This window comes from uncultured Olsenella sp. (genome assembly GCF_959602185.1).
In the GTDB taxonomy this organism is placed as follows: domain Bacteria; phylum Actinomycetota; class Coriobacteriia; order Coriobacteriales; family Atopobiaceae; genus Olsenella_I; species Olsenella_I phocaeensis.
Genome location: NZ_CAUGRZ010000006.1, coordinates 115,343 through 155,758 on the forward strand (window position 1 = coordinate 115,343; position 40,416 = coordinate 155,758).

A 40,416-nucleotide genomic window follows, 5' to 3' on the forward strand; every position below is an offset into this window, starting at 1 on the left:
TGCTCGCCGTCTCCAAGACCGTGGGCGTCGAGGAGGTGGCGCTCGCCTGGGAGGCGGGGTATCGCGCCTTCGGGGAGAACCGCCCGCAGGAGCTTGGGCGCAAGCTCCAGGGCGTCGCGGCCCTGCCCCAGATGGCAGGCGTGCGCTTCGACATGATAGGCAACCTCCAGACCAACAAGATCAACCAGGTCATAGGCAGGGTGGAACTCGTGCACTCCATCTCGTCCCCGCACCTCGCCGAGGCGGTGTCCCGGCGCTCGGAGGCACGTGGGATCGTCACGCGGGCGCTCGTGGAGGTGAACGTCTCGGGGGAGGAGTCCAAGTCCGGGCTTTCCCCCGACGACGCGCGCGCCTCCCTCGACGACCTCCTCGCCCTCCCCGGCATCTCGCTCGAGGGGCTCATGACCATGGCCCCCGCGAACGACGCGGACGCGGCCCGGAGGGCCTTCTCCGGGCTCCGTGAGCTCCGCGACGACCTGCGCTTGCGCTCGGGCCGCGAGCTCGCCGTCCTTTCTTGCGGAATGAGTGATGATTTCCAGATCGCGGTGGAGGAGGGTTCCACCCTGGTTAGGCTTGGTAGAACCGTTTTCGACCCCAGCCACGAGCCGGCCTTGGCCACGAGCTGAAACAGACCACAGACGAGACACGCGGACATAGGCGGGACCAGGGGTCCCAGCCAGGAAGGCGGTAAGGACATGGGCTTCCTCGACAACCTCAGGGACAAGCTTCGCCCACAGGACAGCGACTACTACGACGACGAGTACTACGACGACGAGGACGTCGCCGAGCCCCGCCGCCCCGAGGCCGACACCTCCGGCGTCCTGGGCAACACCCGCCGCCCCGAGGCCGAGAGCGTGTCGGTCTACACTCGCTCCGGGCGTCCCGTGGGCGACAACGCCGGCAGCTCCTCCTCCGCCTATGGCAGCGGCTATCGCCCCGGCTACGCTCCCAACGAGTACGCCCGCCCCGCGGCGCCTGCGCGCGACTACGGCTACGACGACGGCGCCACTGCCTCCATGCCCCAGCAGCAGGGCGGCTACGCCAGCCGCGAGTCTGTCCTGGGCAACACCACCAACGGCCACTCTCCCGTGGACATCGGCCTCAAGGCGATTCCCCGCCCCAGCTCGGGACAGCTTCCCCCCTACGTGCTGAAGCCCGTCTCGTACGACGACGTCCAGATGGTCGTCCGTCGCGTCCGCACCAGCCAGCCCGTGGTGCTGGTCTTCAAGAACACCAACATCGAGACCGCCAAGCGCATCCTCGACTTCTGCTTCGGCCTCGCCTGCGGCATCGGCGGCCAGGTGGACGAGCTGGGCGACCGCGTCTTCGTGGTCATGCCCCAGGGCATCGAGCTGAGCGAGTCCGACATCGACAAGCTCGTCGCCGACGGCACCTTGGCCAGGTAGCGCATGGCACTCCGTGACGCACGCATAGCGGTCGTCGGTGCGGGCGCCATGGGCGGCGCCATCGCGCGCGGGCTCGTCGAGTCCGGCGCGGTCCCCGCCCCCCAGGTCCTCGCCTGCGACCACTCCGCCTCCAAGTTGGAGCCGCTCGCCGCGCTGGGCGCCGTCTGCCGCCAGGACGCGGCGGAGCTCCTCTCGCTCGGCTTCGACCTGGCCGTCCTGGCCGTGAAGCCCCAGGTGCTCCCTGCAGTGCTCAAGGAGCTCGAGCCCCTGCTCGCGGGTCATGCGGTGGTCTCCATCGCGGCGGGGGTCGCGCTCGATGCCCTCGAGACGGCGCTCCCCGGCTCGCGCGTGCTGCGCGCCATGCCCAACCTGCCGGTGCAGGCGCTCTCGGGGGCGACGGCGCTCTGCGCGGGCGACGGCTGCACGCGGGAGGACGTCGGGCTGGTGCGTGACGCCTTCGCCGCCCTGGGCGTCTGCGAGCTCATGCGAGAGGACCAGCTCGACGTGGCGGGCGCGGTCTCCGGCTGCGGTCCGGCCTACTTCGCCCTGATCGTCGACCAGCTCGTCCGCGCGGGCGTCGAGAGGGGGCTGGCCGCCGGCGCCTGCCGCAGGATGGTGCTCTCCACCATGCGCGGGACGGCCTGCCAGCTCCTGGACTCCGGCGAGCACCCCAGGGCCTACATGGAGCGCGTCACCTCTCCCGGCGGCACCACCGCGGCCGGCCTCAGGGCCATGGAGACCCAGACTTTCTGGGCGACCTCGGAGGCCGTCGAGGCGGCGCTCGAGCGCAACGCCGAGCTGGCGGGGGGTGCGGCATGATTCACCTCCTCGTAGGGAGGCTCCTCTACGCCTACCAGACGCTGATCGTGGTGGAGGTCGTGCTCTCGTGGCTGCGCATGACCCAGATCCCGCTCGTGGAGGACTTCTACCAGGCGCTCGCTACCATCGTCGAGCCCTACCTGGGACTGTTCAGGAGGTTCCTGCCCCCCGTGGGCGGGGTGGACTTCTCTCCCATCCTTGCGCTGGTGGTCCTCCAGCTGGCGCAGCGCATCATCTGAGGTGGGGAGCGGCAAGGCAAGCGACGCGCGGGGTACAATCAACAGAAGCGGTAGCCCGCGCGATGACGTAGCAAAGAACGTTCGAAGGGGAACAAGATGGCTATCACTCCGGCTGACATCGAGCAGATGACCTTTTCCGAGGCCAAGAAGCACGGCTACAACACCGAGGAGGTCGACGCCTTCCTCGACCAGCTCTCGGGCGAGGTCGACGCCATGCTCCAGAAGATCGCGGACCTCAAGGGTCGCCTGAACAACTCCGAGCAGCAGCTCGCCGCCGCGCAGGCGCAGGTCGCCCAGCTCAAGGAGCAGAGCACGAGCGCCGCGGCCCCCGAGCCCGTCGTCGTCACCGCAACAGCTCCCGCCAGCGACTACAGCGCGTCCGAGAGGCAGATCTCGCAGGTGCTCATCGTCGCCCAGCAGAGTGCCGACAAGCTGGTCGCGGACGCCCGCGCCAACGCGGACAACATCCGCAACGAGGCCGACCAGAAGGCCCGCGAGGTCATCCGCCAGGCCTTGGCCGAGAAGCAGAACGAGCTGGACGAGATCGACCGCCTGAAGCAGTCTCGCGAGGACTTCCGCAGCGAGTACAAGAAGATGCTCCAGCACTTCATGGACGACGCCGACAGCGTCTTCCCCAACCAGGCCCTGGGCACCCCCAACGGCTCTGCCGCCCGTAGCGACTCCTACGTGGCGCCCGCGCCGGCCGCCAGCGCCGAGGCTACCACCTTCGCTCCCGTCGCCGCCGACACCGACTTCAGCGACCTGGACTAGTCCGGACGATCCAGAACGAGGCGTGCCTTGCATGGGGAGGTCGTCGCATCCGCGGCGGCCTCCCCTCATGTCGGGGCAGGCGTGCTACAATCGACGGCGCGGAGTGGGCCAGACAATCGCGGGGGCGGAGACGCCCATGAGGAAAGTCCGGGCTCCACAGGGCAGGAAGCAGGCTAACGGCCTGGCGGGGTGACCCGACGGAAAGCGCCGCAGAAAAGAAGACTCCCGCTGCCCGCCTCGGCGGGTGAGAGAAAAGCTGAAACGGTGGTGTAAGAGACCACCAGCGTCGTGGCAACACGGCGGCTTGGCAAGCCCCTTCCGGAGCAAACGCAAATAGGAGCGCCATGGTGTGGCCCGCACCGCGCTCGGGTTGCGCGCTAGAGGCCGTCGGTGACGGCGGTCGTAGATAAATGATTGTCCACGACAGAACCCGGCTCACAGGCCCACTTCGCATCTCTTCTCACAAGGACCTTTGGAGAGGGACGGACCATGCTTCCTGGACAGACGGGATTCCTCACGCTTGCGGACGGCTTCGAGGCCCAGGCGGAGGTCGAGGACCGTCGCAGCCGCTTCATCGCCCAGCTGAGGCACGTGGACGGCGAGGCGGACGCCATGCGCTTCGTGGACGAGGTGCGCGCCAGGCACCATGACGCTCGCCACAACGTCCCTGCCTGGGTGCTCTCGGACGGGCGCGAGCGCTGTTCGGACGACGGGGAGCCGCAGCGCACCTCCGGCATGCCCGTCCTCGAGGTGCTTCGCTCGTCGGGACTTGCCGACGTCTGCTGCGTGGTGACGCGCTACTTTGGCGGCACGCTCCTGGGGCCAGGCGGGCTCGTGCGCGCCTACTCCGCTGCGGCACAGGCGGCGGTGGACGTCGCCCGAGGAGAGGGCAAACTCGTGAGCATGCAGCTCGTGACCAGGCTCACCTGCAGCGTCCCGTACTCCGCCTACGGTCGCGTGGAGCGCCTCCTCACGGACTGCGGCGGCAAGGCGAGGGACACCATCTTCGCCGAGGACGTCCAGATCAACGCCGTCTTCCCCTCCGGTGCGGAAGAGGCGTTCTGCGCCGCCATGCGCGAGCTTGCCAACGGGGAGGAGCTCTGCCTGGTGGGGGAGCCCCACTTCGGCGCGCTCTGAGGAAACGCCCTCGCGTCGTGCGGGTAGGATGGCAGGGACGGTCTCGCGCCGCCGCGGCGTCGCGGGCGACAAGCAACCGAAGGGAAGTCCCATGAACGCAAGGTTCATCCATCGTTGCACCCACGTGCTGGACAAGGAGGCGTCCATCGCCTTCTACGAGAGGGCTCTGGGGCTGCGCGTGTCGCGCGAGAAGGGACCCGAGGACGGGTCATGGTCCAACACCTATCTCGTGGACGACAACACCGGCTTCGAGATCGAGCTCACCTGGAACCGCGGGCGCACCGAGCCGTACGAGAATGGTGGCATGGACACGCATATCGCCTTCGAGGTCGATGACTTCGAGGCGGCGCACGAGCTGCATCGCCAGATGGGCTGCATCCAGAAGGAGAACCCCAAGATGGGCCTCTACTTCATCTGTGATCCCGACGGTCAGCGCATAGAGATTCTTTCCGCCAAGCGCTAGGGGAGAGGGGCGACTTGCCTGAGCGGCGCGACCATGGGCCAGCGTCCGACGAGACCAGGCCCCGGACGCGCTCAGCACGAGCTGCGTCCGGGGCCCGACCAGTGTCACTTCACAGTACCTGTCCCAGCGGGAAGTTGTGGCGCTCGCCTTGGCCTAGTGGAGCCTGCGGGCGAAGCCGGAGGTGATGCCGCTCCAGGGGGCGACGTCCTCGACGGGGGTCTCGTCCCACATCTTGAGCAGCTCGTCAGGCACGAACTCGCGCCTGACGTCGACCTCGCCGCCATAGGTGTGGAACCAGTCGGCGGTCATGATGAGGTAGCCGTCCTTGCCCTGCTCCTTGCCCCAGCTGTTCTCGATGCGCCAGGCCTTGGGCTTGCCGTCCTCGTCCAGCTCGACGCCCTGGAAGGTCATGGCGTGGGTGAGGCCGGTCTCGCACATGTCGATCATCTCGTCGCGGCCCATGCCCAGCTCGACGTCGAAGAGCCCCTCGAGGTCCATGCCGTCGGTGGAGAGCACGTACTTGAAGTCGTCCACGTGGCGCGGGAACTCCTGCATGACGTCGCAGGCCATCGAAACGGGCACGCCCGCCTTGAGGCTGTTGACGGCTACCTGGTCCAGGAGCTCGGGCTCGACGTTGAGCACGTGGTGGGGGTCGCCGCCTACGACCGAGTCGGTGAGCGTGAGGTGGTACGCATGGCCGTAGGGTCGGGTCTTGCCCGGCATCGAGACGAGCGAGACGTAGTCGTGCGGGTCGAAGGGCAGGTAGCGCTCAGCGAACTCGAGCGGGGTGATGTCCGGGTCGCGCAGGACGAGCTTCTGCTCCTTGGGACCGTCCTTCTCGCCCGCGTCCTTGGGCTCCTCGTCCTTCTGGGGCTCAATGGCCTTGACCTTGCTCGCGTCCGCCTTGTGCCTCTTGCCCACGGTGCAGACGAAGTCGAAGCGCGCGGGCGGCTCGCCGAGGCAGATCGCCAGCATGCGGTACACGCCCGAGAGCATGTCCTCCTTGAGGGCGCGGAGCTCGTCCTCGCCCTTGCCCTCGGCGTGCGCGCGGCGCAGGATGCCGGCGTCGCGGTGCAGCAGGCGCTCCAGCTGGGCGTCCATCTGCGCGGAGCTCTTGGAGCAGGCGGTCTCGGGCATGGCGTCCTTGGGGACGACGCCCCACTTGGCGATGAGGTTCATGGCGAAGTGGTAGTAGCCGCCGTCGCCCATGCCGTCCTCGAGGACGAGCTGGACCTCGCGGGAGTCCGCGGGGAGGCCGGCCGTGGCGATGACGTTCTCGAGCATGGCGTTGGCCTTCTCGAGCTTGTCATAGAACATCCCGTAGGCCTGGCTGAACTCGAAGCTGTCCACGTCCAGGAAGTCCATGGTCGCGTGGCGCGCCACGTTGTATGCGGTGAACATCCAGCAGCGGCCGCTCTGCCTCTGGTTGGTGATGTCGGCCGTCTTGGGCACGCGCACGCCGTAGGTGTCATGGTAGCCGCGCATCACGCTGGTGTCGCGCGCGGCCTGCATGACGTCGGTGGCGGTGACGGCGTTGCGCGCGATGCGGTTGGCGCGGGAGGAGCAAAACTCCTCGTTTTGCCTGGCCGCCCAGTCGCGGCCGATGGCCTTCTCGCTCATCTGCGTTCCTCTCGTTTTCATTTTGGCTGGCGCAAGAGACGGCGCCCGCGGCAGGGTGGCCGCAGGCGCCGAGGGGTGCTGTCCTAACGGGCCAGGGTCCCCATGGGGTCCCAGGGCTCGAGCACGATGGGCTCCATGGTCTCGAGCGCCTGGCGCTGCTCGTCGCTGAGGTACCTCTTGTCGACGACGACCTGGTAGACGTACTCGTCGAACCAGGCGTCGCTCAGGGTGTCGAAGCCGTCGCGGCCGTGGTCCTTGCCCCAGCTGTTCTCGACCTTCCACATCGCAGGCTTGCCGTCCCCGTCCAGGCGCACGCCCTCGAGGACCATGGCGTGGGTCATGACCGACTCGCCGTAGTCGAGGCGCTCCGCCTTGTTCAGCGCGCCCTCGACGGCGAAGCCGAAGAGCTCGTCCACGTCGATGGCGGCGGTGTCCATCATGCCCTCGTCCCTGAGGTAGCTCTGGTTGACGTCGCAGCCAAACCACACGGGCAGGTCGTTCTTGAGCTGGGCGATGGCCGCGCGCTTGAGCTCCTCGGGCTCGAGGTTGAGGTAGAGCACGGTGCCGTCCTCAACCACGTTGCCCAGCCGGCTCACGGTGTAGGTGCGTCCGAAGGGCTTGTCCTTCGTGGGGGCGCTGATGAGCGACACGTAGTCGTCGAGCTCCATGCCCACCGCCTCGGCGAAGAACTCCTGGGGAGTGAAGCTACCGCTCAGGGCGACCTTGTCGTCCTTGTCGCGCAGGCGCACGTCGAAGCGTGCGGGCGGCTCGCCCAGGCAGGTCACGAGCAGGTGGTAGACATCGCCTATCATCTGCTTCTTCATCTGGCCGAGGTCGTCGGCGGAGGCTCCGGAGGCCGCGGTCTCGCGCAGGCGCTTGGCGCAGCCACGCAGGTAGCGGGTCAGGTACGCGTCCATCTCGTGCGTGCTCTCGGAGTTGGCGGTCTCGGGCATCGCCTCCTTGGGCACGACGCCGTACTTGCGTACCAGGCTCTTGAACATGTCCCACTGGCCGCCGTCGCCGATGGGGTCGGTCAGGAGCCACGCCATGAGGCGGCCCGAGAGGGGCTCGTCCAGGGTGTCGAGGACGTTCTCGAGGAACCAGTTGCTCTTCTCGAGCTTGTCGAAGAAGAGGGGATAGGCCTGGCTGAGCTCGAAGTCCTTCAGCTTGTACTTCTTTATGGTGCGATAGCGCATGGTGTTGAGGCTCGCGAACATCCAGCAGCGGCCCGAGCGCTTCTGGTTGGTGCGCTCGCCCTGGCTGACCTCGACGTCGAACTGGAGGCTGTTCTGGGCGACGGCCTCGGGATTGCGGGCCGCCTTGCGGACGCCCATGGAGCTGGCGGCGTTCTTCGCCACCACGTTGGCGCGCTCAGAGAGGAACTCCTCGCGTGCGGCGGCGAGGTCCTCGGGGGTGACGCTCTTGATCTGGTCCATGCTTCCCTCCCTGGGGATGGTTGGATTTCTTAACCAGTCGAGGATAGCACGCGGGCCTGCGTGGACGGCTCCCGCGTGGGCCCTACAGGCCTAGGGCACATCCCAACGCTCGCCGCAGTCGTGGCAGAGGAAGTGCCTCACGTAGGTGGGGGACCAACCGTCGTCGTGCAGCCTCTCGCTCTCCAGGAAGGGGTCATACTCCCATCCCTGCTCGGTACCCTCCACTTCGGTGTCGTGCGAGCCGCAGCGGGGGCAGATGCTGCGGTCCCTCTTGTGGGCCTGCCGGGGCGTCCGGCCGCCGTTCGCCTGCATCCAGTGGCGGTAGCCCTGCGACTCCGGTGAGGTCTCCGGATGCCTGAGGGACGGGGGCACGCAGGCGTCGAGGCGCTCGCGCAGCTCCTCTCGCTCGCGAGCCTCCGCCTTCTTGCTCCGGTCACCCTGCTCGGCGCGCGCCGCGCCCAGCCTGCCCTCCAGCTCGTCGTAGCGCCTGAGGAGCGACCTCTCGGCGGGGAGGAGCGAGAAGCCCGCCCGCCGGTCGATGCGCGCCTCACTCTCGCGGAGCCTGTCAGAGAGCAGCGCCCCGAGGCAGGTGAGGCCGGTGGTGGCAAGGTAGATGAGGACGTTGCGATAGAAGTGCTCCGACCCCCAGTGCAGGTAAACGAAGGCGAGGATGGCGGGCCAGCCTCCCACCAGGAGCGCGAGCAGGACGGCGAGTGGGCCGACCTTGGACCTGGAGTCCTCGCGCCTCTCTCGCCATTCCCGCGCCCTCTTGAAGCCAGGGTCGGCGAGAAGGTCCGAGCGCTCCTGCTCCAGCTCGCCCATGTAGCGCGCGAGCTCCTCGTCCGTGAGGTACGAGGCAAGGCATGCCTGGGCCAACGCCTCGTTTGCCGGAAGCTTCGCCTTCGTCTCCTCCGAGAGCTCCATCGTCCCCACCCCCCTGGCGCCTGACGCGCCGAACGCTTGTTGGTCACATACGTATGTACCACCACCCCGGGACATCGTTCTTTCCTATAATCCAGCTAACCGCCTCGTATGCCTACCGCCTCGGAACGCTCTGGGAGGGCGCAGATGATCCACGCAGAGGGAGAGATCGCCTACGGCTTGCCCGGCTACTCCCTGCGCGTGCTCGAGGCGCTCGAGGACGCGGGACACGAGACCTGGGTGGTGGGCGGCTGGGTGCGTGACGCGCTGCGCGGCGCCGCCCCCCATGACGTGGACCTCACCACCTCCGCCCGCTGGCAGGAGGTCGAGGGCTGCCTCGCGTCGGCCGGGGTCGAGGTGCACCGCACGGGCATCGCCCATGGCACCGTGACCGCCGTTTGCGAGGGGCACCCCATCGAGGTGACCACCTACCGCGTCGAGGGCGGCTACAGCGACCACCGCCATCCCGACGAGGTGCGCTTCGTGAGGGACGTCCGCGAGGACCTCGCCCGTCGTGACTTCACCATCAACGCCATGGCCTATCACCCCGCCCGCGGGTTGCTCGACCCCTTTGGCGGACGCGCCGACCTGGCGGGCCGCGTGGTGCGGGCGGTGGGGGAGCCCTCCGAGCGCTTCGGCGAGGACGCCCTCAGGGTGCTCCGCGCGGTGCGCTTCGCCTGCCGTCTCGGCTTCGAGGTGGAGGGTCGCACCCAACGGGCGCTCGTCGCGCACGCGCCGGAGCTGGCGGACATCGCGAGCGAGCGCATAGGCCTGGAGTTGGCGGGCATCGTGCGCAGCGGCCGCGCCGCGTGGGCGCTCGAGCACCAGACGGAGGTCCTCTGCCAGGCGATCCCCGAGCTCGCCCCCATGGCGGGCTTCGACCAGCGCAGCCCCTACCATGCCTTTGACGTGCTCGGGCACACGGCGCACGTCTGTCGCGGGGTGGAGGAGTTCACGGGAGGCAACGCGTCCGACGCGCTCAGGTGGGCCGCGCTCCTGCACGACGTCGCAAAGCCCAGCTGCTACTCGGAGGACGAGGGCGGACGAGGGCACTTCTTCGGCCATCCCAAGCTCGGCGCGCAGATGGCTGAGTCGATCATGAGGAGGCTCGCCCTCCCGGGGGAGCTCGTCTCTGCCACGCGCGCGCTGGTGCGCCTCCACGACCATGCCGTGCGGCCGACGAGCCGCTCCATCAGGCGCACCCTGCTCAAGCTCGAGCGCGCCTGCCCCGACCACGCCAAGCCCCTCGCCTTCGACCTCCTGGACCTCAAGCGCGCGGACGCCGTGGCCAAGGTGCCGGGGGTCGCGGGCTACGCCGCCGAGCTCGACCAGGTGAGCGCCGCCCTGAGGAGGGAGATCGCCTCGGGCAGCGCCTACCGCCTCAAGGACCTTCCCGTGAGCGGTGCCGACGTCATGAGGGTGACGGGCATCCAGCCTGGCCCTGGGGTGGGGCTGATCCTGGCGGAGCTCCTCTCCGCCGTGGTCAACGACGAGCTGCCCAACAGGCGAGAGGTGCTCCTGGGGCAGATCAGGCTCTAGGGGAGGGCGTGAGCCTGCGGGAGGGGCCGCCCGCGCCGGGCGTGGTTGCCCTTGCGAAGGGCGTGCCTGAAGCGTTGGCCCTTGTGGGGGACGTGCGGGGCGTGGCGCCTCTCGTGAAGGAATTGTGTCCAAAAAATCCCATCGACTTCTCCTTGCACGGCTTGGTGCGTTCACGTATAGTTTTTTCTCGCACCAAGCGCACATGGCAACCGATTGGGACGTCGTCTAGCGGTAGGACAACGGATTCTGGTTCCGTCAGCGGGAGTTCGATTCTCTCCGTCCCAGCCAAGTGCACCCACATACGGCCCGTTCGTCTAGCGGTTCAGGACGCCGCCCTCTCAAGGCGGAGATCACCAGTTCGAATCTGGTACGGGCTACCAGACACCCCGGGGGTCGGCCAGCGCGCCGGCTCCTTTCCTTTTGCCGCGAGGCCCCGACGCCGTCGCGGCCAGCCCCGTCGGCCAGCCCCGCCGTCGCGAACGGCCAACCCCCGTACAAAGGGCGAGGGGAGTGGCGTGCCACCCGGGCAGACGCCACCTCCCCTCGCAGGCAGTCGAACGCCACGAGTCCGTTAACGCGGCTATTCAGCCGTCCCGACGGCCGTGTCGGCACTTCCCGTCGCACTCCCGTGCTCCTTGTCCCAGGTGTCGACCAAGAGGTCGCGCGGGACGGAGCGAATCTCCCACAGCTGGGCGAGCTCGTCCAGGACGGCGCGGTCCGCCTCGTCCTCGAGCCCGCCGCGTGCCACGTCTACCAGCTGGTCCACGAAGTTGGGCAGGCTGCGGCCGTACACCCGCGCGTCCCAGCCCCTCTCCCTCAGCTCCTGCTCGAGCTCGGCCACGCCCTCCTCGCTCGCCTCGGCGCAGAGAATGCCTGCCAGCTCGGATGCCTTCTCGTCGCAGAAGATGCCCCGCATGAGCGCCGCGTAGGCGCAGGCGAGCCGGGGCGGCAGCGCGTCTGCGGAGCGCACCTCCAACTGGCCGTCCCAGCGCACCAGGGGATGCGCCGCCTCCAGCAGGCTCGCCACCTCGGCGCGGTCGAGCTCGTGGTCGCTCATGACGTCCTCGACGAGCCGCTTGTCGCAGGAGCTCGTCTCGCCGGCGTCGTTGGTCACCAGCACCGCCTGCACGCTCTCGAGCCACTCGCCGTAGGCGGCAAAGCCGAAGTCCGTGGCGAAGCAGCCGGGGATCGCCTCGCTGCGCTCGGGGTCGGCCTGCCTCCACAGCTGCGTGCGCATCATGCGCCCCGCCTCGTGGGGGTCGCTCCCGCGCAGGCTCAGCGCGTCGTCCGTGAGGAACGCGATGACGGGAGAGAGCGCGCTCGCCAGGCGGAAGGCCTCGGCGGCCGCGGTCTCGCCGGCGTGCGAGAGGCGGACTCCCGTGCTCGCCGTGAGCCTCATGAGGTCGCGGCCCGTCCTGCCGCTCGTCCCCAGGTGGGCACCCATGACGCCGTGACGGGTGAGCGGGACCAGTGGCACCTCCGCCGCGGAGCGCGGGCGCGGGTTGACGCCCTGCGCCAGGAGCTCGTAGTCTGCCCCCAGCTCCCTCGACGCGAGGTGGAACTGGCGGTCGACCACTTGGAGCGCCCCCCTGAGGCGAGACACGCGCGCGATCGGCCCCAGGCACACCACGAACTGCGCCGCGGGGCCCAGTCCCAGCTCGACGCCCACGCGGATGCCCGAGGAGCCGACGCTGCCGCGTAGCCCGACCAGGCGGCCCTCCTCCATGACCTGCCCGTCGGGGTAGTAGGCGCCAAGCGCCTCGAGCACGCGCTCCAGGCCGCGCTCTCCCTGGTAGGAGACGGTGGTCCCGGTCTGCCGGTCGATCACGAAGCGCTCGAGGCGGAGGGTGATCGACTTGTCGCCCGGGCGGGCCTGGGCGTCGCCGCGCAGCTGGGCGAGCATGCGCCGGCGGTTCGAGCCGAGCAGCGCCTGCCTGGCGAGCTCCTCGGCGGAGGGAAGCTTGTTTGTTCCTTGCATGGACGAGACTCCCTTTATTGGCAGGGCGGCAGCTAGATGCCGTGCCCCCGTCCCTTGTTCGCTTGCTGAGTCCCGCTTAGTATGCCCGATTCCGCCGAGCGAGTATGATGAACGTGCCCACTTGGCAGGGAACGGCATGCGGACGTCACTTCTGCCGTCCGCGGCCACGGATCGTGGGGTCGGAGGGACATGGCACAGGACAGCAACAGCGAGCGCTCGAAGGCCAAGGTGCCCCTGAAGGTCACCGGCCCTCATGTCGTTGCCCCCGCGACCACCCCCGGCGCGCCCGAGATGGGCGAGAACAGCACCAAGGCCCGCAAGGGCGCCATCTTCCTTGCCGGGGTCATCGGGGTCTACGTCGTCTTCCTCGTGGCCACGGGCCAGATGGGCGAGTTCCTCTCGGCCCTCTCGAAGGTGGACACGGGCTGGGTCATGTGGGCCGCCTTCGCCTTCGTCCTCTACTTCGCCTTCGGCGTCCTGGCCTACGTCATAGCCGTCTACCTCGACCACGAATCGCCCGTCGGCGTGCGGGACCTCATGAGCGTCGAGGCCTCGGGCGTCTTCTTCGGCAACCTCACGCCCATGATGGCCGGCGCCGTCCCCTCGCAGATCTATCGCCTGACGCGCACGGGCCTGGACGTGGGGGAGGCCAGCGCCACCCAGTTCACGCGCTTCATCATGTTCCAACTGGGCGTCGTGCTCTTCGCCGCGATCATGCTCTTCGCCAAGCTCTCGTACTTCTTCCAGACCTACGGCGACATCATCATCCTCAACCTGGTGGTCTTCGCGGTGCACTTCCTCGAGCTCGCGGGCCTCTTCGTCGTCTGCCTCTGTCCCAGGCTCGTGATTCGCGTGGGCAACCGCGCGATTCGCCTTGCGGACTCCCGGCACTGGCTCAAGGACCGCTCCCACTGGGACGAGATGGTCAACGTCCAGGTCATGGAGTTCTCTGACGCCTTCAAGCGCGCCGCCCAGGACGTGCCCTCCATGCTCCTCACCCTCGTGGTGACCATGGCGCAGCTCGCCTGCCTCTACATGATCCCCTGGTTCGTGCTGCGCGCCTTTGGCATCCAGGCGGACTTCGTGGAGTGCCTGGCGGCGGGCTCGATGGTCCAGATGGTCGCCTCGGCGGTGCCCCTGCCGGGTGGGACGGGCGGGGCGGAGGGTGGCTTCGTCATGTTCTACGGCCACATGTTTGGCCCCTCCACCTCGGCGGGCTTCCTCGTCTGGCGCATCGTCACCTTCTTCGGCCCCACGCTGCTCGCGGCCCCGCTCCTGGGGCTGCGCTCCCGTGGCGGGAGGAGCATCTACCGTCGCGTGCAGTCGCTGAGGGACCGGCTCGCCTCCGTCGCCTCCGGTCGCAGGGGCGGTGGGCACGGGCGTGGCGGAGGCTCCGTCACCATCAGCATGCGAGGCTCGGCGGGGCGCAGGGGATAGGCCACGGTGGCCCACTGCCCGGGCTTGTGCGGGTCCGGACCTGCGTGCCTGCTATCTGCGGCCCGGACTTACGCGCTCGCGTTCTGCGGCCTGGACCAAAGTCGTCGGTATTCTCGCCTGCCCAAACAACCGACATTCCAGGGCTTTCTGGTTGATTCAGGCACATAGAGGCCGTTCGTCGGTACCTTGGGCGGGTGAGAACACCGACAAACGTGGGCGTGGAGCCCGTTTGCCCCGCGACGCGCGGCCTTCCCGCCGCTGCCAACAACTTGCCGGCGATGCCAACAATTTGCTTGTGCTTTGCTAGGGGAGAGGCGCAAGCAAACTGTGCCCGGACGGGCAAAGACTGCTCGGAGCCTCGGTTTGCCTGTGGTTCGCCGGGGAGAAGCACAAGAAAAGCGCGCCCCGGCTGATGGGGCGCGTCGAATGCCGCATTGCCTGTGACGTGGTGCGTTGGGTGCCGTTTTGCCTGCGGTTCGTCGTGCCTGCCTGACGGCCATCCCTATCGCGTGCAGCCCCCGCAGCCCGAGCAGGCGTTCCGGGCGCCCATCGCCGACGGCGCCGCCGCGAGGCCGCCCAGGGCGGTCTCCCTCAGGGTGGCGGGCAGCGCGTCCCCCACGGACCTCATTGCCGCGACCACCTCGTCGAAGGGCAGCGGGTCCAGTACGCCCGAGAGTGCCAGCTGCGCCGCGACGTAGGCGTCGGCCACGCCGATGGCGTTGCGGTTCTGGCAGGGATACTCCACCAGGCCGCGCACCGGGTCGCAGACCAGTCCCAGGAGGTTGGCGATGGCCGTCGAGGCGGCCGAGAGGCAGGTCGCGGGATTCGCCCCCAGGAGTTCCGCCAGGGCGCTCGCAGCCATGGCGGCGGCACTGCCCACCTCGGCCTGGCAGCCGCCCTCGGCCCCCGCCACGGAGGCGTTCTGGGCGATGATGGCCCCGACGGCGCAGGAGTTCCAGAGCGCTCGCGCGAGCTCCTCGTCGCTCGCGCCCACCGCCTCGGCCACCGACAGCAATGCGCCCGGCACCACGCCCGCCGACCCCGCCGTCGGCGCGGCCACGATCACGCCCATGCTGGCGGAGCGCTCCAGCACCGCCATGGCGTAGCTGGTCGCGCGCGAGAGGCTCTCTCCCATGAGGGGGCCGCCCAGTCTCCCCGCGGCGTCGCTCACGGCGCGGGCCTGGCCCCCGATGAGGCCGCCCAGTGAGGGGGAGGGGCTTGCGATCGGCCCCGCGACCTCGTCCCTGAGCGCCGCGATCACGCGCGCCATCTGGGCGTCCACGTCAACCGCGGGCGTGAGCTCGAGCTCGCGCAGGCGCATGGTCTCGCCGATGCCCACTCCCTCGCGCGCGCAGAGCGAGAGCAGCTCGGCGCCGTTGTCGAAGCCGTGTGCCAGCGTCGCGTCCGCCGGGACGTGGGGCGCGCCCGGCACGTCCACGACGCTCGCCGAGAGGATGTTGGGCCCGCGCGAGAGGAAGTCGACGAGCCCCTGGTCCACGGCCTCGTCGAGTTCGAAGACCGTGTAGGCCTTGCCCCCGCGGCTCTCGCGGAAGGTGCGCAGGGTGGCGATGTTGGAGGAGGAGGCGGAGACGCCGCTGGTGAGCGCCGCCAGCACGCCGGGCTTGTCCTTGTGTGCCACGAAGAGGGTGGGGTAGTCGCCCGATATCTCCACGCGTACGCCGTCGATGGAGACGATCCTGACCCTGCCCCCGCCCAGGGACTCGCCCGTCACGGCGACCCTCGAGCCATCGGCGCCGTGCATGGTGACGGTCACCGTGTTGGGGTGCATGCCCGCTCCTTCCTCGCTGGGCAGGAACGAGAACTCGATCCCCGCCTCGCGGGCCAGGTCGAAGGAGTCGCGCACGCGCACGTCGTCCGGGGCGAGTCCCAGGATCCCGGCCACGAGCGCCCGGTCGCTGCCGTGGCCCCTATAGGTGTGGGCGAATGAGTTGTAGAGGGTGAACTCTGCCCTCCTGAGCTCGCGGGGACCCAGCGAGCGGGCCACGAGGGCGATCCTCAGGGCGCCGGCGGTGTGCGACGAGGAGGGGCCCACCATGATGGGGCCCAGGATCTCGAACGCCGAGGTGGTCATCATGGGGCGTCTCTCCTAGCTGCCGCCGGCCCCTGCCGGCGAACGTCGTCAAAGTTGGCGGGCCGAGGCAGCTCCCGTGGGGTGCCCCGGCCCGCATGCATGCCCATTGTGCCCAATCCGGGCGGCTAGCCCTCGCTCGTCTCGGTGAGGGGCAGGGCGCGCTCGAGGCGCGCCAGGACCATGTCGCGGCCCAGGAGCTCGAGGGACTCTCCCAGCGGGGGAGAGACCTGGTTCCCGCACTCCGCCACGCGCACGGCGCCGTAGAACTTGCGCTTGTTGGCGCCGAGCCTCTCGGGCAGCGCCTCGAGGGCGGCGTCGATTCGCGTTGCGTTCCACTCGTCCTCGCCCAGCGCGGCAAGCGCCTCGGCGGCCGCCTTGAGGTAGCCGCGTGCGCCCTCCTTTGCCAGGTTCTTGGCGACGGACCTCTCGTCGAAGGCGAGCTCCTCTCCCTCGAAGAGGAAGCGGGACTTCTCGACCACGTCGGGGGCCAGCGTGGTGCGGGGCTTGAGGATGCTGGACAGGAGGTCGAACCAGGGGGCGCTCGCGCGGTAGACGGCCTTGGGGTCGTCGGCGACGAGCCCCGCCTCGTGCAGCTGGGGGAGGAGCACCCGCTGCGAGAACTCCGCGTCGCTCATGGCCTGAACATACTGGCCCTGGATCCAGTCGAGCTTCTTGAAGTCGAAGGTCGCCGGGTTCTTGGACACGTGGTCGAGCGAGAAGCGGCTGGCCAGGACGTCGCGGGGGACGATGGTGGTCTCGCCGTCCAGGGCCCAGCCGAGGAGCGCCAGGTAGTTGACGAAGGCGTCCGCGTCGTAGCCCTGGTCGCGGTACTCCTCGACGGAGGTCGCGCCGTGGCGCTTGCTGAGCTTCTTGCCGTCCGGCCCCAGGATCATGGAGATGTGGGCGAAGGTGGGCGTGGGTGCGCCCAAGGCCTCGTAGACCATGACCTGGCGCGGGGTGTTGGAGAGGTGGTCGTCGCCGCGGATGACGTGGGTGATCCGCATCAGGGCGTCGTCCACCACGGTGGCGAAGTTGTAGGTGGGCGTGCCGTCGGAGCGGAAGATGATGAAGTCGTCCAGCTCGCGGGCGTTGAAGGTCACCTCGCCGTGGACGGCGTCCGGGATCACCACGTCGCCGCGGTCGTCGGGCACCTTGATGCGGATGGTGTGGGGCTCGCCGGCGTCCACGCGAGCCTGGGCCTCGGTCGGGTCGATGTTGCGGCAGGTGCGCTGGTAGCCCTGGAAGGGGTCGTGCCTCTCCTCTGCGGCCTTCTTGTCCGCCGCGAGCTTCTCGGGCGTGCAGAAGCAGTAGTAGGCCTTGCCCTCGGCCACCAGGCGCTGGGCTGCGTCGTGGTACAGCGCAAGACGCTCCGTCTGTTTGTAGGGACCGAAGTCGCCGCCCACGTCGGGGCCCTCGTCCCAGTCGAGGCCCAGCCAGCGCATGGCGCGCAGGATGATCTGGGTGTTCTCGTCCGTGGAGCGGGTCGGGTCGGTGTCGTCGATGCGCAGGACGAAGCTGCCCCCGTTCGCGCGGGCGAAGGCCCAGTTGTAGATGGCCGTGCGGGCGCCTCCCACGTGGAGCTTGCCGGTGGGGGAGGGCGCGAAGCGCACGCGTACGAGTCTGGTGTCTGACACGGGGTCTCTCCTGACGTGCTGGCGCGGGATGCCGCGCGAGGTGTTGTCCAACTCGCCCAGTATAGGCGTTCGGGACGGGCGTCCGCAGGCAGCGCGACAGCGCGAGTCCTGCTATGGGGGGTGACGCAGCGGCAGGTGCGTGTGGAAGTCGCGCGCCCGCCGGTCCCGTTGGCCCTACATCAGCCTCGTGGACTCGAGGCTGCGCTCCATCCAACTCGTGAGCCGCGCCACGGGCTTGCGCAGGAGGAGTCCCAGCAGCAGCGCCGGCGGCAGGAAGGCAAGCAGACGTGCCAGGGCGAGCCAATAGTCCGCCCCCCAGAGTCCCGCGATGGCGCAGCGCATGGCCTTCTCCGCGTGCACGAAGGGCAGGAAGGGGTAGGCCGCCTGGAAGAAACCGGAGGGCAGCATCTCGCGCGGGAAGGTCCCGCCCGAGCCCGCCACCTGGATCACCATGAGGAAGACGGCGATGGCCTTGCCCACGTCGCCGAAGCTCGCCGTGAGGGCGAAGGTCAGGTTCACGAAGACGAGGGAGGCCAGCCATCCCGCGAGCAGGAAGAGCCAGGGGTGCAGGCACTGGATCTTGAGGAAGAAGAGGTCCCCCAGGAGCACGAGCGTGGTCTGGGCCAGGCCGACGACGGCGAAGAAGGTGAGCCGGCCCAGGTAGGCGTGACGGGGCCTGGCGCCGGTTTGTCTCAGGGCATCGGGCGAGAGGCCCGTCCTCACCAGGGCGCAGAGGATGACGGCGCCGACCCATATGGCCAGGGTGGTGTAGAAGGGCGCCATGGCCGAGCCGTTGTTCTGGACCGGGAAGACCGCGTCACGCTGGAGGCTCACGGGAGACGAGACGAAGTCGGCAAGGTCGGCGGGGTCGCCGCTCAGGACGGCGCGCACGCGGTCCACGTCCGCGGAGGCGAGGGCCTCGTCGAGGCTCGCCCTCGTCGCGTCCATGCGGTCCGCCGCGGAGTCGAGGCGCGCCCGCGCCTCTCTCAGGGTCTGCCCCATGCCGTCGAGGCCGCTCGTGGCGTCCGCCACCTTGCCCTGGGCGCCTTGGATGGCCGAGCTCGCCTGGGACGAGACGGAATCGGCCCTCCCGGCTGCCTCCTCCATGTCGTCCGCGAGCGAGCCCAGGCTCTGCCCGAGCTCGCCCTGCCACGTCGAAAGCCCCGAGGAGAGCTGGTCCTTGGCGTCCGCGACGAGGCCCTCGAGCTCGGCCTTGCTGCCGGTTGCGTCCCTCCGGGAGCCGTCCACGTCGTCAATGGCCCCCTGCAGGGCGTCGGAGAGCTGCCCCAGGTCGTCGAGGGCGGAGGAGACGCGGCGGTTCAGCCCCTGGATGGTGAGGCGGAGCTGCCGGACGTCCTGGAGCCTGGCGGCGTCGTCCCCCAGGCTGTCCTCGAGCTGGGCCGAGAGCGTGTCGCTGCCGTCCAGGTCGTCGCTCAGGGCCTGGAGGTCGGCCCTCCTCTGGTCGACCTCCGCCTTGGCCTTGGCGAGGCCGTCGGAGAGGTCGGAGCCCTGCCCGTCCAGGGTCTTGTATGCGGAGTCGAGCGCCGAGGACACGCCGTCCAGGCTCGAGGCGCCCCTCTGGAGCGAGCTCGACACGGTCGTGCCGGCGTCCTCGAGACCCCCTCCGAGACCCCTCACGCCGCCCGCCGCCTGCGAGAGCGACTGCGCTAGGGTCCCGCCGTCGCCCTGGGTGCCGGCGAGGAGGGCGTCGGCGCTCCCCATGAGTCCCTGGAGCGAGTCCACCACTGCCTGGTAGCTCTGAAGGGTGCCCGAGGCCTGCCTGAGCGACTGCGAGCTGCGGGCGAGCAGCCCCTCGAAGGAGGAGGCGAGGCGGGTGGTCTGGTCGTCGTCCAGGTAGCTGCCCAGGTCCTGCAGGACGGAGGCGCCGACCTGGGTCACCGCGTCGGCGAAGGAGGAGTCTATCTCCTCCTGGACGGAGGTCGACACCTTGCCCGTCACGATCTTGCCGATGGCGTTCTTCTTGTCGTTGCTGTAGTAGCTGACCTGGGCCTTGGTCGCCCCGGGAGAGAGGATCCCCAGGATCTTGCGGCTGAAGTCGCGGGGGATCACGATGGCGGCGTAGTACTCGCCGCTCCTCACGCCCTCGAGGGCCTGGTCCTCGTCGCAGACCACGTATCCCACCTTGTCGCTCTGGCGCAGGCGCGCGACCACGCGGTCGCCCACGTTGAGCTCGACGGGCACCAGCTCGCCCTTGTAGCCCTCGTCGGAGTTGGCGAGCGCCACCTTGAGGTTGCCCGTGCTGCCGTACGGGTCCCAGGCCCCGGCGATGTTGAACCAGGCGTAGAAACTGGGGACCACCACCAGCCCCACGCAGACCACGAGCGCGATCACGTTGTGCCTGAGCGCCAGGAAGTCCCTCCTGGCGACCTCGAGGACGCGGCTCATCGGGCATCGCCCCCTTCCTGGCCTAGCTCCTCGTCCAGGAGCTCGTGAAGCCTCTCGTGCGGGAGCGAGCCCAGCTCGGCGCGGCTCGAGAGGTGGCTGTGCAGGTACTCCACGACGATGAGGTAGCTGCAGATGACGACGAGCGAGACGACCCACAGCACCAGGAGCGGCATCTTGGCGTCGAGGGCGAAGAGGAGCGCGCAGAGCGCCACGGGAATCACGGCGAGGCAGGCGAACCCGCGCCTCACGAGGGTGGGGTAGGCCTCCTCGAAGCGCGCCGCGCGCCGCGTCAGGCGCTCGCGGTACTCCTCGGAGCCGGAGATGGCGCGCAGCAGCTCCCGTATGCCCGGCCCCTGCCGAGGGGGCGCGACCCTCTCGCTCACCATGAGCTCCGTCTGGGCGAGGCGGGCGTCGAAGAGGGCGTTGATGTTCACGAGCCTGCGACGGGCGGCGAGGCCCACGAGCAGGGCGGGCGCGAGGAAGGCGAGGAGCACGAGCAGGTTCTGCAGGTAGAGGTTGCCGTAGTAGCCCGCGATGGCCTCCCTCATGGCGTTGATGCCGTAGGTGAAGGGGAGCCAGGGGTTCAGGGCCTGGAAGAAGCCGGGCATCATCTCTATGGGATAGGTGCCCGATGAGCCCGGGATCTGCACGATCACGAGGAGGACGCCCAGCGCCATGCCGATGTGCTTGAAGGCGACGCAGAGGGCGAAGACCACGCTGACGTACACGAAGGACTCGATTACGCCGGCGAGGACGAAGGCCACGGGATGCAGGCACTGGATGCCCAGGGCGAGGTCGCCCAGGCAGCAGACGAGGGCCTGCACGAGCCCCAGGAGGCTGAAGAGCGCCCAGCGCCCCAGGTAGCCCTGCCAGGGACGGATGTGCCCCACGCCCAGCCCCTCGAGGTCCACCTCGCGCTTGTAGATGGCCACGAGCACGAAGCCGCCCACCCAGAGCGCGAGGTTGGTGTAGAAGGGCGTCACGCCCGAGCCGTAGTTCTGAACGGGGAAGACCGCCTGGCTCCGGAGCTCCACGGGCGAGCCGAGGAGCTCTCCCACGCGCTGCGCGTCGAGCTTGCCCGCCGCGGAGAGGAGCCTCCAGGCCGTTCCGCCCTGGATGGCGACCAGGTCGTCGGCGAGCTGGGAGACGCCGTCCCTCGCCGTGGCAAGGGACCCCGCGGTCGCGTCAAGGGCCGCCTTCGCCTGGACGAGGGTCTGGTCGAGCTGCACCAGGCTGCCGTCGGCGCGGGCGAGGGTGGGCGAGACCTGCCGCGCCGCGCCCGCGAGGCCGGCCCCCGCGTCCGCGAGTTGGTCGAGCGAGGCCTCGAGCTGGGGCAGGGAGTCGTCGGCGAGGGCCGACCTGAGGTCGTCGAGCTCGCTGGCGCTGCCCTGGATGGCATCGTTCACGGAGGAGGAGAGCCCCCTCACGTCGTCCGCGCCCGCGGACACGGAGGACGAGACGCGCCTCAGCTCCTCGAGCCGGGCGGCCTGGGCGTCGCTGAGCCCGGCCAGCACGCTGACCTCCGCGTCGATCCTGCCCTGGAGCTCGCGTCCCAGCTCGGCCGAGCTGCCTCCCGCCCCCTGGAGGGAGGCCGTGGTCGAGCGCAGGCCCTCCAGCGTCACCTTGAGCTCCTGTGTGGACTGGAGCGTAGTCTGGAGGCGTGCGATGGCATCGTCCAGCCGGCCCTGGGCCCATCCCACGTCGCCCGCGAGCCTGCCCAGGTCGTGAGAGGCGGTGGTGGAGAGCCCCGAGACGCCGGCCGACCCCTTGGCAACTGCGGCGTCGAGCTCCGCGGCGAGGCTGCGGGCCTTGCCGCGCGCCGCGCCTATGCTGGCAAGCCCGTCGTCGAGCTGCGACGCGACCCCGTCCCCGTCGCCAGAGAGCCCCTGCAGCGCCTGGCGCGCCTCTCCCACGCCGCCGCGCGCGCCGTCCACCCTTTGGCTCGCGTCAGAGAGCCTGTCCTGGAGCTCCCCCAGGCTGTCCCGCACGCCCTGGAGGTCTGCGAGTGCGCCCCGGCTGGCATCCCTTGCCTGGCCTTGGACGGTCCCGGCCAGGTCTGCCGCCCGCTGGGTCACGACCTCCCCCACGACCTTCACGAACTCGTCGCCCACCTGGTCCTCGAGGGTGGTTGCGCCGGTGTCGGTCACCTTGGGGGCGACGGCGTTCTCCTTCTCGTTGACCAGGTACTGGATGTCCGCCTTGGCGGTCTTTCCCTCGAGCACCCCGGCGAGGGTGGAGCTGAAGTCGGGGGGGATGATGATGGCGGCGTAGTAGTGGCCGGAGCCCACGCCCTCGCGCGCGGCTCCCTCGTCGGTGAAGTCCCAGCCCAGCTGGTCGTTCTGCCTCAGGCGCTCGACCACCATGTCGCCCGCGTTCACGAAGCCCCTGCTGCCGGCATTGGCGCCCTGGTCCTCGTTGACCACCGCGACGGGCACGGTCGAGGTGTTGTTGTAGGGGTCCCAGTTGGCAAGGATGTTGAACCACGCATATAGGGAGGGGATGACGCAGACCCCCAGGGTGACCACCACGGCCACGGGGTTGCGCAGGATCCGCCTCAGGTCCCGGAGGAATATCTTTGCCGCCGTCTTCATAGCGCTCCTTGCCACGGGGCCCCAGGGCCCGACGTTTTTCTGCGACAGTCTACCCAAGGCGCACGTTCATTTGAATGTGAGTCAAAAATTTCATCAACGAACTACAGGGGGAGAGGGGCGAAACAACCGGGTCGTGAGCTGCGCTTATCCTGCATGAGACGGGCGTCGCGGCATCAAGACGACGCGCTTCTCTCCCCCTCGATTGGTGCGTTGGGGGGAGAAGTTCAAAAATTCTCGTTCCTGCATGCTAGAATCGTCGCGGCCAAGGGGGAAGGACGGCGATGGGTATCATCAACGAGCAGGCTGCGGTCGAGGTCGCCGGTGCGGCGCGCGCCATGAGGGGCGTCGCACATGGCGTCGTCGAGGGGCAGGTGGAGCGCACGCGCCAGCGGCTCAGGTCCTCGTCCAAGACGCGCAAGAGCGCCGCCACCCGTGAGCGCATCATGACCGCCGCCTCTGAGCTCATGGCAGAGCACGGCAGCACCGACTTCCAGATGAGCGAGGTCTCCGACCGCTGCCGCATGTCCAAGGGCGCCCTCTACTATTACTTCGCCGACCGCGACGAGCTGGTCCATGCGATCTTCGAGGTCGCGAGCGACGAGCTGGTCTCGTCCATCGAACGCGTGGTCTCGGAGGCGCCCACCGCGCGCGACGCGCTGAGCGGCCTCTGCGCCGAGCTGGCGCAGCGGCTCAGGACGGGAAGCCCCCTCGCCCTGGCGCTCACGCGCGAGCTCACCGAGTCGGGGGAGGGAGCGCTGCCCCTCTCCAACAGCCATTTCCTCCGCACGGTCAGGATCCTGGCTGCCCAGATTGAGCGTGCGAAGACCGAGGGCATCGTGCGCCAGGACGTAAACAGCGAGCTCGCCGCCACCTTTGCCGCGGGCGGCTTCCTGGTGACGTCGCTCGTGTCCGCCGGAGGCGAGCGCTTCGGTGACAAGGACGTGCTGGCAAGCTCCCTGCTCGACCTCTCGATCGAGGGCATGGGGACGCCCGGGGAGGCGGCTGCCATAGCTGGCGCGCGCTTGGCGTAGGGGGCGGCACTGAGCCGCTGCCGTGGGGTCCTGGCGGCAGCATCACCGTTTAGGGTAGACCCCTGCCGTCATGACATCTTGATTGCCTGTCATCGTGGTTGCGGCCCATCGACGTCATCCTGTCCGACGTCCGCCCCGTCGCGGCATCGTGAGTTTTGAACTGCTCTCAAAAATCTGGTTTACAGCGCGGGCGTGATGTCATACTGTGTACTCGCTCGTCAAGAGGCGCCGCGAGGCGCAAAGAGCTGAGGGACCGAGCCCCATGAAGCTCCGGCAACCAGCCTCAGGGCATGGTGCCAAATCTCGGCAGGCCAAGGGCCTGGAAGACGGGGGAGCCGCGTGCCAGCAACAGCGATGTCCCCTCTATTGGAACAGGGGCCGCCTGGCCCCGCAAAGGTGCGCTGGCACCGGGAAGGGGCGCTGACATGGCGCACAGGAACTACCTTTTCACCTCGGAATCCGTGACCGAGGGACATCCCGACAAGATCTGCGACCAGGTGTCGGACGCCATCCTCGACGCGATCATCGAGAAGGAGACACGCCTTGAGGCGGAGGGCTACGTGTCTCCCTCCGGGCACCCCGCTCGCCTCGAGGACGTGCGCGTGGCCTGCGAGACCTTCGCCACCACGGGCACCATCGCCGTCATGGGGGAGATTCGCACCCAGGCCTACGTGGACGTCCAGGGCATCGTGCGCGAGACCCTGCGTCGCATCGGCTACGACCGCGCCAAGTACGGCTTCGACTGCGACTCCTGCGGCGTGATCAACATGATCCACGAGCAGAGCCCCGACATCGCCCAGGGCGTGGACGGGAGCTTCGCCCGTGCGGGGGACGAGGACCCCTGCGAGCGCATCGGCGCCGGCGACCAGGGCATGATGTTCGGCTATGCCACGGACGAGACCGACGTCCTCATGCCCATGCCCATCTACCTGGCGCAGAGGATGGCGCAGCGCCTGGCCGAGGTCCGCAAGGACGGCAGCCTGGGCTACCTGCGTCCGGACGGCAAGACCCAGGTGACGGTGCGCTATGAGGATGACCGCCCCGTCGAGGTCACGGCCGTCGTCGTGTCCACCCAGCATGCGGCCGACGTCGAGCTCGCGCAGATCCGGCGCGACATGATCGAGCAGGTCATAAGCCCCGTCCTGGACGAGGCCGGCATCGCCTGGAAGGACGCGACCATCTACGTCAACCCCACGGGGCGCTTCGTGGTGGGCGGGCCCATGGGCGACACGGGCCTCACCGGCCGCAAGATCATCGTGGACACCTACGGCGGCATGGGCCGGCATGGCGGTGGCGCGTTCAGCGGCAAGGACCCCACCAAGGTGGACCGCTCCGGTGCCTACGCGGCGCGCTGGGTGGCCAAGAACGTCGTGGCGGCGGGGCTCGCACGCAAGTGCGAGGTCGAGCTGGCGTACGCGATCGGCGTTACCGAGCCGCTCTCCATCATGGTGGACACGCAGGGCACCGGCATCGTGGACGACTCCGTGCTGGACGCGGCCGTGGCGCGCGTCTTCGACCTGAGGCCCGGCGCGATCATCCGCGACCTGGACCTGAGGCGGCCCATCTATCAGAAGACGGCGGCGTACGGCCACTTCGGCCGCAAGGATCCCGACTTCACCTGGGAGGCCACGAACCGCACGGACGAGCTCAAGGCTGCGGTGGAAGGGCTCACGGCGTAGGGGAGCGGGGCCAGGAGCGACCGTTTTGTAAGCGAGAGGGACGGGTGGGGGCGAGGCCGCCGGTCCCTCTTGCCTGTTTGTGTTTCTTGCCTTTTCCTGTCGCTTGTCTCCCGCACCCGCCCTCGAGTGCGCAATCGTCGCGAGCCCCCTCCCGCGCTTACGCGAGTGCGCAATCTGAAAGCTTCAGCTTGCGCACTCGGAGGTCCTAAGCGCTGTAGATTGTCTCCAAGTTGCTGTCGAGTGCGCAATTCCGTGCTTTAAGCTTGCACACTCGGGCGGGGATAGGCGTGCCTGACAAGTTCTGCCTGGCTCCGTCAGGTGTTGGCCAGAGGCACCGTCGCTGCACAATCCGCTACGACCTCGCTGTCGATGATGGTGCGCGTGATGTGGAAGCCCTCCACCTTGTCACTGGCTCTGGCGCGACAAGGAAAACCCTCTCCACGAGACGAGCGGATGTGCCCCCCTCGCAGAGGAGTTCCCGCATGGGCGCTCCGGCTCCGGCTGCGGCGAGATGGATGGCCGGCCGGACCTCTTTTCGGTGACCACGAGTTCGTTGCAGGACCGTCCCGAGAAGGTCGTGATGGTGCCTGGTTGGGCAGTGACCGGTCCAGTCTCGCTTTGCCACGGGGGCCGCCGCCGACAATGTGACAGTCAGCCGAATCGGATAGTAAAACTCAGGCGTACACAATGGTAGAGGGGGAGTTAACGCCTATTTTTAATTGCTTACAAACTGCTGAGCCGCATCGCTCCTGTTCAGATTCAGGATTTCCGCTACTTCCAGGATGTGTTGACAGGCGATTTATTTGAACGTTGGATATTGCTCCTTGAAGAGCTTGACATAATTAATCAAATGTACCTGTATGCGGTTTCAAAAAACGGCATGCCAAGAGACGTGTCCTTGGCCTTTGCGGTTGAGCTGGCAGAGCCCATGGCGGAGATCCTCGTTGCGCGGAAAAAGTTGCCCGCTAACACCAGACGTCAAACATTGAAAGAGTGTCTCGAAGCTCTTCTTGTCGAATATGACAACGTGGTCTTTGATAAAGAAACTTCTGCTAACAGCGATGGGTTTCTTGACAAGCTTAAGAACAATAGAGTACGAATTATGCATATCAAGCATAATCAGAAGAAGGAAAAATGCTTCGACGGGGCTCACTGCGTTCTTTACCTATGCAAGCTCAGCCTGCTCTATAGGTCGATTCCCCTTGATCTTTTTGACATTTCCGCCTGTGCCTACAAGGACAAGCTCAAGATGAATGCCGCTGCCCTAGATGCTTGGGCAGAGAACCTCTAAGAGTCAAATGCGAATCGAATCGATTATTTGATTCGTACGTCAAGCGCGTCCTCGTTGGCTTGCTACCTCTACTGCCTAGATACATGAGGGCTGCTACGATATATTTCTGATGATTGAAAATGCATTAATCAGCATTTTGTGACAGCAGTGAGTCACTTATGACCGGGCGAATGTCGAGCACCGAAATAAGGCGAGACCACTATCTCAATCTGCTCATCGGAAAGAAATGGAACGGCTTCATCAAGGTAGTGACTGGCGTGCTCCGCTGCGGAAAGTCCTTTCTCATCTTCGAGCAGTTCAAGAGGCACCTGCTGGAGAGTGGCGTCACGGGGGATCAAATCATCGAGATGGCGTTCGACGATCCCGAGAACGAGGAGTACCTCGACTACAAGATGTTCTACTCCCCCATAAAGGAGCTTACTTCCGATGAGGGACCCTACTATGTACCGCTCGATGAGGTGCAGGAGATGGAGGGCTTCGAGAAGGTCCTCAACGGCCTTCTCCGCAGGCGTAATTTGGATGTATATGTCACCGGTAGCAATGCCAGGTTCCTATCTCGGGACATCATCACTCAGTTCCGTGGGCGCGGCGACGAGGTCCGTATGAGGCCACTCAGTTTCTCTGAGTTCATGTCGACGTATGATGGCGAGAAGTCTGATGGCTGGGCGGAGTACGTACAGTTTGGCGGCATCCCCCTGGTGGTGCTCGAGGGTACGGACGAGGAGAAGATGGGCACACTGCAGGCGCTCAACCGTGAGACGTATATCAGGGACCTGGTCGAGCGCAACGCGATACGCGACGACGCGGAGTTTGCCGACCTTCTCAGCGTGCTTGCCTCCGGCATAGGGTCCCTGACAAACCCGACGAGGATAGCTGACACGTTCAAAACTGTAAAGGGAAAGGGCGTGAGTCCCACCACGGTGCGTAGCCGGATTGGCTTTTTGGAGGACGCGTTTGTAATCGAAGAAGCTCAGCGATACGACATAAAGGGCCGCAAGTACATCGGTTCGCCCGTCAAGTACTACTTCTCGGACATGGGACTGAGAAATGCCCAGATTGGTTTCCGTCAGATCGAGGAGACCCACATAATGGAGAACGTCCTCTACACAGAGCTCGTCTCCCGGGGGTACAACGTGGATGTGGGCGTCCTCAATACCTCGGAAACGAATACCGAGGGTGGGTCGTCCCGGAAGCAGCTGGAGGTCGACTTCGTCTGCAACAAGGGTTCCCGGCGCTACTACGTCCAATCCGCGTACTCCCTACCGACCCACGAGAAGACCCTGCAGGAGCAGAGGTCGCTTCTCAAGATCGACGACTCGTTCAAGAAGGTCATCGTTGCCAGGGACGCAGTTGCCCCCTGGTATACCGAGGAGGGCGTCCTGGTGACGGGGCTCTTCGATTTTCTTCTCGACGGGGAGAGCCTCGAGAGACTCTGACGGAATCGCCGATATCCGTCGGTGTGGACTTGACCCTGATTCCTAATCACCGCGAAGTGAGAATCAACGGGTAGCGTGGCCCTTCGTGTCTTGAAAAGTGATGCCCACCATGTTGAACGGCTGTGGCTAGACGACTGGAACCACGAGCGCTTGCCGCCCATAATGAGTGTGACGTCAATGCGGGACCACGACCTACCAAGGGGGCGGCGTGAAGGCATCTGAGGCGGCGAAGGCCTGGGGTTGGTCGGAGGACAAGGTCCGCAGGTACTGTCGGGACGGCATGGTCCCCTTTGCGAGCAAGGAGCTGGGGCGATTCGGGCGCGAGGAGTGGGTGATTCCCAACGGCAGTGCCGTGCCACCCATCTCGCTTTATGACGCAGCCAACTGGATGACGCTGATTCGCGACGTCTCCGAGGGTGCCGCCCCCGATCTTCAAGGTCCCGAGGGGAGCGACGTCAGAATCGCGGACGCCCTTGCGTACCTGGGCCAGCTTGGCTGGTGCACGCGGCTCGAGCTCTGGAAGGACGCGCGGGGCAGGCTGCTGCCGCTCGAGACCGTGCGCGGAATCAGCCTCACGACGAGCGGCCTGCGGCGCCTGGACGAGTTCAACGACTCGCGGAAGCGCAGCGTCACGGTCGTTCGGTCCGGGGCGTTGACCAAGTCGGCGGCGGGGTTGCTGGGGCTTTCCATGAAGGGGGAGGTCCAGGAGACGAGAAGCGTCTACCGCGGGTAGGGGCGTCCGGGCTTCTCGTTGAGCACCGAGTGCGACGAGACGTACCACCTTAAGACGAACGCCCATGACACGGAGCGCGAGGCGGAGCTCATTGACATCCTTTGGCGCATCGAGCCGGGCAGTGACCACGAGGCTAACCACTTTGGCGTGTCGTTCGACTACGTCCAGACCGAGCGGCAGATCCAGGAGGTCGTCACCCTTCTCACCCAGGGGATTTGCACGCTTTGCGAAGAACGCGGCTGAGCGAGCGGAGCGTCGGCGTCACGCCTACTGAGTTATTCTCATCCAAAGAAAGCATCGGCGCGAGCGACGACATCGGGATGGACGTCGGAGGCACCTTCGCGGCGGCCTACCACAGCGCCTCTTATGACACCGACGAACTGGCCAAAATCATCGGCAGCGCGCGTGAGCTTCGGCTGCTCGGTTCGGGCATCTACTCTCAATGGTGCTGCTCCGCTCATTGGCAGAGCGGTCATGAGTCCTTCTTTGACGAGGGGCATCTGCCGTGGTTCCGGATTGCGTTCAGGCGCCTGCAGGAGTTGGTGTGGTGAGATTCTCAGGGGCAACAGGGCGCAAGAATGGATTGCTTCGCCGTAATGATCCTCTCATGGTGAAGTGGAATCGTCGGATTCCCCAGTCTGATGAGTGCCAAAACGTAAAGCTCGTTTGTGTCGACTTGGGGCTCCGTTTCGGCACCCAAATGGACGGGAAGTTCGTTTGTGTAGGAAAAAAGACTGTCTGTCGGCATGAAAGCGCTCTTTTTCTCTACACAAACGCACTTCCCGTCCAAACCGAGGGTCATTGGGTGTGTGGAATCGACACAATCGCACTTTCCATGCAGTAGACTCCGAAGGCTCGTGTGTGTTTTGTCTTATGGCGCATGTACCCTGCCGCTCGATGGGTGTGCGTGACCGGGCGGCGGCATGTCATTGGCATGTGCGCCTGGTTAACTAGCGGCGACGTTATGACAAATAAATCGCCGCGCTTGCAATTATGCGCACACCGCATTGGTTCATGGTAGGTCGGCGATTCGTATGCATCAATGCTATTTGTTATCAATTTGCGGAATAGAATCTATCTACACAATTTATAGATTTTGTAATTTCTTCTTTATCTTCAGTAGGTATAATCACGTCATTAATGGCATCGTATATGCAACAAGGCCATCGACTTCCATATCGATAGGTTACAAGCCACAACGAGAAATTTCCCACGCCGGAAGTTCCAGATTTTAAGCGGTCTTCGCTGGGATTAAAATCACAGGGCGCTTCGATGCGATAAATTGCATGACCAGCGGCCAATTCTTGTTCATAGAAATCCATCATTCGAGAAATAAGCTCATTGTAGTTAACATTCTCGGCATAGAATCCAGCGCTGCCATTCGTCGCGATGACGAAGTCGCAGGTATCCATCTCTATCGTCATTCGACCAAGGCGGCAGTCACTAGACAAGGTTTCCTTGGTGGCCTTCCTTATCTTTCTCATTATTCCTTTAATTGCTTCGACGATGAGTCCCGATGTAACGCCGGTCACGAGTGAAACGACGACATCTACTCCGAGGCTAACGCCAGCCGCTACAGCAAATTGACCTCTAATAATTGGGTCAATCCCATCCTGTAATAGGTTTGATTGGACCTGGGCATCGAGCGTGGTCCTGTATGCGCTCCCATGAAAATCGAGTCGAAGATGCCTGATTTCGTTCACGGAACTCTGCGATTCCATAGTGGTGTCTCCTTTCGGAAGGCAGGGCTGTTCGCTGACCCCTTGGCCTTGGCTGTGGACTTTTGGTTGCGGACTCTGAAAGGTGAGAACTCCACAGGTGACTAGCATTTGGAAGGGTCCGGGCGCGTTTGCGCAGATGGTGCGTACTCAGCTGCGGACCCTGAAAGGCGAGGACTCCGCAGTCAACTACGGCTTGCGCGTGCGAGCCGGTTTCGGGTACGTTGCCCCGCCTCTCTCGCCCAAGAAATCGTGCGAGTGTACAATCTGAAGGCTTCAGCTTGCGCATTCGAGGGGCGAAACGGTGACGTTTGCCTGCGGACGGCCGTCGAGTGCGCAATTCCGCGCCTTAAGCTTGCGCACTCGACTAGGAGGGACGTGCCCGAGCGAGGACACGCATGGAGACGCGCCGCGTCCGGGCCGGAAGAGGGATCCAAGACCGTGGAAGGGGAGGCGAGAGATGCCGGCAACAGCGACAACCATACGAAGCCTCCTCGTGGGGCCCGAGTCCGACGGCGTGCGCCTCGACTCCTTCCTCGCCGCCCAGCCGGGCATGCCCAGCCGCTCCGCCTGCGCGCACCTCGTCGAGGGTGGCTCCGTGACCATCAACGGCACCCTCGCCACCAGCAAGAGCGAGCGCGTCCTCCTGGGCGACCGCGTCCAGGCGAGCGTCCCCGAGCCCGAGCCTGCCCCGGGCTCCCTGGCCCCCAACCCCGAGATACCCCTCGATGTCCGCTTCGAGGACGACTACCTCATCGTCCTCTCCAAGCAGTCGGGCCTCGTCTGCCATCCCAGCCCGGGGCACGTGGACGACACACTGGCAAACGCCCTCGTCGCCCACTGCGGCATCTCTCGCCTGGGAACCCTGCAAGGGGACGACCGTCCCGGCATCGTGCACCGCCTTGACATGGACACCTCGGGGCTCATGGTCGCCGCAAAGGACGACACGACCCAGAAGGCGCTCCAGGACCTCATCCGCATGCGCGTGCTCGACCGTCGCTACGTCACGCTCGTCCAGGGCTACGTGGCCCCCGAGCAGGGCACCGTCACCACCGGCATCGCCCGCTCCACCCGAGATCGCCTGCGCATGGCGGTCTCGGACGACCCCATGGCGCGCGAGGCGATCACGACCTTCACCACCCTGGAGCGCTTCGAGGCGGGGCGCTTCGACGATGGCTACAGCCTCCTCGAGTGCCATCTCTACACCGGGCGCACCCACCAGATTCGCGTGCACATGCGCCACCTGGGCCACCAGGTCGTGGGTGACCAGCTCTACGGCCGCGGGGACGACCGGCAGAACCAGGGCCTCAGGCGCCAGTTCCTGCACTCCTGGCACATCCGCTTCGACCACCCCGCTACGGGCCAGACCATCGAGCTCGCCGACCGCCTGCCATCGGACCTCCTGGCTGTACTAGAATCTTTGAAGGGAAGCTCGATGGGTCGCACCGAGGCAGGGGAGAGGATCTGCCCCCAGCTGGGCATGGGCGACCTCTCGTAGCGCGCACACGAGGAGAGGTAGGGCCGTGTTCAACAGGTTGGGACTCACGCCGATAGTCATCTTCAACGGCATCATCTGGCTGTTCTTCACGCTCGCCTACTTCTACCAGCTGGTCTACATCATCCGCGTGATGCTGCGCGGCACGGTCGTGCTGCCGAAGGCGAAGCGGAACCACAGCTATGCTTTCGTGATCGCCGCCCACAACGAGGAGCCGGTCATCGGCAACTTGGTGCGTTCCATCCTCACCCAGGAGTATGACGGGATCATAGACTGCTTCGTCGTGGCGGACGCCTGCACCGACTCCACCGCGGACGAGGCGCGCAAGGCCGGCGCCATCACCTGGGAGCGCAACGACCTCGTGCGCAAGGGCAAGAGCTGGGTGCTCGACTACGCCTTCGACCGCATTCTCGACGAGTACGGGGAAAAGTACGAGGCCTTCTTCGTGATGGACGCGGACAACATCATCGCGCCCGACTACGTCCAGGTCATGAACCAGGCCTTCGACGCCGGCTACCTGGTCTGCACCAGCTACCGCAACTCCAAGAACTTCGACTCCAGCTGGATCAGCTCGGCGTACGCCCTCTGGTTCCTGCGCGAGGCGAAGTTCCTCAACAACGCCCGCATGATGCTGGGCACGAGCTGCGCCATCTCGGGATCGGGCTGGCTCGTCGCCGCGAGCATCATCCGCGGCATGCACGGCTGGAACTTCCACACCCTGACGGAGGACATCCAGTTCTCGACCTTCTGCTGCGCGCACGGCATCCAGATCGGCTACGCCCCCGCGGAGTTCTTCGACGAGCAGCCCCTCACCTTCAAGGCGTCCTGGATTCAGCGCATGCGCTGGACAAAGGGTTTCTACCAGGTGTTCTTCTCGTACAACAGGAACCTGCTCCATGGCATAGGCAAGGGGCAGTTCGCCTCGTATGACATGCTCATGACGGTTGCCCCGGGCATGATCCTGACGCTCCTCTCCGCCTTCGTGAACGCGTCCTATCTGATCGTAGGCTACCTGAGCCACGGCTTCATCGCCACCGATGGCGAGCTGGCCATGTGCGTGGGCTCGCTCATCATGACCTTCGCCTCTATGTACGTGGTGTTCTTCATCCTCGCCGTCATCACCACGATCAGCGAGCGCAAGCACATCCACGCCAAGAAGAAGTGGCGCATCTTCACCAACCTCTTCACCTTCCCGCTCTTCATGATGTCCTACATCCCCATCACGGTCGCGGCCCTGTTCAAGAAGGTCGAGTGGGTCCCCACGAAGCATGACATCGCGGTCAACTTCGACGATGTCATGGGGGAGGGCGCGAGGTAGCCCGAGCCTGTGCCGGATGCTAGAATCGACCACAACTTAGTCTGCAAGATGCGCCACGGCCCAGGTCGTGGCGCATCGCGAAGAAAGGGGAGCTGCATGGCAACGTTCTTCGAGGGAGAGTCCCACACCTTCTCCGAGTATCTTCTGGTTCCCGGCTACTCCTCCCACGAGAACGTCCCGGCGAACGTCTCGCTCGAGACGCCCCTCGTCAAGTTCAGGTGCGGCGAGGAGCCTGCCATCAAGATGAACATCCCCATGGTCTCGGCCATCATGCAGGCCGTCTCCGGCCCGCGCCTGGCCGTCGCACTCGCCCAGCAGGGCGGCATCTCGTTCATCTACGGCTCGCAGACCCCCGAGGACGAGGCCGCCATGGTCCGCGAGGTCAAGACCTACAAGGCCGGCTTCGTCGTGTCCGACTCCACGCTCACGCCCGACATGACCCTGGCCGACGTGCTCGAGCTCCGCGACCGCACGGGCCACACCACCATGCCCGTGACCGAGGACGGCAGCCCCCATGGCAGGTTCTGCGGCATCGTGACCAGCCGCGACTACCGCGTGTCGCGCGACGACCGCGGCAAGCTCGTCAGCGAGTTCATGACCCCCGCCGCCGAGTGCGTGACGGCGGACACCACGGTGCCCCTCAAGGTCTGCAACGACATCATCTGGGACAACAAGGTCAACACCCTTCCCATCGTGGACAAGGACGGGAACCTCTCGTCCCTCGTCTTCCGCAAGGACTACGACTCCCACAAGTCGCGCCCCGACGAGCTCCTCGACGAACACAAGCGCTATATCGTGGGCGCCGGCATCAACACCCGCGACTACGCGACCCGCGTACCCCTGTTGGTGGAGGCCGGTGCCGACGTGCTCTGCATCGACTCCTCCGAGGGCTACTCCGAGTGGCAGAAGCTGGCCCTGGACTGGGTGCGCGAGCATTACGGCGACTCCGTCAAGGTCGGCGCGGGCAACGTGGTCGACGCCGAGGGCTTCCGCTACCTGGCGGACTGTGGGGCTGACTTCGTCAAAGTGGGCATCGGCGGCGGCTCGATCTGCATCACCCGCGAGCAGAAGGGCATCGGCCGTGGCCAGGCCTCCGCGCTCATCGACGTCTGCCGCGCCCGCGACGAGTACTTCGAGGAGACGGGCGTCTACGTGCCCGTGTGCTCCGACGGCGGCATCGTGTACGACTACCACATGACGCTTGCCCTGGCCATGGGTGCCGACTTCCTGATGCTGGGCCGTTACTTCGCCCGCTTCGACGAGTCGCCCACGCGCAGGCTCAACGTCAACGGCTCCTACGTCAAGGAGTACTGGGGCGAGGGGTCTGCCCGCGCCCGCAACTGGGCTCGCTATGACCTCGGGGGAGAGAAGAAGGCCCTCTCGTTCGTCGAGGGCGTCGACTCCTACGTCCCCTACGCGGGCCCGCTCAAGGACAACGTCGAGAACTCCCTCACCAAGGTGCGCTCCACCATGTGCAACTGCGGGGCTCTCAACCTTCCCGAGCTGCGCGACAAGGCCAAGATCACCCTGGTCTCGGCCACCTCGCTGGTCGAGGGCGGCGCGCACGACGTCATGCTGAAGGACTCAAACTCAGACATGAACTTCCGCTCGTAAGAGGCGGCGCCCGCGACGAGCCAACCTCGTCTCGGTCGAGGCCATGCGACTTTGGGCGAGAGGTCCCCGGCACGAAGCCGGCGGGCCTCTCGCCTTGTTTTGGCTGCTGGACGTTGGGTATGATATGTAGAAGAATATCCATATCAGGGGGTGGAAGGATGAATGCCGTCGCCACGATGGAAGGCACTACGAAGCTCGGTCGTTGGGGCGGCTCACGGGCGGTGCGCATACCCAAGCCGATGTGCGACCTGCTTGGGGTCGATGTCGGAGCGACGCTTGACGCCGTCGGTGGGTCGGATGAGGAGGGACCATTCATCACCCTCAGACCCCTTGGTCCCCACCGTTCGTACGGTGACGCCCCCTATCAGAGCATAGAGAGCCTCTTTAGGGGCTACGAAGGAAGTGAGCCGAGCCCAGAGCCCGACTGGGGGGATGACGTCGGGGCGGAGGTGGTGGAGTGATGCCGCTCGAGCAGGGCGACCTCGTCGAGGTGAGCTTCACCCCGGCAGTGGGACATGAGCCTGCGAAGTCCAGGCCTGCCGTGGTTCTGAGCACCTATGGCTTCAACTGCAGGTCGAGCCTGGTTGTGGTTGCGCCAGTCACTAGTACGAACAACGGCTATCCCTTGCACGTCCCGTTGAGCACGGGGCTGGTACGGGGTTACGTTCAGGTGGAGGCCCTGCGTTGCCTTGACCTCGAGCGCCGTGGATACGAGCTGCTCGGCGTCGTGCCTGGAGCCACCATGACCCGCGTGATGTCCCACGTGCGCTCGATATTTGACCTCAGGTAGGTGCCTGCCGCAGCCGGTTTGCAGGTTGCCCGGCCTACGACAGCGTTCCTTCGGGTGGCAGTGGCTTCGTTGCCGTCCCTCCCCGCCCGATTGGCCTGCCTGCGTTCGGTCGGGCTTGCGGCCTTGTCGGACGGACCCCCCTTGGGTTTCGTACGAGTTTTTTGCCGCCGGGTCCCTCTGTTCCATCCGGTGGAGATAAAATTACTCTGTATGAAATTTAGTATATAAAAGCAAAGGAGTGAGAATGTCCACAAGGAGCTCTCGGGAGCTGGGCCTGGGAAGGCGGTCCCTCGTCACCGCGCTCACGCTCGCCTTGGCACTGCAGGGATTCCCCGCGGTCCCGGGCTATGCCGAACCGGCATCGGGCGCCGCCGCCGCATCGACCTCTGAGCCTGTGTCCGACGGGCAGGACGTTCCTGACGGGACGGCAGCGTCAGCAACATCGGGAGACGCTGGCGCCGAAGGCGTCGAGGCTGCCGACGCCGCTCCTGCTGACGAGGAGGCGAGTCCCTCCGCTTCTGCTGAAGCGACGGCCGCCGAAGCACCCGCCCTCGCCGCGGCACCGCCCGCGTCCGCCCCGACAGAGACGGTGGAGCTCTGGGTCGACGGCAGCACCGGAAGCGACGCCGACGATGGGTCGAGCACAGCTCCCCTCAAGTCCCTTGGCAAGGCGCTGGAGCTCCAAGCGGCAAACCCGGCGATAACGACCATCAAGATCAAGGGCAGCTTCTCTGCGCCCGCTGCGGCCACCATCCCCGCAGGTGTGACCCTGGTCGTCGCCGGCGTCACCACCATGGAGGGCACCGGCGCGGATGGCATCACGCTTGCGAGCGGATCGACCCTCAGGTGCCTGGATGGCGCCACGCTGACCATGTCCGGCTTTGGCACGGCACTGACCGCCAGGGCGGGTTCGACCATCACCGACGGCAGCTACGTGTTCAAGGACAACGCCGGCGGGAACGGCACCCGTGGCATCGCCCTGGGCGGAACGGTCAGGGGCAGCGGTGGCAAGGACAGCCTCACCATCACGGCCGACGACAAGTGCGACACCAACTTCTACGAGTCGGGCATCACCTTCGAGAACTGCACCGTGAGCGTGAACTCCCAGACGCGCACCTGGTTCGACGCTCGTGACCTCAACCTCAAGAACGCCTCGCTCACCGTGGCGGGCTTCGGCCAGACCTACTACATGAACCAGCTCAACATGAGCGACTCCGAACTGACGATCAACAAAGGGAGTTCCTGGCGCTATCCCACGGGCATGACCATCCAGTCGTCCTGCGACATCGTGAACTCGCACATCACCTCCAACACCGGGTCGACGGCCGGCATCTCGATCGGCGGCAACGCGAGCACGACGGTCACCGTGACCAATTCCACCATCGAGCTCAACAACGGCGGCACAGGTGGGCTCAACGTCAACACCGGAAAAGTGGTCTTCGACAACTCGACACTCAAGGGCAACGGCAAGAACTCCGGCGCGCTCTTCGGCGCGCAGGGCAACGGCTACATCGAGTTCGACGGCAGCTCGCTCGTCGAGTCGCCTGCGGCGAAGAACGCAGACACGGGCGCGGGCCAGACGGGCACGAACTACGTCGTGCTCGGTGGCTCCCACCTCGTGAAGTATGCCCCGGACTACAACTCCGGCAGTGGCAGCACCGTTCCAACCAACGGCACGGACAACGGCAACGAGAGGCTCATGCTCTTCACGCTGGCCGACGCAAGCACGAGCGCGCTTTCGCCTCTTAACTCGAACGGTACAAGCTACAGCTACCCCGTGGCCAACGCCTCGTCCGACGGACAGAAGCACGTGTGGGTCCCCGCCGAGAGCGTTACCTTCAGGCTCAATGCCCCGGACGCCGCCCAGGCGGTCGGGGCGAGATTCAGTGACGGAACGGTCGCGGACAAGGCTGCCGTCGCCATGCGCGGCTACGCGCTCGCCGACGCCACGCCCGCAGCCGGCAGCGCGCAGGTCCCAGGCGACCCCACGGCACTTGGCTATCACTTCGAGGGTTGGTTCTACAGGGATGCGGACGGTGTGGAACGCGCGTACGACAGCTCCGTCACGGTCAATGCGCCCCTGGTCGTCTATGCCAAGTGGTCGAGCGACTCCGCCAGCTATGGCATCGTCTACCACAGCAACCTTGCCGATGACGCCACCTATACCGTCTCTGCGAACAGGCCCGACCGCAGTGCGACCGTAGCGTCGATCGATGCTGCCATCGCCGCGAACGGCGCCTTCTCCCAGCCGGGCAAGATCTTCAAGGGCTGGAACACCAGCGCCGACGGCAGGGGAGAGGAGCATGCCTCTGGCGACGTCCTCACGCTTCCCACCGACAAGAGCTCCGTAGATCTCTATGCGCAGTGGGAGGACCAGCTTGCGACGGTCCGCTTCTCTGCCAACGGGGGAACTTTTTCCGATGACAGCGTGTTCAAGACCAAGACGGACGTGTTCTCCATCTCCACCGAGGCCAACGGGGGAGAGGTCGCGACCGTCAAAAGGCAGGCCAAGGTCTCGGACAACCAGAAGCTGGGCGACCTCCTGAAGTCCCTTGACGGCTCCGTCGACGCCAGCACCGCTGGCATCGCGACGCCGAGCAAGGACACAGCGGGCTTCGAGGGCATGGCGTCCCGCGCGGGTTTCCTGCTTGAGCACGAGACAAAGGATCTCACGTTTCTCGGCTACGTTTATGGCCACGAATACAGTTATTGGTACGACGACCCCCAGGGCTCCGACGTTGCGGCCCTTGACTCCGGAACCACGGTCAAGGGCGACGTCACGTACTACCTCAAGTGGAAGGACGACCCCTCCGTCCCCACCATCCAGGCGAGCGGCGCGCTCGATGCCGACATGTGGGGGGACTCCAAGGACGTGTCCAACGAGATCAAGTTCGTCGAGGCGGGCAAGGAGTTCAGCCTGACGGGGGCCATCGACACCACTGCGATCAAAGACCAGATGCGCTCTATCGAGAAGAGCTTCGGGGAGGGTCCCGAGCACTTCTCGGACATCGCGCTCTCTGGTGCCGCGTCGACGTTCACGGCTAAGATCACGCTTCCTGACGAGGTGAGGGTCCCTGCGGATCCCCAGGTGCAGGTCGCGGGCATGGGCGACCTCTTCAGGCTCGACTCCGTCACCGCCTCCGGGCAGGAGGTGACCGTCACCTTCAGGCTCAACGACGGCTTCACCAACTACCAGCTGCTGAAGGATGCCGTGGAAGGCACCGGACTGGCCGCTGGGCGTGCCACCGGCATCGACGACTCGAACTTCATCACGGCGACCATCTCTGGCCTCACGCTGGCCGACGGCGTCCAGAACGGCGTCGAGTTCGCCGCGACCGGCGACGTGAGCGGTAACTTCTTCGCCGTCGCCAAGAAGGGGAGCGAGACTAAGCGCTTCGTCTTCGACTGGACCTCCCAGCAGCTGGAGGCCGGCAGGGACCCCCGCGGCGACGACGTCCGCCAGACCATGGTCTCCGTGGTCCCCTCCACCATCGGACTGCCCGCAGACCTCGAGGCGGACGGTGACACGGAGCACGAGGCAGTGCACGAGGTCCTGCAAGGCGAGGAGGTGAACCTCACGGGCGTCGTGGGGGTGACGAGCGTCAAGAGCCAGATGGAGGCCATCGAGGGCCAGTTTGGCACCACCCCCGACCGCTTCAAGTCCATCGCGCTCTCGGACCTCAGCTCGGGCTTCGTGGCCACGCTCACGCTTCCCGAGGGTGTGAGCCCCAAAGTCGGGCTTGGGAAGAGGGACGTCACGGTCGAGGGCTTCTCCGACACCTTTGCCGTGTCGGACGTCACGACGGAGGGCAACAAGGTCACCGTCACCATGGACCTCAAGTCCGGAATCGCGAACTACCAGCAGCTGAAGGATGCCGTCTCCGCAGTCTCCGACACGATGAGGCTCACGGTTCCCACGCGGGTCTCGGATGACGTCGCGGCGGGTACCCGCCTGAGCGTCACGGGCACGGTCACGGGGACCTTCCACTCGAAGGCGACCTCCGAGGGTGGGAAGACCAAGGTCTTCGCCTTCACGTGGAACGGCGAGCAGACAGACGAGGGGCGTGATGCCATCCTGTCCGCAAGCGATCCCACCATCCAGCTGACCCTCGCCACCACCTCGCCCATCGAGGGCGGTCTCGAGGGTGACATGCTCGTCGCCGGCGACACCGAGCACGACGCGGTCATAAGGGCCGAGAAGGGCTCCAGCTTCGACCTGACCGGGGCGATTGACGTCGCTCCCGTCAAGGCGCAGATGGCCGCCATCGAGGCCCGCTACCCCGGCGTCAGCCACGAGAACATCAAGCTGGACGTCAGGGACTTCGGCTTCAGCGCCAGCTTCACCGTCCCCGACGACATCGAGCTCCCCGCGTCCCTCGATCCATCTCAGGTCACGACCGAGGCGTTTGGCCCCGGCTTCAAGGTGGGTGACGTCAGGGTCGACGGCAAGACCGTCACCGTCTCCTTCGTCCTGAGCGACCCCGACCAGATCACGACCTATGACAAGCTCGAGGCCGTCGTCGACGCCGCCGGTGACGCGGGCGAGAACAGCCCCAGCTGGATGAGGCTCGTCGTCCCCGGGCTCAAGGTCTCCGCGAATGCCGAAACGGGCAAGACGTTGACCATCGTGGGCACGGTCGGCGGCCATTTCGCGGCACGCGCCACCACCGACGAGGGGACCTCGAAGGTCTTCTCGTTCGTGTGGAACGGCACGCAGTGGGCGTCGGGCAAGGATGCCGTGGCGACGGACGATGACACCATCCAGCTCTCGCTCGAGGTGACCGAGCGCCCCAACCCCCACCCCCACCCCCCACCCCCCCCC

31 protein-coding genes, 2 tRNA genes, 1 other RNA gene and 1 riboswitch (1 of these 35 running past the window's edge) are annotated in these 40,416 nt (G+C 66.3%); of the genes, 25 read left to right on the forward strand and 9 right to left on the reverse strand.

The genetic code is table 11. The annotated features are described in order from the left end of the window. From Q5923_RS05840 to Q5923_RS05875, 8 genes are all read left to right on the forward strand, one after another. Positions 1 to 626 carry the 3' portion of a YggS family pyridoxal phosphate-dependent enzyme gene (locus Q5923_RS05840; protein ID WP_009279420.1) on the forward strand. Its footprint begins 118 nt before the window's first position, so only the last 626 of its 744 coding nucleotides appear in the window; its start codon lies off the left edge, out of view; its stop codon occupies positions 624 to 626. Positions 627 to 695: 69 nt separating this feature from the next. Beyond that, the gene (locus Q5923_RS05845; protein ID WP_303132761.1) at positions 696 to 1,406 is read left to right on the forward strand and encodes a cell division protein SepF; all 711 of its coding nucleotides are present in this window, start codon (positions 696 to 698) and stop codon (positions 1,404 to 1,406) included. A 3-nt stretch (positions 1,407 to 1,409) separates the two neighbouring features. Further along, positions 1,410 to 2,225, forward strand: coding sequence for a pyrroline-5-carboxylate reductase (proC, locus tag Q5923_RS05850; RefSeq protein WP_303132763.1), 816 nt, complete (start codon positions 1,410 to 1,412; stop codon positions 2,223 to 2,225). Next, positions 2,222 to 2,464, forward strand: a complete 243-nt coding sequence (locus Q5923_RS05855; protein WP_062530171.1) for a YggT family protein — start codon at positions 2,222 to 2,224, stop codon at positions 2,462 to 2,464. Before proC ends, Q5923_RS05855 begins: the two co-directional genes overlap by 4 nt. A gap of 96 nt (positions 2,465 to 2,560) precedes the next feature. Continuing rightward, complete coding sequence (locus Q5923_RS05860; RefSeq protein WP_009279416.1) at positions 2,561 to 3,235, forward strand: DivIVA domain-containing protein; 675 nt, start codon at positions 2,561 to 2,563, stop codon at positions 3,233 to 3,235. A gap of 100 nt (positions 3,236 to 3,335) precedes the next feature. Continuing rightward, positions 3,336 to 3,689: RNase P RNA component class A (gene rnpB / locus Q5923_RS05865), an RNA gene on the forward strand. Between the two features lie 35 nt (positions 3,690 to 3,724). Beyond that, the gene (locus Q5923_RS05870; RefSeq protein ID WP_009279415.1) at positions 3,725 to 4,372 is read left to right on the forward strand and encodes a YigZ family protein; all 648 of its coding nucleotides are present in this window, start codon (positions 3,725 to 3,727) and stop codon (positions 4,370 to 4,372) included. Positions 4,373 to 4,463: 91 nt separating this feature from the next. Continuing rightward, complete coding sequence (locus Q5923_RS05875; RefSeq protein ID WP_009279414.1) at positions 4,464 to 4,835, forward strand: VOC family protein; 372 nt, start codon at positions 4,464 to 4,466, stop codon at positions 4,833 to 4,835. Between the two features lie 153 nt (positions 4,836 to 4,988). On the opposite strand, the gene Q5923_RS05880 is transcribed toward Q5923_RS05875, so the two are convergent. The 3 genes from Q5923_RS05880 to Q5923_RS05890 all read right to left on the reverse strand — a co-directional run bounded on the left by Q5923_RS05880 (position 4,989) and on the right by Q5923_RS05890 (position 8,815). Beyond that, positions 4,989 to 6,455, reverse strand: coding sequence for an aminopeptidase C (locus Q5923_RS05880; RefSeq protein WP_303132766.1), 1,467 nt, complete (start codon positions 6,453 to 6,455; stop codon positions 4,989 to 4,991). 83 nt (positions 6,456 to 6,538) lie between these two features. Then, positions 6,539 to 7,891, reverse strand: a complete 1,353-nt coding sequence (locus Q5923_RS05885; protein ID WP_303132767.1) for an aminopeptidase C — start codon at positions 7,889 to 7,891, stop codon at positions 6,539 to 6,541. Positions 7,892 to 7,981: 90 nt separating this feature from the next. Beyond that, complete coding sequence (locus Q5923_RS05890) at positions 7,982 to 8,815, reverse strand: hypothetical protein (protein WP_303132769.1); 834 nt, start codon at positions 8,813 to 8,815, stop codon at positions 7,982 to 7,984. Positions 8,816 to 8,959: 144 nt separating this feature from the next. Between Q5923_RS05890 and Q5923_RS05895 the strand changes: the two genes are divergently transcribed. The 3 genes from Q5923_RS05895 (at position 8,960) to Q5923_RS05905 (ending at position 10,731) form a co-directional block, all read left to right on the forward strand. Continuing rightward, positions 8,960 to 10,351 (forward strand): CCA tRNA nucleotidyltransferase, encoded by a 1,392-nt coding sequence (locus Q5923_RS05895; RefSeq protein ID WP_062530187.1) that lies wholly within the window; start codon positions 8,960 to 8,962, stop codon positions 10,349 to 10,351. A 214-nt stretch (positions 10,352 to 10,565) separates the two neighbouring features. Next, a tRNA-Gln gene (locus Q5923_RS05900) sits at positions 10,566 to 10,639 on the forward strand. Positions 10,640 to 10,654: 15 nt separating this feature from the next. Next, positions 10,655 to 10,731 (forward strand) — tRNA-Glu (locus Q5923_RS05905). Positions 10,732 to 10,931: 200 nt separating this feature from the next. Here the strand turns inward: Q5923_RS05905 and Q5923_RS05910 are convergent. Further along, positions 10,932 to 12,329 (reverse strand): glutamate-cysteine ligase family protein, encoded by a 1,398-nt coding sequence (locus Q5923_RS05910; RefSeq protein WP_303132772.1) that lies wholly within the window; start codon positions 12,327 to 12,329, stop codon positions 10,932 to 10,934. Positions 12,330 to 12,518: 189 nt separating this feature from the next. On the opposite strand from Q5923_RS05910, the gene Q5923_RS05915 reads away from it, so the two are divergent. After that, positions 12,519 to 13,766, forward strand: coding sequence for a lysylphosphatidylglycerol synthase transmembrane domain-containing protein (locus tag Q5923_RS05915; RefSeq protein ID WP_009279408.1), 1,248 nt, complete (start codon positions 12,519 to 12,521; stop codon positions 13,764 to 13,766). 502 nt (positions 13,767 to 14,268) lie between these two features. Here the strand turns inward: Q5923_RS05915 and sdaAA are convergent. The 4 genes from sdaAA to Q5923_RS05935 form a co-directional block, all read right to left on the reverse strand. Then, positions 14,269 to 15,861, reverse strand: a complete 1,593-nt coding sequence (sdaAA, locus tag Q5923_RS05920) for an L-serine ammonia-lyase, iron-sulfur-dependent, subunit alpha (RefSeq protein ID WP_303132774.1) — start codon at positions 15,859 to 15,861, stop codon at positions 14,269 to 14,271. A gap of 122 nt (positions 15,862 to 15,983) precedes the next feature. Further along, positions 15,984 to 17,492, reverse strand: a complete 1,509-nt coding sequence (gene gltX, locus Q5923_RS05925; protein WP_303132776.1) for a glutamate--tRNA ligase — start codon at positions 17,490 to 17,492, stop codon at positions 15,984 to 15,986. 174 nt (positions 17,493 to 17,666) lie between these two features. Continuing rightward, on the reverse strand, positions 17,667 to 19,898 hold the full coding sequence (locus Q5923_RS05930; protein WP_303132777.1) for a YhgE/Pip domain-containing protein: 2,232 nt from the start codon (positions 19,896 to 19,898) through the stop codon (positions 17,667 to 17,669). Next, on the reverse strand, positions 19,895 to 22,489 hold the full coding sequence (locus tag Q5923_RS05935; protein ID WP_303132779.1) for a YhgE/Pip domain-containing protein: 2,595 nt from the start codon (positions 22,487 to 22,489) through the stop codon (positions 19,895 to 19,897). Before Q5923_RS05935 ends, Q5923_RS05930 begins: the two co-directional genes overlap by 4 nt. Before the next feature lie 281 nt (positions 22,490 to 22,770). On the opposite strand from Q5923_RS05935, the gene Q5923_RS05940 reads away from it, so the two are divergent. From Q5923_RS05940 to Q5923_RS05970, 7 genes are all read left to right on the forward strand, one after another. Continuing rightward, positions 22,771 to 23,520 (forward strand): TetR/AcrR family transcriptional regulator, encoded by a 750-nt coding sequence (locus Q5923_RS05940; protein ID WP_303132780.1) that lies wholly within the window; start codon positions 22,771 to 22,773, stop codon positions 23,518 to 23,520. A 212-nt stretch (positions 23,521 to 23,732) separates the two neighbouring features. Beyond that, a riboswitch (SAM riboswitch) is annotated at positions 23,733 to 23,853 on the forward strand. 92 nt (positions 23,854 to 23,945) lie between these two features. Beyond that, a complete protein-coding gene (gene metK, locus Q5923_RS05945) occupies positions 23,946 to 25,199 on the forward strand; it encodes a methionine adenosyltransferase (RefSeq protein ID WP_303132782.1) in 1,254 nt (417 codons plus the stop codon). Between the two features lie 817 nt (positions 25,200 to 26,016). Continuing rightward, the gene (locus Q5923_RS05950) at positions 26,017 to 26,490 is read left to right on the forward strand and encodes a hypothetical protein (RefSeq protein ID WP_303132784.1); all 474 of its coding nucleotides are present in this window, start codon (positions 26,017 to 26,019) and stop codon (positions 26,488 to 26,490) included. A gap of 170 nt (positions 26,491 to 26,660) precedes the next feature. Then, positions 26,661 to 27,926 (forward strand): ATP-binding protein, encoded by a 1,266-nt coding sequence (locus tag Q5923_RS05955; RefSeq protein ID WP_303132786.1) that lies wholly within the window; start codon positions 26,661 to 26,663, stop codon positions 27,924 to 27,926. Positions 27,927 to 28,134: 208 nt separating this feature from the next. Next, positions 28,135 to 28,659: a hypothetical protein gene (locus Q5923_RS05960; RefSeq protein ID WP_303132788.1), complete on the forward strand. Its 525-nt coding sequence runs from the start codon at positions 28,135 to 28,137 to the stop codon at positions 28,657 to 28,659. 18 nt (positions 28,660 to 28,677) lie between these two features. Beyond that, positions 28,678 to 28,902 (forward strand): hypothetical protein, encoded by a 225-nt coding sequence (locus Q5923_RS05965; RefSeq protein WP_303132789.1) that lies wholly within the window; start codon positions 28,678 to 28,680, stop codon positions 28,900 to 28,902. 77 nt (positions 28,903 to 28,979) lie between these two features. Continuing rightward, positions 28,980 to 29,210 carry a hypothetical protein gene (locus Q5923_RS05970; RefSeq protein WP_303132791.1) on the forward strand — a complete coding sequence of 77 codons (231 nt, stop codon included), beginning with the start codon at positions 28,980 to 28,982 and terminating at the stop codon, positions 29,208 to 29,210. Positions 29,211 to 29,714: 504 nt separating this feature from the next. Here Q5923_RS05970 and Q5923_RS05975 read toward each other — a convergent pair. Beyond that, entirely contained in the window at positions 29,715 to 30,380 is a 666-nt protein-coding gene (locus Q5923_RS05975; protein WP_303132793.1) for a hypothetical protein, read from the reverse strand. A gap of 457 nt (positions 30,381 to 30,837) precedes the next feature. Between Q5923_RS05975 and Q5923_RS05980 the strand changes: the two genes are divergently transcribed. The 6 genes from Q5923_RS05980 to Q5923_RS06005 all read left to right on the forward strand — a co-directional run. Continuing rightward, the gene (locus Q5923_RS05980; RefSeq protein ID WP_303132794.1) at positions 30,838 to 31,875 is read left to right on the forward strand and encodes an RluA family pseudouridine synthase; all 1,038 of its coding nucleotides are present in this window, start codon (positions 30,838 to 30,840) and stop codon (positions 31,873 to 31,875) included. A gap of 25 nt (positions 31,876 to 31,900) precedes the next feature. After that, positions 31,901 to 33,190, forward strand: a complete 1,290-nt coding sequence (locus Q5923_RS05985) for a glycosyltransferase family 2 protein (protein WP_009279394.1) — start codon at positions 31,901 to 31,903, stop codon at positions 33,188 to 33,190. Between the two features lie 96 nt (positions 33,191 to 33,286). Continuing rightward, on the forward strand, positions 33,287 to 34,804 hold the full coding sequence (locus Q5923_RS05990; RefSeq protein WP_303132796.1) for an IMP dehydrogenase: 1,518 nt from the start codon (positions 33,287 to 33,289) through the stop codon (positions 34,802 to 34,804). Between the two features lie 158 nt (positions 34,805 to 34,962). Beyond that, on the forward strand, positions 34,963 to 35,265 hold the full coding sequence (locus tag Q5923_RS05995; RefSeq protein WP_009279392.1) for a hypothetical protein: 303 nt from the start codon (positions 34,963 to 34,965) through the stop codon (positions 35,263 to 35,265). Beyond that, a complete protein-coding gene (locus tag Q5923_RS06000) occupies positions 35,265 to 35,594 on the forward strand; it encodes a type II toxin-antitoxin system PemK/MazF family toxin (RefSeq protein WP_303132798.1) in 330 nt (109 codons plus the stop codon). Before Q5923_RS05995 ends, Q5923_RS06000 begins: the two co-directional genes overlap by 1 nt. A gap of 244 nt (positions 35,595 to 35,838) precedes the next feature. After that, the coding region (locus Q5923_RS06005) for an InlB B-repeat-containing protein (protein ID WP_303132800.1) at positions 35,839 to 40,416 on the forward strand (4,578 nt) is incomplete at its 3' end.

What these genes read in the sequence shown, in the direction of transcription:
- Q5923_RS06000 (WP_303132798.1), top strand. Translation starts at nt 35,265, where the DNA reads ATGCCGCTCGAGCAGGGCGACCTCGTCGAGGTGAGCTTCACCCCGGCA.
- Q5923_RS05890 (WP_303132769.1), bottom strand. Translation starts at nt 8,815, where the DNA reads ATGGAGCTCTCGGAGGAGACGAAGGCGAAGCTTCCGGCAAACGAGGCG.
- Q5923_RS05995 (WP_009279392.1), top strand. Translation starts at nt 34,963, where the DNA reads ATGAATGCCGTCGCCACGATGGAAGGCACTACGAAGCTCGGTCGTTGG.
- Q5923_RS05875 (WP_009279414.1), top strand. Translation starts at nt 4,464, where the DNA reads ATGAACGCAAGGTTCATCCATCGTTGCACCCACGTGCTGGACAAGGAG.
- Q5923_RS05930 (WP_303132777.1), bottom strand. Translation starts at nt 19,898, where the DNA reads ATGAGCCGCGTCCTCGAGGTCGCCAGGAGGGACTTCCTGGCGCTCAGG.
- Q5923_RS05980 (WP_303132794.1), top strand. Translation starts at nt 30,838, where the DNA reads ATGCCGGCAACAGCGACAACCATACGAAGCCTCCTCGTGGGGCCCGAG.
- Q5923_RS05940 (WP_303132780.1), top strand. Translation starts at nt 22,771, where the DNA reads ATGGGTATCATCAACGAGCAGGCTGCGGTCGAGGTCGCCGGTGCGGCG.
- Q5923_RS05880 (WP_303132766.1), bottom strand. Translation starts at nt 6,455, where the DNA reads ATGAGCGAGAAGGCCATCGGCCGCGACTGGGCGGCCAGGCAAAACGAG.
- Q5923_RS05970 (WP_303132791.1), top strand. Translation starts at nt 28,980, where the DNA reads ATGGACGTCGGAGGCACCTTCGCGGCGGCCTACCACAGCGCCTCTTAT.
- metK (WP_303132782.1), top strand. Translation starts at nt 23,946, where the DNA reads ATGGCGCACAGGAACTACCTTTTCACCTCGGAATCCGTGACCGAGGGA.
- Q5923_RS05910 (WP_303132772.1), bottom strand. Translation starts at nt 12,329, where the DNA reads ATGCAAGGAACAAACAAGCTTCCCTCCGCCGAGGAGCTCGCCAGGCAG.
- Q5923_RS05895 (WP_062530187.1), top strand. Translation starts at nt 8,960, where the DNA reads ATGATCCACGCAGAGGGAGAGATCGCCTACGGCTTGCCCGGCTACTCC.
- Q5923_RS05935 (WP_303132779.1), bottom strand. Translation starts at nt 22,489, where the DNA reads ATGAAGACGGCGGCAAAGATATTCCTCCGGGACCTGAGGCGGATCCTG.
- Q5923_RS05860 (WP_009279416.1), top strand. Translation starts at nt 2,561, where the DNA reads ATGGCTATCACTCCGGCTGACATCGAGCAGATGACCTTTTCCGAGGCC.
- Q5923_RS05870 (WP_009279415.1), top strand. Translation starts at nt 3,725, where the DNA reads ATGCTTCCTGGACAGACGGGATTCCTCACGCTTGCGGACGGCTTCGAG.
- Q5923_RS05990 (WP_303132796.1), top strand. Translation starts at nt 33,287, where the DNA reads ATGGCAACGTTCTTCGAGGGAGAGTCCCACACCTTCTCCGAGTATCTT.
- Q5923_RS05855 (WP_062530171.1), top strand. Translation starts at nt 2,222, where the DNA reads ATGATTCACCTCCTCGTAGGGAGGCTCCTCTACGCCTACCAGACGCTG.
- proC (WP_303132763.1), top strand. Translation starts at nt 1,410, where the DNA reads ATGGCACTCCGTGACGCACGCATAGCGGTCGTCGGTGCGGGCGCCATG.
- Q5923_RS05885 (WP_303132767.1), bottom strand. Translation starts at nt 7,891, where the DNA reads ATGGACCAGATCAAGAGCGTCACCCCCGAGGACCTCGCCGCCGCACGC.
- Q5923_RS05975 (WP_303132793.1), bottom strand. Translation starts at nt 30,380, where the DNA reads ATGGAATCGCAGAGTTCCGTGAACGAAATCAGGCATCTTCGACTCGAT.
- Q5923_RS05955 (WP_303132786.1), top strand. Translation starts at nt 26,661, where the DNA reads ATGTCGAGCACCGAAATAAGGCGAGACCACTATCTCAATCTGCTCATC.
- sdaAA (WP_303132774.1), bottom strand. Translation starts at nt 15,861, where the DNA reads ATGATGACCACCTCGGCGTTCGAGATCCTGGGCCCCATCATGGTGGGC.
- Q5923_RS05915 (WP_009279408.1), top strand. Translation starts at nt 12,519, where the DNA reads ATGGCACAGGACAGCAACAGCGAGCGCTCGAAGGCCAAGGTGCCCCTG.
- Q5923_RS05845 (WP_303132761.1), top strand. Translation starts at nt 696, where the DNA reads ATGGGCTTCCTCGACAACCTCAGGGACAAGCTTCGCCCACAGGACAGC.